Consider the following 55,424-nt stretch of genomic DNA (forward strand, 5'->3'; position numbering starts at 1 on the left):
CCGCGCCGGCCGCGAGGGCGTGGCGATCACGCTCGTGCCGCCGTCGAAGGTGCACGCGCTGCGCGCCGTCGAGCGGCTCACCGGCCAGCCGATCGAGTTCGCCCCGGTGCCGACGGCCGCCGACCTGCGCTCGGCCCGGCTGGAGCGCACCGCGTCCGCGCTGCGCGAGCGGCTCGTCGCCGACCTCCGCGACGAGGAGTCCGGCGACGGCGTCCGCGAGATGCTGGCCGGGCTCGCCGACGAGTTCGACCCGCTCGACGTGGCCGCGGCCGCCGTCCGGCTGCTGCAGGCGGCGACCGGCGCCCCCGACGACGCCGAGGACATCCCGGTCGTCACCCCGCGCAGCCTCGAGCGGCGCGAGCCCCGCGGCCGCGGTGGGGCGGGGACCCGCCCGCCGAAGGCCGGCACCACGCGCCTGTTCGTCAACGCGGGCCGCTCCAGCGGCGTGCGCCCGCAGGACATCGTGGGCGCGCTCGCCAACGAGTCCAGCCTGTCCGGCCGGGACATCGGCGCGATCCAGATCCACGAGCGGCACGCCCTCGTGGAGATCCCCGAGCACGCCGCGGACGACGTGCTGCGCAGCCTCCGCGGCGGCACCACGCTCAAGGGGCGGCGGACGAACATCCGCCGCGACCGCGGGTTCGCCACCGCGGGCCGCGGCCGGCGCGACTGACGGGGCCGCCACCGATTCGGTGTTGATCTCCTCCCGGGCGCGGCGTTAGGTGTAGCCCGAGTCGACGCGCTCGAGGAGGAGCCATGGCCGACGCGGGGATCGGACACGACCAGGTGGTCCAGGGCGCGGTGCGTCGCGCGATGTGGCGGCTGCTGCCGTTCCTGGGCCTGTGCTACCTGCTCAACTACCTGGACCGCGTCAACGTCGGGTTCGCCGCGCTGACGATGAACGCCGACCTCGGGCTGTCGGCGGCGGCGTACGGGCTGGGCGCGGGCCTGTTCTTCATCGGCTACTTCTTCTTCGAGGTGCCGAGCAACGTCATCCTGCACAAGGTCGGCGCCCGGCTCTGGATCGCCCGGATCATGGTGACCTGGGGCATCATCGCCTCGGCCACGGCGTTCGTGCAGGGTGAGATCAGCTTCTACGTCGTCCGGTTCCTGCTGGGCGTGGCCGAGGCCGGGTTCTTCCCCGGCATCATCCTGTACCTCACCTACTGGTTCCCGCGGGTCCAGCGGGCCAAGGTCGTCGCGTTGTTCTTCCTCGCGGTGCCGATCTCGTCGGTCGTCGGCTCGCCGATCTCCACCCTGCTGATCCAGCACGGCGACGGGGTGTGGGGCTTCGACGCCGGCTGGCGGTTCATGTTCTTCGTCGAGGGCCTGCCGTCGGTGATCGTCGGCTGCCTCGTGCTCGTGCTGCTGGCGGACCGGCCGGGCAAGGCGCGCTGGCTGTCGCCGGCCGAGCGCGACGCGCTGGAGAAGACGATCGCCGACGAGGACGCCGCCCAGGTCCCGCACACCACCGGGCTGCGGGAGGGTCTGCGCGACGTGCGGGTCGTCGGGCTGTCGCTCGTCTACTTCGGCATCGTGTTCGGCAACTACACGCTGGCGTTCTTCCTGCCGCAGGTGGTGTCGGACCTGCAGGAGACGTTCGCCATCGAGTTCTCGCTCGCCCAGATCGGCCTGATCACCGCCATCCCGTACGCGATCGCGAGCGTCGTGATGATCCTCAACGCCCGCCACTCCGACCGCACCGGCGAACGGCGCTGGCACGTGGCCGTCCCGGCGTTCGTCGGGGCGGCGGGCGTGGCGTCGGCGCTGTTCATGGACTCGCCCTACCTCGTGATCGCCGCGATGGCGCTCTGCGCGGCGGGGGTGAACGCGGCGGTCCCGGTGTTCTGGCAGCTGCCGAGCGCGTTCCTCACCGGCGTCGGCGCGGCGGCGGGCATCGCGGTGATCAACTCGTTCGGCAACCTCAGCGGCTTCGCCGGGCCGTACCTCACCGGGTGGCTGCGCGACCTCACCGGCAACAACGAGGCGGGCATGTTCGTCGTCGCGGCGTTCATGGTGATGGCGGGCGTCGTGGTCCTGCTGGTCGGGCGCGGGCGCGAGCGGGAGGATGTGCGGGCCGCACCCGCCACCCCCGAGGAGCACCCATGACACCGAACCTCCAGCCGCGCAGCGCGGAGGTCACGCGGGGGTTGGAGCGCGCGGCCGCCCGCGGGATGCTGCGTGCGGTCGGGATGCGCGACGAGGACTTCACGAAGCCCCAGATCGGCATCGCCTCCAGCTGGAACGAGATCACCCCGTGCAACCTGTCGCTGCAGCGGCTCGCCACCGCGGCCAAGGAGGGCGTGCACCGCGGCGGCGGGTTCCCGATGGAGTTCGGCACGATCTCGGTCTCCGACGGCATCTCGATGGGCCACATCGGGATGCACTGGTCGCTGGTCAGCCGCGAGATCATCGCGGACTCCGTGGAGACCGTGGTGCAGGCCGAGCGGCTGGACGGCACGGTGCTGCTCGCCGGCTGCGACAAGAGCCTGCCCGGGATGCTGATGGCCGCGGCCCGGCTCGACCTGGCCGCGGTGTTCGTCTACGCCGGGTCGATCCTCCCCGGCCACGTCGACGGCCGCGAGGTGAACATCGCCGACGCGTTCGAGGCGGTCGGGGCGTGTGCGCGCGGCCTGATCAGCCGCGAGGAGGTCGACGCGATCGAGCGGGCGATCTGCCCCGGCGAGGGTGCCTGCGGCGGCATGTACACCGCCAACACGATGGCGAGCGCCGCGGAGGCGCTCGGGATGGCGCTGCCCGGCTCGGCCGCGCCGCCCGCCGTCGACCGCCGCCGCGACGGCATCGCCCGCGCCTCCGGCGAGGCGGTCGTCGGCATGATCGAGAAGGGGATCACCGCCCGCCAGATCCTCACCCGGGAGGCGTTCGAGAACGGGATCGCCGTGGTGATGGCGTTCGGCGGCTCCACGAACGCGGTGCTGCACCTGCTCGCCATCGCCTGGGAGGCGGGCGTCCCGCTCGAGCTCGACGACTTCAACCGCATCGGCGACCGGGTGCCGCACCTGGCCGACGTGAAGCCGTTCGGCGCGCACGTCATGTCCACCGTGGACCAGGTCGGCGGCGTGCCGGTCGTGATGCGGGCGCTGCTCGACGCCGGCCTGCTGCACGGCGACGCGCTCACCGTCACCGGCAGGACGATGGCCGAGAACCTCGCCGAGATCGACCCGCCCGACCTCGACGGCACGATCATCCGGGCGCTCGACGACCCCATTCACCCGACCGGCGGGATCACCATCCTGCACGGCTCGCTCGCGCCCGAGGGCGCGGTCGTCAAGTCCGCGGGCTTCGACTCCGCCCGCTTCGAGGGCACCGCCCGCGTCTTCGACGGCGAGCAGGGCGCGATGGCCGCCGTCGAGGACGGCACGCTGCAGCCCGGCGACGTCGTCGTGATCCGCTACGAGGGCCCGCGCGGCGGGCCGGGCATGCGCGAGATGCTCGCGGTCACCGGCGCGATCAAGGGCGCGGGCCCCGGCAAGGACGTCCTGCTGCTCACCGACGGCCGCTTCTCCGGCGCCACCACCGGCCTGTGCGTGGGCCACGTCGCCCCCGAGGCGACCGACGGCGGCCCGATCGCGCTGGTCCGCGACGGCGACCGCATCGTGCTCGACATGCAGCGCCGCACCCTCGACCTCGAGGTGGACGAGGCCGAGCTCGCCCGGCGGCGGGCGGGGTGGGCGCCGCCGGAGCCGACCCTGCGCACCGGTGTGCTCGGCAAGTACGCCCGCCTGGTGCGCTCGGCGGCGCTGGGCGCCGTCTGCGGCTGACCCGGCGAGTCGCGCTCTGGGTGCGCGCGAGTCGCGGGCTGGGTGCACGCGAATTGGGGTGTGGGTGGGTTCCGCCGAACCTGCGGGCGGTGACGCGCCCGCGGGGTGCGCGGGGCGCCCGTGCCCCGGCCCGACTCGACGGCACTCAGGTCGCGACTCGACGGCACTCAGGTCGCGACTCGCCGGGACCCGGAGCGCGACTCGCCGGGCACTGTGGGCGTGATCCCGCAGCGGCTCCCTCAGACGCCGCAGGTCCCGTCGGCGCACCCGTCCACCCCACCCGCCGGCGTGACGACCTGCAGCGGGTGGGCCTCCGCCCACGCCTTCTCCAGCACCTGCAGCAGCGCGTCGGGCGGTTGGGCGCCCGCCACCCCGTACGTGCGGTCCACCACGAAGAACGGCACCGCCGTGATCCCGTAGGCGGCGGCCTGCCGCTCGTCGGCGCGCACGGCGTCGGCGTACCGGTCGGAGGCGAGGACGGCGCGGGCCTCGTCGGCGTCCAGCCCGGCCTCGGCCGCGAGCCGGACGAGGGTGTCGTGGTCGGCGATCGGCTCGCCCTCGGTGAAGTAGCCGCGGAAGAAGCGCTCCTTCACCGCCTCCTGCACGCCGCGTTCGGCGGCGAGGTGGAGCAGGCGGTGGGCGTCGAAGGTGTTGCCGCGGCGGGCGCGGTCGAAGTGGAACTCCCACCCGTCCTCGGCGGCCAGCTCGGTCATCTGGCGGTGCTTCGCCTCGGCCTCGGCGCGGGTCATGCCGTACTTGGCGGCGAGGTGGTCGTGCAGGTCGCCGCCCTCGAGCTCCCGCGGGGCGCCGGGGTCGAGCTCGAAGCTGTGGTAGCTCACCTCGACCTGGTCGCGGTGCTCGAACCTCGCGAGCGCCTTCTCGAAGCGGTGCTTGCCGACGGCGCACCACGGGCAGACCACGTCCGACCAGATCTCGACCTTCACGCGCAGATCAACCACGGCGGGCGCCCGGGTGTTCCCTAGCCTGGTGGCATGTCCGACCTCCCCGACGACTGGCGGGCCTGGCGTGCGCAGGAGGACCCCGCGCGCTACGACGAGCGGTTCCGGCGGCTCGCCGCGTCGGGCCAGAACCCGCACGGCGAGGCCGACCTCGTCGCCTCGTACGGCCCGGCTTCCGTGCTGGACGGCGGGTGCGGCACCGGGCGGGTCGCGATCGAGCTGGCCAGGAGGGGGATCGGCGTGGTCGGCGTGGACGCCGACCCGGAGATGATCGATGCCGCCCGGGCGAAGGCGCCCGACCTGGAGTGGGTCACGGCCGACCTCGCCGACCTCGACCGACCCGATCGGTTCGACGTGGTGGTGCTCGCCGGCAACGTCGTGCCCTACATCGCGGCCGACCGGCGGGAGCGGGCGGTGGCGGCGTGCGTCGCACACCTCGCGCCCGGCGGCAGGCTCGTGGCCGGTTTCCGGCTGCGCCCCGGCTGGCCGACCCCGGACGACTACGACCGGTGGTGCGCCGCCGCCGGCGCCGTCGCGGAGGGCCGGTTCGCCACCTGGGAGCGCGACCCGTACACCGGCGGCGACTACCTGGTGGCGGTCCACCGCGCGCCGGGTCAGGGCGCGGCCGCCACCTGATCGTCGCGCGGCCCGAGCAGCAGCGTGGACGGCCGGGTGGAGAACGAGTGCTCGAGCACGAGGCAGCCGGCGCCGATCGCGCCGACGTCCGGGCCGAGCGAGCTGCCCAGCGCCGTCACGGGGTGCACCTTCCTGGCCTCGGTGGTGGTGAGCAGCGTGTTGTTCAGGATCGGCAGGAACACGTCGCTGATGCGATCCCAGATCGGGCCGCCGAACACGACCGCGCGCACGTCGAGCAGGTTCGCGATCGTGGCGGCCCCGCGGGCCAGCCGGGTGGCGCTGCGCTCGAGGATCGGCCGGGCGGCGGGCAGCCGGCACATCGCCGTGAACAGCTCGTCGATCTCCCGGTCGCCCGCGTCGGACGACGGCCGGGGGAGCAGGCCCGCCGCGGCGGCCTCGGCCACGAGCGTGCGCGGCATGCAGGCGGGCCCGACGCACCCGCGCTGGCCGCAGCGGCACCGCGGCCCGTCGGCGTCGACCATCAGGTGCCCGATCTCGCCCGCGTTGTCCGTGCTGCCGCCGATCAGCTCGCCGCCGAGCACGAGCCCCGCGCCGAGGCCGGTGCCCAGGTAGAGGAACACGAAGTCGGCCAGCGACGCCGCCGACCCGCGCCACAGCTCCGCGAGCGCGGCCGAGGCCGCGTCCTTGTGCAGCACCACCGGGTAGCCGGTGGCCTCGTGCAGCAGCTCCCGCAGCCCGACGCGGCTCCACTCGGGCAGGAGCGGCGGGTCGAGCACGACGCCCGCGCCCGGGTCGAACGGCCCGGGCGCGGCGATGCCCATCCCCAGCACCCGGCCCGGGTCGACCCCGGTGGACGCGACGAGCCCGGACGCCGACTCGGTGATCGCGGTGACCAGCCGGTCCGGGGTGGTGGCCGACGCGGGCAGCGTGCGGACCGACTCGACGACGTCGCCGACGAGGTCGAGCAGCGCGACCGTGGTGACGGTCGGGTCGATGTGGACGCCGATCGCGAACCGGCCGGTGGGGCGCAGCCGCAGCAGCGTGCGCGGCTTGCCCCGGCCGACCGGCAGGATCGTGCCGGCCTCGGTGATGAGCTCGCGGTCGAGCAGCCGGCGGGTGATGTTGGAGACCGACTGCGCCGACAGGCCCGTGAGCTCGGCGAGCTCCACCCGGGAGAGCCCCTCGGGCGCGTGCCGGATTGCGTCGAGGATGACGGCCTGGTTGTAGTCGGCCACGCGCGGCAAGTTGGTGCCGCGCCTGCCTTCCATGCCGCGGATGGTAACCGTCAGGCGCGGGCGGCCACGGCGGCGTCGAGCGCGTCGCGCATGGCGTCGACCGGCGGGGTCAGCCCGGTCATCAGCTCGACCTGCGCCACCGCCTGGTGCAGCAGCATCTCCAGCCCGCTGACCACGTGGGCGCCCGCGGCCTGCGCGGCGGCGGCGAACGCGGTGGGCCACGGCGCGTAGACCACGTCGAGCACCACCGCGCCGCGCCGCACGCCGGTGAGCCCGTCGGCGGCCCCCGCGGGGAGGGTCGACACGACGACGTCGGCGCCCGCGAGCGCGGCGCCCGCCCGGGCGGGGTCGAGCAGCCCGTCGCCGACCTGCGGGGCGACGCCGAGGCGGTCGGCGGCGGCGCGCAGCTCCTGGGCCCTGGCCGTGGAGCGCACGAGCACGGTGATGTCGCCGATGCCCAGCTCGCGCAGCGCGGCGAGGGTGGCCTGGGCGGTGCCGCCCGCGCCGAGCACCACGGCCCGCCCGCCGCGCGGGGCGCCGCGCAGGGCGGCGACGACGCCGGCCACGTCGGTGTTGTCGGCGTAGCGCCTGCCGTCGGTGAGCACGAGGGTGTTGGCGGCGCCGACCGCCGCGGCCAGCGGGGAGACGTCGCGGGCGACCTCGAGCGCGACCCGCTTCAGCGGCATCGTCAGCGACAGGCCCGCCCACTCCGGGCCCAGCCGGTGGACGAAGGCCGCGAGGGCGGCCTCGTCGCACTCGTGCGCGTCGTAGTGCCACCCGTCCAGCCCGAGCGCCGCGTACGCCGCCGAGTGCAGCACCGGCGAGAGCGAGTGGGCGATCGGGCTCCCCAGCACTGCTGCGCGCATGGACGCCAGTATCGCGGCACGCCGGGCGCGTTCGCGCCGGGCCCGCCGCCCGTTGTGCCAGGCTCGCCCGGTGGCGCGAACGGTGCTGGTGCTCGGGGGACGCAGCGAGATCGGGTTGGCCGTGGCGAAGCGGCTCGCCGACGGGGCGACCGTGGTGCTCGCGGCGCGGCGCAACGGCGAGCTCGACGCCGAGGAGGAGCAGCTGCGCGCCGCGGGGGCGGGCGCGGTCGACCGCGTCGAGTTCGACGCCGACGACCTGGATTCCCACCGGGGTGTGCTGCTGGACGTGGTGCGCCGCCACGGCCGGCTCGACGTCGTCGTGGTGGCGTTCGGGATCCTCGGCGACCAGGCGCGGGCCGAGCGCGACCCCGCGCACGCGGTGGAGATCGTCCACACGGACTACGTGGCGCACGTCGCCGTGCTGCTCCACCTGGCGGCGATCCTGCGCGAGCAGGGGAGCGGGACGATCGTCGTGTTCTCCTCCGTGGCCGGGGCGCGGGTGCGCAAGGCCAACTTCGTGTACGGCTCGGCGAAGGCGGGCCTCGACGGGTTCGCGAGCGGGCTGGCCGACTCGCTGCACGGCAGCGGCGTGCGGTTGGTGCTGGTCAGGCCGGGTTTCGTGATCGGGCGGATGACCGCGGGGATGAAGCCGGCCCCGTTCTCCTCCACCCCCGACCAGGTCGCCGACGCCACGGTCGCGGCGCTGCGGTCCGGGCGCGACGAGGTCTGGGTGCCCGCGGTCCTGCGGCCGGTGTTCGCCGTGCTGCGACACGCGCCGCGGGCGCTGTGGAGGCGGATGCCGCGTTAGTCAACCCCGAAGGTCGGTGTCGCGTATCACATTGTCGGTTCTCGTCGGCGTTGTTAGCACTCATAAGCGGAGAGTGCTAACCGATCCGGTTCCGGAAGATTGGGGAGGAAGCCTTGAACCGGGTGCCGTCCGCTGGTGCCGCCTTCGATCGTTCTCTCTCATCAGCCCGTCCGCTCCGGGTCGCGCTGATCGCGCCGCCCTACTTCGACGTCCCGCCCGCCGCGTACGGCGGCGTCGAGGCCGTGGTCGCCGACCTGGCCGACGCGCTGGTCTCGCACGGGCACACCGTCACGGTCGTGGGCGCGGGCAAGCCCGGCACGGCCGCCCGCTTCGTCCCCCTGTGGGAGCGCACCGTCCCCGAGCGCCTCGGTGAGCCCTACCCCGAGGTCATGCACGCGGTCGCCACCCGGCGCGCCGTGGAGCGCCTCGCCCTCACCGGCTCGGTCGACGTGGTCCACGACCACACCCTCGCCGGCCCTCTCAACGCCCCTGCCTACGCGGCCCTCGGACTGCCCACCGTCGTCACCGTCCACGGCCCGGTGGACGACGACCTGCGTCGCTACTACCGCGAGCTCGGCGACGACGTGCACCTGGTGGCCATCAGCGACCGGCAGCGGGAGCTCGCCCCCGACCTGAACTGGACGGCCACCGTGCACAACGCGCTGCGCGTGGAGGACTGGCCGTTCCAGGAGCAGAAGGACGACTACGCGCTCTTCCTCGGCCGGTTCCACCCCGACAAGGCGCCGCACCTCGCGCTCGACGCCGCGCACGCCGCGGGACTGCGCCTGGTCCTCGCGGGCAAGTGCGCCGAGCCGATCGAGAAGGAGTACTTCGAGCGCGAGATCCGGCCCCGGCTGACCGACCGCGACCACGTCTTCGGCGTCGCCGACGCCGCGGCGAAGCGGGAGCTGCTCGCCAACGCCCGCTGCCTGCTCTTCCCGATCCAGTGGGAGGAGCCGTTCGGGATGGTCATGATCGAGGCGATGGCCTGCGGCACCCCCGTCGTGGCCCTGCGCGCGGGCGCGGTGTCCGAGGTCGTCGTCGACGGCGTCACCGGCATCGTCTGCGACGAGCCCGGCGAGCTGGTGCAGGCCCTCGACGACGTCCGCGGCATCTCGCCCGCGGCCTGCCGCGCCCACGTCGCCGAGCACTTCGACGTCGCCGGGCTCGCCGCCGGGTACGAGGCGGCCTACCGCGCCGCGCTCGGCGCCGACCACGCGGCGCCCGCCGGGGTGCGCAGCTCGCTCGACCTGCTGCGCCGCGACTACCCGTCGCTCGAGGCGGACCTCGACTCGCTCGGCTCGGTGCTCACCGACGGCGGTGACCACGACGGTCCCGCCGTGCCCGTCACGGGCGGCCGGCCGTGACCGAGGCGCCCGGCCCGTTCAACGCCGGTGAACCCGCGTTGATCACCGATGCCGGCGGGACCGTGTCCCTCGTGGAGGGCAGCACGTTCTGCCTGTCCGACGGCGCCGGTGACGTCCGCTCCGGCAGCATGCACGGGTTCTTCTTCCGCGACGCCCGGATGCTGTCGCGGTGGGAGCTGTCGCTGGACGGCCGGGCGCCGCACGCGCTGTCGGTGATGACCCCCGAGGCGTTCACGGCGCGGTTCGTGCTGCGCCGCCCACCGAAGGCGGGACAGGCCGACAGCACCCTCCTCGTGGTCCGCGAGCGCCTCGTCGGCGACGGGCTCCGCGAGACCATCACGCTGGAGAACCTGGGGCGGGAGGCCACCGCGGTCGGGCTGGAGCTGCGGGTCGAGGCCGACTTCGCCGACCTGTTCGCGGTCAAGGAGGGCCGCGGGTCGAGCAGCGGGGCCGACGCCACCGTCGCGGGCACCGAGCTGGTGCTGCGCGACCGCGCCGACGGGCTGCGGGGAGTGGCGATCAGCGCGTCGGGCAGCCCCGTGGTGGTGCCCGGCGCGCTGAGCTGGCGGGTGGTCGTGCCCGCGGGCGGGCGCTGGTCCACCGAGATCATGGTGCAGCCGACGCTCGCCGGGCGGATGGTCGAGCCGCAGTTCCGGCGCGGCGAGGTGGCCGCGAGCACGGGGCCCGCCCGCAAGATCGAGGCCTGGCGCAGCGCCAGCACGTCGGTCGAGGTCGACGACCCGGCGCTCACCGCCGTGCTCAAGCGCACCGAGAGCGACCTCGGCGCCCTGCAGATCCACGACCCCGCCCGCGGGGGCCGCCCGTTCGTCGCCGCCGGCGCCCCGTGGTTCATGACGCTGTTCGGGCGCGACAGCCTGCTGACGGCCTGGATGGCGCTGCCACTGGACGTCGGCCTCGCGCTCGGCACCCTGCAGACCCTCGCCGAGCTGCAGGGGCGCGAGGTGGACCCGTTCACCGAGGAGGAGCCCGGCCGGATCCTGCACGAGCTGCGCCTCGGCCCGGACAGCGCGCACGTGCTGGGCGGCAACCACTACTACGGCACGGTCGACGCCACGCCGCTGTTCGTGATGCTGCTGGCCGAGTGCAGGCGCTGGGGCGCCGAGGAGTCCACCGTGCGGGCGCTGCTGCCCGCCGCGGAGGCCGCCATGCGCTGGATCGACGAGTTCAGCGACCGCGACGGCGACGGGTTCGTCGAGTACCGGCGCGCGACCGACCGCGGCCTGATCAACCAGGGCTGGAAGGACAGCTTCGACGGGATCAACGACGCCCGCGGCCGGCTCGCCGAGGGCCCGATCGCGCTGTGCGAGGTGCAGGGCTACGCCTACGCGGCGCGGCTCGCGTTCGCCGAGCTCGCCGAGGCGTTCGGAGAGCCGGCCAAGGCGGCGGCCCACCGGGAGCGCGCCGAGGAGCTGCGCAAGCGGTTCGCCGAGACGTACTGGCTGGCCGACCGCGGCTGGTACGCGGTCGCGCTCGACGGGCAGAAGGACCCCGTCGACGCGCTGACCAGCAACGCGGCGCACTGCCTGTGGTCGGGCATCGCCACCGACGAGCACGCGGCCGTGCTGGTGGAGCGGTTGAGCGGCCCGGAGATGGACAGCGGGTTCGGCCTGCGCACGCTCGCCACGTCGATGGGCGCCTACAACCCGATGAGCTACCACAACGGCTCGGTCTGGCCGCACGACACCGCCATCGCGGTGGCCGGCCTGCTGCGCTACGCGCACGTGCCCGGCGCGGTGGAGCTCGCCCAGCGGCTCGCCGAGGGCCTGCTCGACGCCGCCACCGCGTTCGGCGGCCGGCTGCCGGAGCTGTTCTGCGGCTTCTCGCGCGCCGAGTTCAACCCGCCGGTGCCGTACCCGACGTCCTGCTCGCCGCAGGCGTGGGCGGCGGCGGCCCCGCTGCTGCTGGTGCGGGCGTTCCTCGGGCTGCAGCCGGACGTCCCGGAGCGCAGGCTGGCGGTCGCGCCGCACCTGCCGGGCCGCTGGGGGCAGCTGCGGCTGCGGCAGCTGCGCCTCGGCCCGGTCACCGCGGACATCACCGCCACCGGCGGGGACGCGACCGTCGAGGGCCTGCCGGAGGGGTGGACGCGCACCGGCACCACGGGCTGACGCGACAGCGAGTGCCCTATTGGGAACGCGCTCGTAACGCTACGGTCATTCCCTGCTCAGAGGATCACCCGGTCTGAGGGGAGCACGGGATGGTCGGTCGAGCGCGCGCGGTCGTCGCTGCGGTGGCGGCGTTCGTGCTGCTGGTGGTGCTGTGGGAGCTGGCGAAGCTCCTGCTGCCCCGCGACGGTGTGCTGATCGGCGAGACCCGCATCCTGCCCCGCACCGACGACTCGGCCATGCCGCACGTCTGGACGGTGCTCGGTCGCCTCCTCGAGCCCGAGGTGGCGGGCGCGGCCGACGCGCGCACGGTGGGCGCCGCCGTCGCGGCGGGGGCCCTGTTCACCCTCGGCCTGTCCCTGGGTGGCCTGGCGCTGGGCGGGGTGCTCGGGATGCTGCTGGCGCTGGCGATGCAGCGGTTCGGCCTGCTGGAGCGGGCTGCCCTGCCGTACGTCGTGGCGTCCCAGACCGTGCCGCTGATCGCGATCGCCCCGCTCGTCGTCGGGTGGGGCGGCAAGATCGCGATCGCGGGCTGGACGTGGCAGCCGTGGGCGAGCGTCATGGTGATCGCGTCCTACCTCGCGTTCTTCCCGATCGCGGTCGGGATGCTGCGCGGGCTCAACTCGCCCGCGAAGGCCGACGTCGAGCTGTTCCACACCCTCGCCGCGGGGTGGTGGACCACGCTGGTGCGGCTGCGGCTGCCCGCCTCGGTCCCGTTCCTGCTCCCCGCGGTGCGGCTCGCGGCGGCCGCGTCCGTGGTCGGCGCGATCGTCGCGGAGATCTCCACCGGCACCCGCGGCGGGATCGGCCGCCTGATCATCGAGTACGCGCAGTCGGCCACCGGCGACCCGTCGCGCCTCTACACCGCGATCCTCGGCGCCGCCGCGCTCGGGCTCGTCGCGGCGGGCGCGGTCGGGCTGCTCGACGTCGGCCTGCGCCGCTACCGGGGGAGCATCCGTTGACCACGGCATCGAGTGCGGTGCAGCTCGCGGGGGTGCACAAGCGGTTCGGCGAGGTCCACGCCCTCGACGGCATCGACCTGGAGATCGCGGCCGGGGAGTTCGTGTCGCTGATCGGGCCGTCCGGCTGCGGGAAGTCGACCCTGCTGCGGGTGGTGGCCGACCTGGAACAGCCCACCTCGGGCACCGTCCAGGTGGGCGGGAAGACCCCGCACCAGGCGCGCCTGGACCAGGACTACGGCATCGCGTTCCAGCAGGCGGGCCTGTTGGAGTGGCGCAGCGTCGTCGAGAACGTCGAGCTGCCCCTGCACGTCCACGGCGTCGACAAGGCGACCCGCCGCGCCCGGGCCACCGAGCTGCTGGAGCTGGTCGGGCTCGCCGAGTTCGCCGGGTCGCGGCCGAGCGAGCTGTCCGGCGGCATGCAGCAGCGCGTGGCGATCGCCCGCGCGCTCGCCCCCAGCCCGCGCCTGCTGCTCATGGACGAGCCGTTCGGGGCGCTCGACGAGATGACGCGCGAGCGGATGCAGGCCGAGCTGCTGCGCATCGCGCGGGAGACCGAGGCCGCGGTCCTGTTCGTCACGCACTCGATCCCCGAGGCCGTGGTGCTCTCCGACCGCGTGGTGGTGATGTCCCCGCGGCCCGGCCGGATCACCGAGGTCGTCACGGGCGAGCGGCCCGGACCGGACCAGGACGTCGACGACGTCCGCGAGTCGGGCGCCTTCTTCGCCGCGATCACCGCGGTGCGCGAGGCGCTGCGCAAGGGGCACGGATGACCAGGGCGGTACCGGGCGCCGCGGGCGTCGACGCGGGCCCCCGCCGGGGCGCGCGCGGGTTCGCCGCGGTGTGGCCGCCGGTGGCGTTCGGGGTCGGCGCGCTGGTGCTGTGGGAGCTGCTGGTCCGCCTGCTGGGCGTGCCCGCGTTCCTGCTGCCCGCGCCGAGCGCCATCGCCGAGCAGGTCGTCGCCCAGTTCTCGGTGATGCTCTCCACGGCGTCGGTGACCGGCGGCAACGCCCTCGTCGGCCTCGTCGCCGGGTTCCTGCTCGGGGTGGTGCTCGCGCTGCTGGCCGCCCGGTCGCGGGTCTTCGGCGAGCTGGTCACGCCGGTCGTGCTGGCCGCGAGCGCCGTGCCGATCGTCGCGCTGTCCCCGGTGTTCACCACGATGTACGGCTCGGCCACCGAGACCCCCCGCCGGCTCGTGGTCACGGTGGTGGTCACGGTTCCGGTGTTCGTCGCGACCGCCCGCGGGCTGCGCCAGGTGCGCCCCGTGCACGACGAGCTCATGACCGCGCTCGCCGCCACCCCGTGGCAGCACGCGCGGTTCGTCCGGCTGCCGGGCGCCGTGCCGCACATCATGACCGGGCTGCGCCTCGCCGCGCCCGCGTCGGTGATCGCCTCGATCGTCGCCGAGTACTTCGGCGGCCTGCAGAACGGGCTGGGCAGCCGCATCACCGCGGCCGCCGCCAACACCGCCTACGCCCGCGCGTGGGCCTTCGTCGCCGCCTCGATCGCACTGGGGCTGCTGTTCCACCTCGCCGGGCTGCTCCTGGAGCGCCTGGTGACCCGCCGTCGCACCGCCTGAACCGGGAGGTCCCCATGCCGCGCACCGCCATCCGCCGCCTCGCACTGGCGGCAGCGCTCGCCGTGGCGGCCACCGCCTGCAGCGTGACCCCGGAGGGCGGCGGCAGCAGCCCTCCGCCCTCGGACGGGGGACCGCAACCGGTCCGGCTGCAGCTGCAGTGGGCCACGCAGGGCCAGTTCGCCGGGTACATCGCCGCCGTCGAGCAGGGCTTCTACGCCGAGCGCGGGCTCGACGTGCAGATCCTCGAGGGCGGGGTCGACATCGTGCCCCAGACCGTCCTCGCGCAGGGCCAGGCCGACTTCGCGATCGCGTGGGTGCCGAAGGCGCTCGCCTCGCGCGAGCAGGGCGCGGGGATCACCGACGTCGCCCAGATCTTCCAGCGGTCGGGCACCTACCAGGTGTCCTTCGCCGACCGGGGGATCCGCACGCCCGCCGACCTGCGGGGCAAGAAGGTCGGCAACTGGGGCTTCGGCAACGAGTTCGAGCTGTTCGCCGGGATGACCCAGGCCGGGATCACGCCGGCCACGGACGTCACGCTCGTGCAGCAGCAGTTCGACATGCAGGCGCTGCTGAACGGCGAGATCGACGCCGCGCAGGCCATGTCCTACAACGAGTACGCGCAGGTGCTGGAGGCGACCAACCCCGCCACCGGCCAGCTCTACCAGCCGAGCGACTTCTCGATCATCGACTGGAACGAGACCGGCACCGCGATGCTGCAGGACGCGATCTGGGCCGGCACCGAGCGCCTGCAGGACCCGGCGTACCAAGATATCACCACCCGGTTCATCGCGGGCTCGATCGAGGGGTGGGCCTACTGCCGCGACAACCCCGAGTCGTGCCGGGACATGGTCGTCGCCGCGGGCTCCACGCTCGGCGCGAGCCACCAGCTGTGGCAGGTCAACGAGGTGAACAAGCTGATCTGGCCGTCGCCGAACGGCGCGGGCGTGATCGACGAGGCGGCGTGGGCGCAGACCGTCCAGGTGGCGCGCACCGCGGTCAACGCCGACGGCGAGACCGTGCTCACCCGCGACCCCGACCCGGAGGCCTACACCAACGAGTACGTGCAGGCGGCCCTCGAGCAGCTCCGGGCGGAGGGCGTCGACGTGACCGGCGAGGGCTTCCAGCCGATCGAGGTCACGCTCAGCCCCGGCGGCGCCTGAGCCGCCGGGCCGCGGGCGCCAGCAGCTCGTACCGGACGCCGTCGTCGGGCGTGCCGTCGCCGACGACGCCGTCCTGGTGCGGCTCCCCGACCAGGGTGAAGCCGGCGCGTTCGGCGACGTGCCGGCTCGCCGCGTTGTCGCGGGAGGCGCCGATCTCCAGCCGGTGCCGGCCGAGCCCGCCGTCCGCGCGCGGCGTGAACGCGTGCGCGACGACGAGCTCGACGGCCTCGCCGACGACGCCGCGGCCGCGCGCGTCCGGGTGGGCCCAGTAGCCGACCTCGCCGCCGGTGGGGCTCATCGGGTCGTTCAGCCGGAAGACGGTGACGTTCGCGAGCAGCCGGTCGTCGCCCGCGTCGGCGACCGCCCAGGTGACCTTCTGGCCGAGCGACTCGGCGAGTCGGCAGCCCAGCACGAACTCCCGCGCGGCGTCGAGCGGGTACGGGTCGGGCAGCGTCGGAAGCCAGTGCCGGGTGCGCGGGTCGGTGCACGCCTCGACGATCCGCGGCAGGTCGGCCTCCGTGTGCGGCCGCAGCCGCACCCGCTCGCCGACCAGTTCGGGCACCGGCCACCACGTGGTGCGCGGGACCATCGGCTCGCCCGGGGTGAGCGAGGCGAACCAGCCGTCGACGAGCCCGTCGCCGCGCGGCACGGCGCGCCGCCGGGTGCCCTCGAAGGTGAACCCGCAGGCGTGCGCCACCCGCCACGACGCGAGGTTGCCCACCTCGGCCCACCAGTGCAGCACCGGCAGCCGGGCGTCGGCGAACGCCCACCCGGCCGCGAGCCGCAGCGCCCGCGACGCGAGCCCGCGCCCGCGCGCCTGCGGCACGAGCCCGTATCCGACGAACGGCGGCGTGCCGCGGTGGACGTCGACGGCGCCCGCGAACCGCCCGTCGGCCTCCACCACCCAGCGCGCCACCGTGCCGTCGCGCCACCCGGCCGGGACCGTCCGCTCGATCCACCGCCGCGCCTCGGCCGGGCCGTAGGGCCGGGGGACGCGGGTCCAGCGCGCGGTCTCCGGGTCGCGGGCGTAGGCCACCAGCCCCGCCACGTCGTCGGCGGTGTGGGCCCGCAGGGTCACCACGCCATCGGTCAGGGTCGGCGCGCGCACCCGTGCATGATTGCGCCAGGCGGCGGGCGCCACCAGCGGAAATCCGATCTCGGATGACCGCGGGGCCGGGTGGCGGCAGGATGAAGGTCATGACCGACCCGGGCCTCGCCGCGTACCTCGACCGGATCGGCGTCGTCGACGTCACCGGGCCCGACCTGCCGACGCTGCGGCGCATCGTCGCCGGCCACACCCGCTCCATCGCGTTCGAGAACCTGGACGCCTTCACCGGCCGCGAGGTCGCCCTCGACCCGGACGCGCTCGCCGCCAAGCTCGTGCACGGCCGCCGCGGCGGGTGGTGCTTCGAGCAGAACCTCCTGCTGCGCGGCGCGCTCGACGCGCTCGGCTACACCACCACCTGCCTGGCGGCGCGGGTGCTGTGGGGCGGTCCGGACGACGCGCCGCCGCGGCCGCGCAGCCACATGCTCATGCGCGTCGACCTGCCGGAGGGGCCGCACCTCGTCGACGTCGGCTTCGGCGGGCTCACGCTCACCGGGGTGCTCGCGCTCGAACCCGACGTCGTGCAGGACACCCCGCACGAGCCGTTCCGGCTGGTGCCCGCCGAGCGCTCCGGGTACCGGATGCAGGCGCTCGTGGGCGGCGAGTGGCGGAGCCTGTACTGGTTCGACCTCACCGAGCAGCTGCTCGCCGACTACGAGGTGTCGAACTGGTACCTGTGCCACCACCCCCGCTCGCACTTCCGCAGCGGGCTCACGATCGCCCGCCCCGAGCCGGACCGCCGCTACGCGCTGGGCGGGCCGACCCTCGCCGTGCACCACCTCGGCGGTCCGACCGAGCGGCACGCGCTGTCCTCGCCCGCGGAGATCCGGAAGGTCCTCGAGGACACGTTCCTGATCGACACGTCCGGCCTGCCCGATCTGGAGGCGGCGCTCGCGCGCCTGTTCGAGGACCGGTAGCCGGGCTCGCTACGGTGTGCCGGTGTCCGAGCCGGTGTCCGAGCGCGTCGTGGAGATCTACACCGACGGCGCGTGCAGCGGGAACCCCGGGCCCGGCGGCTGGGGGGCCGTGCTGCGCTACGGCGCGGTCGAGAAGGAGCTCCACGGCGGCGACCCGGGCCCGACGACCAACAACCGGATGGAGCTGATGGCCCCGATCCGGGCGCTGGAGTCGCTGACCCGGCCCGTGGCCGTCCGCATCTACACCGACAGCACCTATGTCCGCAACGGCATCCAGAGCTGGCTGCCGCGGTGGAAGGCCAACGGCTGGACGACCGCGGCGAAGACGCCGGTGAAGAACGCCGACCTGTGGCGCAGGCTCGACGCGGCGGCCGCGCGGCACCGGGTGGAGTGGCACTGGGTGAAGGGCCACGCGGGCCACCCGGAGAACGAGCGCGCCGACCGGCTCGCCGTGCGCGGGGTGGCAGAGGCGTCAGCGGCCGCGCAGGCGGGGGCGTAGCTCGGCGTCGGTCAGGCCGTCGAGACCGTCGCGGCGGATCCGCGCGGCGAGCGCCTCCGCGTACGCCTGCAGCCCGCTGATGTCCAGGCCCGCGGGCGCGGGGGCGGCCCAGCAGCCGATGCGGTGCGCGGCGCGTTCGAGCAGCGCCACCGCGCCGCGGGCGTTGCCGCGCTGCGCGTGCGTCAGCCCGACCGCGAGCTGGGCGAGCCCGCGCCAGAGCTCGCGCTCGGCGTCGGGCGCCGACTTCCACACGGCCTCCAGCACGTCGTGGGCGGGGAACGGCAGCCCGGCGTCGAGCAGGCGCTGCGCCTCGGTGACGCCCTCGTCCGGGGCGAGCACGAGGTCGTCGGGCACCCGTTCGACGCCGGTGGCGCCGCGGGGGAGGGGGCGCCCCAGCGCGTCGCGCGGGCGGGCGTTGCGGGGGCGTCCGGCCGGGTCACGGTCGCGCGCGGTCTTCACGACGACCACCGTGCCACGGCGCTCAAGCGTCGGGCGGCAGGAGCGCCTCGGCCAGCGCCCTCGCCCGCCGCGCAGGCCCTTGCGCGCCGAGGGCCTGCGCGGAGGCGTAGACGCCCTCCATGAGGATCGCGAGCTGGTCGGCGAGCGCCTCGCCGTCGGGCATGCCGGCAGTGAGCTCGCCGAGCCGGGCCCTGACCCAGGCCTTGTTGGCGGCGGCGTTGCGGTGGGCCGCGGCCTGCGGGTCGGGGAACTCGGTCAGCGCCATCTGGAACGGGCAGCCCCGGCAGCGGTCCGGCTGCGTCTGCTCGGCGAGCGCGTCGAACAGCGACAGGATCCGCTCGCGCGGGCTCCCGTGGGCGGTGGCCGCCTCGAACCACTCGCGGTACTCGCGGTCGGCCCGCTCGACGTACGCCGCCACCAGGTCGTCCTTCGACGGCCACAGCCGGTAGAGCGTGGTGGGGGCGACCCCGGCCTCGGCGGCGATCCGGTCGACGCCGACGGCGCGGATGCCCTGCCAGTAGAACAGCTCGTGCGCCACCCGCAGGACGTGCTCGCGCGTCTCCGCCGAGCTGCGGCGGGGCGTCGCGGACCGGGACACCGCCGCATCGTACCGAGTCAGGGATCGTTCCCTAGCGTTTCGCGCCAACCCCTTGCCCCCGCGATCGGCGCCGCCTACGTTCATGTTAGGGAACGATCCCTAACATTCTCCGGGGGTGCTCATGACCACCCGCAGCGCGCCGACGCTCGCGGTGCTGTTCACCGCCGCGTTCGTGATGGGCAGCGCCGAGCTGCTGGTCGTGGGGGTGATCGACCTCATCGCGGCCGACCTCGCGGTTCCGGTGAGCACCGCGGGCGCCGCCGTCACCGCGTACGCGCTCGGGATCGCCGTCGGCGGACCCGCCCTCACCGCCGCGACCATCCGGGCCGATCGACGCCTGCTGCTCGCGCTGGCGCTCGCCGGCTACGTCGTGGCCACCGTCGTGCCGCTCCTGCAGGCCGGCGCCGCGGTCTTCCTGGCGGCCCGGTTCGTCGCGGGCTCGCTGCACGGCCTGTTCATCGGCGTCGCGTTCGCGGTGGCGGGCGCCGTCGTCCCGCCGGGGCGCACGGGGCGGGCGATCGGGATCGTGCTCGCCGGGATCGCGGTCTCCACCGCGCTCGGCGTGCCGCTGGGCACGCTGGCCGGGCAGGCGTGGGGCTGGCGGGCCGGGTTCGTCGGGGTGGGTGCGCTGGGGCTCGCCGCGCTGCTCGCGCTGCTGCGGGTGGTGCCCGCCGTCCCGGCGAGCGGTGGCGGGCGCGCGGCGGTGCAGGCGCGGTACGCCTTCGCCCCCCGGGTGCTGGCCGTGCTGGCGACCGGCCTGCTGATCCTCGGCGGCCAGTACGCGGCGCTCACCTACATCAGCCCGTTCCTGCAGGAGCGCACCGGAGTGGGGGGCGCGGCGGTGAGCGGGTTCCTGCTCGCCTTCGGCGCGGCGACCGCGGTCGGCGTCCTCGGCGGCGGGTGGGCGGCCGACCGCGGCGCGACCAGGGCGCTCGTGCTCGGCACCGCCGCGCTGGTGGGCGCGCTCGGCCTGCTCCACCTGGTGGCGGCGCACCCGGTGCCGGTCGCGGCCGGGCTGGTCGTCTGGGGCGTCGTCGGGATGGGGCTCGTTCCCTCGCTGCAGTACCGCGTGCTCGAGCTCGCGGGGCCCGGCCGCGACCTCGCGGCCACGCTCCCCGCGTCCGCGCTCAACGCGGGCATCGCGCTCGGCGCCCTCGCGGGCGGCTGGGCGCTCGACACCCGGGGCGCGGGCGGCCCCCTGCTCACCGGCCTCCTGCTCACCGCGCTCGCGGTGCCCGCCGCGTGGGCGACCTCCGCGCTGCGTCCCCCCACCCGAGAAGGAGCCGCACCATGACCGACCTGACCGGACGCACCGCGCTCGTCACCGGCGCCTCCCGCGGCATCGGCCGCGCGATCGCCGAGCGGCTGGCCTCCGACGGCGCGCTCGTCGCCGTGCACTACGGCCGGAACGAGACGGCCGCCAAGGAGACCGTCGCCGCGATCCAGCGCGCAGGCGGCCAGGCGTTCGCGGTCCGCGCGGACCTGGCCGAGATCGCCGAGCTCGACGACCTGTTCGCCGCGCTGCGCGACGGCCTCGCCGGCCGCCCGCTCGACGTCCTGGTCAACAACGCCGCGGTGATCGATTACTCGGCGACGATCGAGGGCGCCACCCCGGAGGCGTTCGACCGGCTGTTCGCGGTGAACGTCCGCGCCCCGCTGTTCGTCACCCAGCGGGCGCTGCCGCTGATGCCTGACGGCGGCCGGATCGTGAACGTCTCCTCCGGCGTCACGTGGTTCGCCACCCCCGAGGTCGTCTACAGCATGAGCAAGGGCGCGCTGAACGTGCTCACCCGCTCGCTCGCCCACACCCACGGCGGTCGCGGGATCACCGTCAACACCGTCTCCCCGGGCATCACCGAGACCGACATGAACGCCTGGCTGACCGACGACCCGGAGGCGGCGCGCGGGGTCGCGCGGATCGTGGCGCTCGGCAGGCACGGCCAACCCGCCGACATCGCCGACGCGGTGGCGTTCTTCGCCTCCGACGACGGCCGGTGGGTGACCGGGCAGACCCTGGAGGTCAACGGCGGCCTGCTGCTCGGCCCGCCGTCCGCCGCCTAGCGTTCAGCGGGCGTCGGCGACCATCGCCACGCCGAGCCCGGGCAGCACCCCGGCCGAGGCACGGTCGAGCGCGCGCCGCACCCGCTCGCGCGACAGCAGCCGCCGCGCCCGGCCGGCGAGCGCGACGAGCGCGCCGAACCAGGCCGGCCCATCGCGACGTGCATCGCGACGAGCAGCGCGCCCCACCCGACGTGCCCGCCCGCCGGCAGGAACTGCGGCAGCAGGCTCATGGAGAGCACGCCGACCTCGGGGTTGAGCAGGTTGGTGACGAGGCCGGCGCGGAAACCCCGCGCTGCGCCCGCCACCGGCACCTCCACCTGCGGCCCGTGCACCTCGGGCGCGGTACCGCGCCGGCGCACCGACCGCCACAGGCCGGACGCGCCGAGCCGGATCAGGTACGCGGCGCCGAGCGGCTGCACCACCCGGAACGCCGTCTCCGACGCGGCGAGCAGCGCGGTGGTGGACACCGGCCGTTCCCATCACGCGGCCACCCGGAACCACCGCGAACTCCTCGCGCCGTGCTCACCGGCCCCGCAGCAGCTGCTCGAACGGGACCGGCTCCGCGAAGGGATCCGGGCCCTTCCCGGCGGGCCGGGCGGCGACGAGGTCGGCGAGCTCGCCCGCGGCCCGGGCGATCCGCCGGTCCAGCGCGGGCGCGCCGCCCGTCCCGCCGGCCCAGTCCTCGGGGGCGGCGAACACCGCCGTGGGCACGACCACCGCCCGCAGGTAGGCCATCAGCGGGCGCACCGCGTGCTCGAGGGCGAGCGAGTGCCGCGCGGTGCCGCCGGTGGCGGCGATCAGCGTCGGCTTCCCGTCGAGCGCGCCGTCGTCGAGGGCGTCGAACAGCAGCTTGAACAGGCCGTTGTAGGACGCCGAGAACGTCGGCGTCACGGCGATCAGCCCGTCGGCGCCCACCACCGCGTCGAACGCGGGGCGCAGGCCCGGCGCGACGACGCCGGCGAGCACGGCGTCCACCAGCTCGTGGGCGTGCTCGCGCACCTCCACGACCCCCACCGCGGCGGTCACGCCGCGCTCGGCGAGCGCCGAGGTGGTGGCGGCGGCGAGCCGGTCGGCGAGCAGCCGCGTGGACGACGGGACGCCGACCCCGGCGCTGACGACCGCGATCCTCCGGGTGGTCACGCCGACACCTCCTCCGCGGCGCGCGCCGCCTTCAGGGTCGCGTGCGTCGGCGCGTCCGGGACGTGCGCCGGGGTGCGTGCGGCGAACTCCTTGCGCAGCACCGGGACGACCTCCTCACCCAGCACGTCCAGCTGCTCGAGCACGGTCTTCAGCGGCAGGCCCGCGTGGTCGACGAGGAACAGCTGGCGCTGGTAGTGGCCCGCGTACTCGGCGAACGTCAGCGTCTTGTCGATGACCTGCTGCGGGCTGCCCACGGTGAGGGCGGTCAGCTCGGCGTAGTCCTCCAGCGACGGGCCGTGGCCGTAGACGGGGGCGTTGTCGAAGTAGGGCCGGAACTCGCGCACGGCGTCCTGGGAGTTCTTCCGCATGAACACCTGCCCGCCGAGCCCGACGATCGCCCGGTCGGCCGGCCCGTGACCGTAGTGCTCGTACCGGCGCCGGTACAGCTCCACCATCCGCCGGACGTGCCCGGCGTCCCAGAAGATGTTGTTGTGGAAGAAGCCGTCCCCGTAGTAGGCGGCCTGCTCGGCGATCTCCGGGCTGCGGATCGAGGCGTGCCAGACGAACGGCGGCACGCCGTCGAGCGGGCGCGGCGTGGCGGTGAAGCCCCGCAGCGGCGTGCGGAACCGGCCCTCCCAGTCGACGACGTCCTCGCGCCAGAGCCGCCGCAGCAGCGCGTAGTTCTCGACGGCGAGCGGGATGCCGTCGCGGATGTCCTTGCCGAACCACGGGTAGACCGGCCCGGTGTTGCCGCGGCCGAGCATCAGGTCGACGCGGCCGTCGGCCAGGTGCTGCAGCATCGCGTAGTCCTCGGCGATCTTCACCGGGTCGTTCGTGGTGATGAGCGTCGTGGCCGTCGACAGCAGCAGCCGCGTCGTGCGCGCCGCCACGTAGCCGAGCATCGTCGTGGGGGAGGAGGGCACGAACGGCGGGTTGTGGTGCTCGCCGGTCGCGAACACGTCCAGCCCCACCTCCTCCGTCTTCAGCGCGATGGCGACCATCGCCTTGATCCGCTCGGCCTCGGTGGGCGTGCGGCCGGTCGTCGGGTCGGGCGTGACGTCGCCGACGGAGAAGACGCCGAACTGCATCTCCATCTCGATCCCCTGTCCAGGTGGTTGCGTGTGCAATCATCCGGCCCGAACGCGCGGACCGCCGGGTTCATGCCCGGACCGTGCTCGGCGCCACACCCCGCTCCCGCTTGAACGCCGCGCTGAACGTGAACGCGTCGGAGTAGCCGACCCGACGGGCCACCGCGGCGACCGTGACCCGCGGGTCCGCGAGGTACTCGGCGGCGAGGGGGTGTGGGCGGGCTGATCACCGTCGGTGCGGCCGGGCATGATGCGCACCGATCGAGTGAGGGGAGCGCACGGATGACGGACGCACCGGCAGCGCTGTCGGAGCAGGACCTGGCGGCGGCACGCGCCGAGCTGGCGGAGGGCAGGCTCGTCCCGGTGTGGTTCACCGCGGCGGCCGTCGGCGTGCCCGTGGGCGGCTCGGCGAAGATCGTCTCGATCGGCGAGCCCGCCGAGGGCGACTTCATCGAGGTCCGCCCCACCGGCAGCAAGGACACCGTGTTCTGCTCGCCGAACGAGCTGACGACCACCCGCCCGCCACGTCGCAGGGCGCGCAAGGCCGCCGAGGCCGCACCGGCCCCGGCCGTGTCCCCGGCGCCCGCGCGCCGGAAGGCCGTCGCGGCCCCGAAGGCGGAGCCGGCGCGGGGCCAGGCCGCGTCGGCCGCGGTGGAACCGGAGAAGCCGGCCCGGCCGGAGAAGCCCGAGAAGACGGAGAAGGCCGGGAAGACGGAGAAGGTGGAGCAGGCCGAGAAGCCTGCGGAGAAGAAGCCGGCCCGCGCCCGGGCCGCCCGTCAGGCGGCCGAGGTCACCGTCACGCTCACCAGCACCGCCGACGGCGAGTGGACCGTGGAGGTCACGAGCGGCCGCAAGCGCACCGTGCGCCCCACCCCGGTCCAGCCGGCCGACGTGGCCAAGGCCGCGCGCTCGCTCCCCGCCGCCGTCGCCGAGGCGATCGACGCCTCCCTCGAGGCGGCGCGGCAGCGCCAGCTCGAGCGGGTGGAGCGGCTGCGCGCCGAGCTCGACGCCGCCCAGCGGGCGCTGCAGGAGCTGTCCGGCTGAGCGGCGCCTGCGGCGTCAGGAGCGCGGCTGGGCGGGCTTGCGCAGCGCCCCCGCGTGGTCGCGGCCCTTGCGGGCGAGCTTGGCCGCGGTGCGCAGCGTGCGCTTCGGCAGCTCCAGCACGTCCACCACGGCCCGGTAGCGCCAGCCCGGCACCGAGAGCGTGCGGCCCTTCGCGAGGTCGGCGAGGCACTGGTCCACCACGGCCTCGGGGTCGAGGCCGTCGCGCGACGCGTCCGGGGGAGCGGGGTACATCGCGTTCTTCAGCTGCCCGGCCACGAGCGCGATCATGCGGACGCCGGTGCCCTCCAGCGACGCGCCCACCGTGTCGGTGAACGACAGCACCCACGCCTTGGTCGCCGCGTACGCGTCGCCCTTGCCGGCGAGGTACCCGGCGAAGCTCGCCACGTTGATCACCGCGCCCCGGTGGCGCCGCTTCATCCCGGGCAGCACGGCCCTGGTGAGGCGCATCAGGGCGGTGATGTTCACGTCGATCTCGGCCTGCAGCTTGTCGACGTCGGCCTCGGAGAACTCGGTCTCGTCGCTCACGCCCGCGTTGTTGACGAGCATGTCGACCGGCCGGTCGTCGTCCTCGAGCCGGGCCTGCACCGCCGCCAGCCCGCGCTCGTCGGTCAGGTCCGCCGCCAGCACCTCGACCGACCGCCCCGCGCCGCGGAGGAACGACGCCACCCGCTCCAGGCCGGTCTGGTCGCGGTCCACCAGCACGAGGTCGTACCCGTCGCGGGCGAGCCGGGTGGCGAACGTGGAGCCGAGGCCGCGGCTGGCACCGGTCACGAGGGCAGTAGGCATGCCCGGGAGATTAGTGACGCCCCGGCAGGGCCCGACCGAGCCCCCGCAGCTGGAGGACCCCCACGTGCGTGGCGAGCACGAGCTGCACCGCGGCGTAGCCGAGCGCCACCGGGAGCAGCGCCACCGCCGTGCCGCCCGCCGTGCCGCCCGCCGTGCCGACCGCCGTGCCGACCACCGTGTCGCCGGCGGGTACGAGCGCGACCGCCGCCAGCACCAGCACGGTGCCGGTCAGGTGCAGCCGCGCGAACGCCACGCCGCGCCCCGTGGCGGTCCGCACCGCGAGCTCGTGCACCACGATCAGCCGGAAGGCCTGCCCGAGCAGCAGCACGCGCAGCACGTCGGCCGCCGCCGCGTACTGCGGGCCGAAGATCGACAGCCCCGGCCCGGCGAGCAGCGCGCCCACCCCGAGCAACGGCAGGAAGACCACCAGGAGCCTGCGGCGGGAGGCGCAGACGAGCTCGGCCGCGCGCTCCGGCTCCCGGGCGCAGGCGGCCGACAGCGAGTGCGTGAAGTAGGTGGCCGCGGTCTCGACCACGACCGTGGCCTGCCACGCGATGAAGAACGCCGCCCCCGCCTCCGGCCCGAACCGCAGGATCACGACCAGCGGTACCTGGTTGAGCAGCAGCGTGTAGCCCATCTGCGCCACGGCCGTCGGCCCGAGGAACCCGACGACCTCCGACGGGCACGGCATGGTTCCCCCGCACGCGCCCCGGGCGAACCGGCGCACGGCCACCGCGAGCACGAGGGAGCCCGCGGCGATCCACACGACGATCGGCCCGACCCACGACAGGACCACGCCCTGCGCGCCGAGCGTCGTGCCGAGCACGACCAGCAGCGTGATCCGCACGGCTGCGAACAGGCCGTTGCGCCACACGCACCACCACGGCTTGCCGATCGCCACGAGCACGTAGTCGTGGATGACGAACGCACCCCACCCGGCGGCCGCGAGCACGAAGAGGCACGTGCCGAGGACGTGCGACCCGTCGGCGCCCGCGGCGGTGCGCGCGAGCTCGGGCACGGCCAGCACGTAGCCCAGGCCGACGAGCCCGGACAGCGGCATGATCGAAAGCAGGCTCCGCCACACCAGGGGCGGGGCGTAGCGGCCCGCGGTGGGCAGCCAGCGCATCAGTCCGAGGCCCAGGTTCAGCTGGGTCATCCCCGCGATCAGGATGAACGCGGACACGACCGCGGCCGCGAGCCCCACCTCGGCCTGCGGGAGGAGGCGGGCGGCCAGCAGCCAGCTCACGAGCCCCGCCAGCGCGCCGAGCGCGGAGCTGATCGACATCGCGGCGCCCCCGCCCGCGCCGGCGCCCGGCCTGCGGCCACCCGCCGCCCGGCCGAGCGCGATCGGCTGCGTCGGCGCGTCGGCGATCACGAACCCGCCGGGCCCGAGGACGGGGAGGGGAGTGGTGATCGGCTCGGCCGGGTGGGCGATCCGCGGCGCCCTGGCCGGGCCGCGGTGCGGCCACGCGGTCCGGTGCGCGCGCGCCGCGATCGGCGTCGTCCGGTCCGGGTCGGCCACCCTCAGCTGTCGTTCGCGCCCGGTCACGTCGCCGCTTCCGTGCGTGACGAAACGTTCCTCACCTCCAGGGTCCGCAACGGGAGTTGCGTCACCCTAATGGCTGGGAGCCCGATGTCGTCAGGTCACCCTAAAGGGGCGAATGTGCGATTGGTCACTCCTGTGAGTGGCTCTCAGGATCTCCGGCCGACCACCGCGTCGAGCGCCGCGACGGCCTCCCGCCGCGCGACGGAGATCGTGTCGGGGCGCGGGAAGCGGTGGGCGATGCCGAGCCGGTCGAGCGAGCCGCTGCAGAGCGCGAGGATGTCGGCGGACCTGTTGCTGAAGAACCAGCGCGGGTACTCGTAGCGCCGCTCGACCCCGGCCACCGTGCGGCGCGTCCAGTTGGTCATCCGGCACCCGTCGGAGTGGAACAGGCCGCGCAGGAACTCCGCCGTGTGTCGGCCCACGACCTCCTCCTGCCACGGCTCGAGCACGATCGCGCGGGTGTGCTTCATGCCGGGGCCGTGCTGGGGGAAGAGGCAGGGCCAGTGCTTCCAGCGGGCGGTCACGTAGGTGCACCCCTGCCGGTGCAGGCGGCTGATCGTGTTGTTCGGCCGGAGCGCGCGAACCGCTCCCGCGCATTCCGCCATGATCAATGGGTAGGAATCGGCGCAGGCGATTCGCAATGACCACACGTTGCCGCGGCCGCGGCTGAGCGTGCCGTCGCCGAGGTACTGGCCCAGCAGGTAGGCGTAGGCGGCTTGCGGCTCGGGTGGCCCGGGTACCGAGGCGCACCGGGGACAGCCGGACGTGCGCGCGCCTCGCGTGCCGTCGCGCCAGCTGCGCAACGCCGCCCTGCTGACCCCTGTTGCCCTGCTCACGGCCGAGATGCTTCGGCCCGAGCGGAGCGCCGCCAACGCGGCCCGGCGCACCTCGGCGTCGTACACGACGCGCAGTGTCGCGCCCGACACCGACGGTTTCGGTTCGGTGCCCCCGGTGGGATTCGAACCCACACTGAACGCTGTTTGAGAGCGCAACCTCTGCCAATTGGGTTACGGGGGCAGTCGCACGAACTCTATCGCGGGGACACCTCCGGCGGGTCGGCGGCCCGTGAGGATCAGCGGGATCACAGTTACGCGGCACGACCGGCCGGTATTCTGAATCCTTCCGGTACACCCTCCGGCGAAGGAGAACAGCCCTGTGAGCCAGCAGGTAACCGAGCAGAAGGCGGCGGACGAGGCCGGACCGGCCACCGGTCTGCGCGTGCTCGTGGTGGAGGACGAGGCCCTGATCCGGCTGGACCTCACCGAGATGCTGACCGAGGAAGGCTACGTCATCGCGGGTGAGGCCGGCGACGGTGAGCAGGCCGTCGAGCTCGCGCGCGAGCTGAAGCCGGACCTCGTGATCATGGACGTCAAGATGCCCAAGATGGACGGCATCGAGGCGGCGGGCATGATCGTCGAGGAGCGCATCGCCCCGGTGGTCATGCTCACCGCGTTCAGCCAGCGCGACCTCATCGAGCAGGCCCGCGACGCGGGGGCGATGGCCTACCTGGTCAAGCCGTTCGCCCGGCACGAGCTGGTGCCCGCCATCGAGCTGGCGGTGTCGCGGTTCGCCGAGAAGCGCGCGCTCGAGGACGAGGTGGCCACGCTCAACGACCGGCTCGAGACCCGCAAGCTCGTCGACCGGGCCAAGGGCCTGCTGATGACGAAGCAGAACATGACCGAGCCCGAGGCCTTCCGGTGGATCCAGCGCACGGCGATGGACCGCAGGACCACCATGAAGTCGATCGCCGAGGCGATCGTGGAGCAGCTGGCCTCGCCGAAGTCCTGACCCCGCGCGGGGTGTGCCCGCGGCGCCCTGCCCCGCACGGGGCGCCGAGCGGGGCCACCTGCCGCTCCCGGTGCCGGAGGAGCGCGGTGCGCGGCGGCGCCCCGCCCCCGTGGCGGCCGGGCCGGGCGCCGCGTCAGACGCGCGGTTCCGTGTCGCGGTGCAGACAGGTCAGCTTGGCCGTGCAGGTCCGCCGCCCCGCCTCGTCGACGATCACGATCTCGGTGGTGGACGTGCTGCGGCCCACGTGCAGCGGCCGCGCCACCCCGGTGACCACGCCCTCCGTCGCCGAGCGGTGGTGGGTGCAGGAGAGCTCGAGCCCCACCGGGAACCGCTCGGGGAGGGCGTGCAGGGCCGACAGCGTCGACCCGAGGGTCTCGGCGAGCACCGCGTTGGCGCCCCCGTGCAGCAGCCCGTAAGGCTGCCGGTTGCCGGTGACGGGCAGGGTGCCGACGACCTCGTCGAGCGACAGCTTCACGATCTCGATCCCCATCCGCTCGGGCAGCTGTTCCGGGTGGGTGACGGCGGGCAGGTCGGCGGGGTCGATGGGCACGCCCGGCACTGTAGACGGCGGTGCGGCGGCAGCGGCGCGGCGCGTCCCACCCCGTCCGACGGCGAACAGATCACGGCGCGCGCACGATTCGGTGGCGCCCCGCCGACCCGGCGGTGGCGGCGGGCTATCGTTGCGCGACTTCGCCACCGGGCGAAACAGGAGGTCGCGTGCGCAAACGGCTGGTGGCCGTGTTCGTTCTGGTCCTCGCCGCCATGGCGGCCGTCACCGGCTTCGCGTCCGCCCAGGACGGGGAAGCGATCGGCGGCACGCTGCGCGGTCCCGACCGCGAACCGGTGCCGGGTGTGACGATCACCGTCCGACAGGGCGGCCAGGACATCGGTTCGGCCGTCACGGCCGACGACGGGACGTGGCAGGTGCCGGTCCCCGGGCCGGGCGCCTACGACGTCGTCCTCGACGCGGGCACGCTGCCCGAGGGGGTGGTGCTGCGCGAGGCGGGCGCGGAGACGCTGTCCGAGGTCACGGTCCGCCCCGGCCAGCGGCGAACCGTGCTGTTCCCCCTGGTCGCACCGGGGGAGGCCGGGGCGCCGGGGGAGGGCCCCGCGCCGCCGCCGCCGTCCAGCGGGCCGGGGATGCTCTCCGTCGTCGCGCAGCTCACGGTCGTCGGGATCAAGTTCGGCGCGATCATCGCGATCACCGCGATCGGGCTGTCGTTGATCTTCGGTACGACCGGGCTGATCAACTTCGCGCACGGCGACCTGGTGACGATCGGCGCGGTCGCCGCGTTCGCCTTCAACGCCGGTGTGATCGGGCCGGGCATCGGGTTGATCCCGGCGGCGGTCCTCGCGATCGTGGTCGGGGCGCTGATCGGCGCCGCCCTGGAGCTGGGGCTGTGGCGGCCGTTGCGCGGCCGCGGCACCGGGCGCATCAACCTGTTCATCATCTCGATCGGGCTGTCGCTGGTGCTGCGGCACGTCGTGCTGGTGCTGTTCGACTCGCGACCCCAGCCGTACCCGGGCTACACGATCCAGGAGGCGCTGGTCCTCGGCCCGGTCTCGATCACCCCGCGGGACCTGTTGATCACCGTCCTCGCGCTGCTCGTGCTGGTCGGGGTCGGGCTGATGCTGGTGGGCACGAGGATCGGCAAGGCCATGCGGGCGGTGGCCGACGACCGCGAGCTCGCCGAGGCGTCCGGTGTGGACGTCGCCCGGATCACGATGTACGTCTGGATCCTCGGGGGAGCGCTCGCGGCGCTCGGCGGCGTGCTGTACGGGCTGTCGGAGATCGTGTCGTGGGACATGGGGTTCCGCTTGCTGTTGCTGATGTTCGCCGCGGTGATCCTCGGCGGCTTGGGCAGTGCGTTCGGCGCGATGGTCGGCGGGCTGATCGTCGGCCTGGTCGCCCAGGTCTCCACCGCGTGGTTCCCCGTCGAGCTGCAGAACGCCTGGGCGCTGCTGATCCTGATCCTCGTCCTGCTGGTGCGGCCGCAGGGCGTCTTCGGCCGGGCGCAGCGGATCGGATAGGGGGCCACCGGTGGAACTGCTCGTCATCCTCGCCGATGCGCTGCGGGGCGCGTTCGGGCCGGTGGCCGCGATCTACGCGCTCGCCGCGATCGGCCTCAACCTGCACTTCGGCTACACCGGGCTGCTCAACTTCGGGCACGTGGGCTTCCTGCTCGTCGGCGCGTACGGCGTGGCGATCACCGTCTCGGTGTTCGGCGGGCCGCTGTGGCTCGGCGTGCTCGTCGGGCTGGCGGCGTCGGTCCTGCTGGCGCTGCTGCTGGGCATCCCGACGCTGCGCCTGCGCGCGGACTACCTCGCGATCGCCACGATCGCCGCGGGCGAGGTGCTGCGGATCGTGTTCAACGCCGGGTTCGCCGCGCCGCTGACCGGCGGGGTGTACGGCCTGCAGCGGTTCGCGAACGCCTTCTACGCCGCCAACCCCATCCCGACCGGGAGCTACGGGTTCGGGCCGCTCGCGTTCACCCAGCGCGACCTGTGGGTGATGCTCGTCGGCTGGGGCGGGGCCGCGCTCGTGACGCTCGGGGTGTTCCTGCTGGTGCGCAGCCCGTGGGGGCGCGTGCTGCTGGCGGTGCGCGAGGACGAGGACGCCGCCAGGAGCCTCGGCAAGAACGTCTACGGCTACAAGATGCAGTCGCTGGTGCTCGGCGGCGTGATCGGTGCGCTCGCGGGCATGCTGCTGGCGATCGACGCCCAGGCGGTGGCCCCGAACACGTTCAACCCGGAGCTCACCTTCAACATGTACGCCCTGTTGATCCTGGGCGGCGCCGGCACCGTGCTCGGTCCGGTGCTCGGCTCGGTGATCTTCTGGTTCCTGCTGACGTTCGCCGACAGCGGGCTGCGGCGGCTCGTCGAGGGCGGCTACCTGCCCGACTTCGTCTCGCCCGCCGACGTCGGCGCGCTGCGGTTCGCGTTGGTCGGCGTGCTGCTGATGCTGCTGCTCGTGTACCGGCCGCAGGGCGTGCTCGGGGACGCCGAGCTGATGCGGCTCGAAGCGGGCGGCGGCGTGCCGACGCGGCGCAGGCGCCGTGCCCGGGTGAAGGAGGAGGTGGCGGGATGACGGCGAGCGCGTTGGCGGGCGTCGCCCCGGAGCCGGGGGTCGCGAAGCCGGACCCGCTGCTGGTCGTGGACGGGGTCCGCCGCGACTTCGGCGGCATGCGCGCGGTCGACGTCGAGCACCTCGAGGTGCAGCGCGGCGTGGTGACCGGGCTCATCGGCCCCAACGGCGCCGGCAAGACGACGCTGTTCAACCTGCTCTGCGGCTTCGACCGCCCGACCGCGGGGCGGTGGACCTTCGACGGCCAGGACGTGACGGGGCTGCCCGCCCACCGGCTGGCCCACCGCGGCATGGTCCGCACGTTCCAGCTCACCCGCGTGCTGGCCCGCCTCACCGTCATGGAGAACATGAAGCTCGCCGCCACCGGCCAGCGGGGGGAGCGGCTGCTGCCCGCGCTGCTGCGGCCGCTGTGGGCCGCGCAGGAGGCGGAGATCGAGAAGCGCGCCGACGAGCTCCTCACCCGGTTCCGGCTCGACAACCGGCGCGACGAGTACGCGGGTTACCTGTCCGGCGGGCAGCGCAAGCTGCTGGAGATGGCGCGGGCGCTGATGGTCGACCCCGCGCTGGTGCTGCTGGACGAGCCGATGGCGGGGGTGAACCCGGCGCTGCGCCAGGACCTCCTCGGGCACATCGACGGTCTGCGCAGCACGGGCCGCACCGTGCTGTTCGTCGAGCACGACATGGACGTCGTGATGGAGATCAGCGACTGGGTCGTGTGCATGGCCCAGGGGCGGATCATCGCCGAGGGTCGGCCGGCCGACATCGTCGGCAACCCCGACGTCATCGACGCCTACCTCGGCTCCACCCACGACGAGCCGGAGTTCCGGGAGGAAGCATGAGCGCGTCCGCCGACCAGGAGCCGCTGGTCGTCGCCGACACCGTGGTGGCGGGCTACCTGCCGGAGGTCAACATCCTCAACGGCTGCAGCCTGCACCTGTACCCGGGCGAGATCGTCGGCATCATCGGGCCGAACGGCGCCGGGAAGTCCACGCTGCTCAAGGCCGTGTTCGGGCTGATCCCGGTGCGCTCGGGCAGCATCCGGCTGCGGGGGACCGAGATCAGCGGGCTGCGCCCGCACGAGCTGGTGGCCCTCGGCGTCGGCTACGTGCCGCAGACCCGCAACGTGTTCCCCACCCTCACCGTGGAGGAGAACCTCCAGATGGGGATCTACCAGCGGCCGAAGCGCTTCGCGGCCCGCCTGCGCGCGATCACCGAGCTGTTCCCCCTGCTCGGCGAGCGGCGCAAGCAGCAGGCTGGATCGCTCTCGGGTGGGGAGCGCCAGGTGGTCGCGGTGGGGCGGGCGCTGATGATGGAGCCCGAGGTGCTCCTGCTCGACGAACCCTCGGCCGGGCTGTCCCCGATGGCGCAGGACGACGCCTTCGCGCGCATCCGCGCGATCAACGAGGCGGGCGTTTCGGTGATCATGGTCGAGCAGAACGCGCGGCGCTGCCTCGAGCTCGCGCACCGGGGGTACGTCCTCGACCAGGGCCGCAACGCCCACACGGGCCCGGGCCGCGAGCTGCTCCACGACGAGCGGGTGGTGGAGTCCTACCTCGGCACGCTGGCGAAGGTGCGCTGAGCGGGGCGCGGCGGGGCCGCGCGGGCCACGAACGCGGGAGGGGCCGGGTGCGGATCGCACCCGGCCCCTCTCACGTCGGTCGCTGCGCGCGGTTCAGTTGACCGGCTCCGACGCGACGATGTCCAGCGTGGTGAGCGTGCCCGACTCGTCGTAGCCGTAGACCTCGATCGAGGCGCTGCCCGGCTCACCGGCCGGGACGAAGTCGAGCGGACCGCTCGCACCCTGGTAGTCGATGTCCTGGCCGGAGTCGAGCAGCTGCTTGCACTCGGCGAACGACGAGCACTGGGTGCCGTCCCGGGTGACGTTCACGACCTCGGCGGCGATCGCCGGCCCCGCGTCGCTGCCCGCCGCCTCGGCGGCCAGCGCGACGATGTTCACGCAGTCGAACACCTGCGGCGCGTACTGGGTCTCGACGAGGTCGGGGGCGAAGGCGCGCAGCCCCTCGATGAACTGGGCGTTCTCCTCCGATGCCGGGGCGGTGCCCTTCATCCCCGCCAGCGCAGCGGGGTTGTTCGGGGAGACCAGCGAGGGCAGCTCCTCGCTGCGGATGCCGTCCGACCCGTACAGGCCGATCGCGTTCGGGCCGAGCCCGGCCTCGAGCAGGCCCTGGATGATCTGCGCCCCCTCCTCGAAGGAGATGACGACGACGGCGTCGGGGTTGGAGCCCTGGATCTGCTGCACGAGGGCGTCGAAGTTCTGCGCGTTCGGGTCGTAGGCCTCGTTCAGCGCGACCGTGGCGCCGGCCTCCTGCAGGGCGTTCGCCGTGGCCTCGGCCAGGCCGGCCCCGTAGTCGTCGGCCCGCGCGACGATGGCCACGTTGCTGTGGCCGTCGGCGACGATCGTCTCGGCCAGCACCGGGCCCTGCAGGGCGTCGCTGGGCGCGGTGCGGAAGTAGAAGCCGCCGTCCTCGTAGTCGGTGAAGGTGGGCGCGGTGTTCGACCCCGAGCACTGGACGACCTGGGAGCCGGTGACGCGGTCGATGATGTCCAGGGAGCGGCCGGAGGCGGCGGCGCCGATCAGGGCGTCGACCCCGGCGGCCAGCACCCGGTCCGCGGACTGCTGCGCGACCGCGGCCTGGTCGGACTCGTCGCCCGCGGCCGGCTCGGGGATCGGCTGGCCGAGCACGCCGCCTGCCGCGTTGATCTCGGAGATGGCGTAGCGCGCGGCCTCGATCTGGGGTGGGCCCAGGAAGGCCAGCTGCCCGGTCTGCGGCAGCACGTAGCCGATCTGGAGCGTGCCGTCACCGCCCGACGCGGCGGTGGGCTCGGCCCCGTCCGACGGGGGCTGCTCCTCGCCGCCCCCACCGCCGCAGCCGGCGAGGAGGAGGGCGGCGGCCGAGAAGGCGACGGCCGTTCGCCTGCGGATGCTCGTCATTCGACGCGGACCTCCGGTTCCGTGCATGCTGAGACAGGGCAGCGTAGTGCGGAGTCAGGGCGCCGGACGCCATCTGCAGCCCATTCGTGATGTTGCCGAACGGGTGGTCGTCGGCGCGGGGCGGCCGGCGGCTAGGGCTTGTGGCAGACGAAGATCGCCGTGCCCGGGAACAAGCGGCCCCGCAGCGGGGACCACTGGCCCCACACGGTCTCCCGGCCCTCGGGCCACTCCGGCTCGACCAGGTCGTCGAGCACCAGCCCGGCGGCGACGATGTCGCGCACCCGGTCGCCCAGCGTGCGGTGGTGCTCGACGTAGGTGGCGCGGCCCTCGGCGTCGACCTCGACGTAGGGGGTGCGGTCGAAGTACGACTGCTGCACGGTGAGGCCGTCCGGGCCCGGGTCGTCGGAGAACACCCAGCGCATCGGGTGGTTGACCGCGAACACCCAGCGCCCGCCCGGCCGCAGCACCCGGCAGACCTCGCGCATCACGCGCTCGGGCTCGGCCACGAACGGCACGGCCCCGAACGCCGAGCAGGCGACGTCGAAGGACGCGTCGGTGAACGGCAGGCGCTCGGCGCCCGCCTGCACGAGCGGGACCCGCAGGCCGGTGGCGGCGCCCAGCGCCGCGGCGTGGCGCAGCATCCCGCGGGACAGGTCGAGCGCCACCGGGTGGGCGCCCTGCGCCGCGAGCCACCGCGCGCACGGCGCCGAGCCGCAGCCGACCTCGAGCACCCGCCGCCCGGCGACGTCGCCGAGCAGCCGCGCGTCGGCCTCGCGCAGGCCCTCGGGGCACCAGACGAAGTCGGCGTCCCCGATGTCGCGGCCGTGTTCTGCCAGGTAGTCGTCGGCATCGGCGTCCCACCACAGCCGGCTGGCGCGCTCGGACTCCGCGCTCCCGACGCGTCGGCGGGCCACTCCGACCGTGCCCAGGACCTCTTCAGCGCTCACCGCGGGAATCATCCGGGAAGGTTCACGGTTCAACAGGGGGTACCCTGCATTGCCCTGCTGATCGGGCGGCGCGTAGCATCCTACTCGCGGTGTGGTCAACGTCGCGGGTAGATCGCGCGCTTCGGCTCGACCACGCATCGCGACGCAATCCACGATCCACAAGTAAGGGTGACAGCGCCACGCCACGAGACGAACGCCACCAAGAACGCACCACCAGTCCATCCACCACCGGAGCACCTCACTACATGTCCATCGACACCACCGCCGCCCCGACCACGCCGCAGGTCGCCGTCAACGACATCGGGTCGGAGGAGGACTTCCTCGCCGCCATCGACCAGACGATCAAGTACTTCAACGATGGCGACATCGTCGAGGGCACCATCGTGAAGGTCGACCGGGACGAGGTCCTGCTCGACATCGGCTACAAGACCGAGGGCGTCATCCCCTCGCGGGAGCTCTCGATCAAGCACGACGTCGACCCCGCCGAGGTGGTGTCGGTCGGTGAGCGCGTCGAGGCCCTCGTCCTCCAGAAGGAGGACAAGGAAGGTCGGCTGATCCTCTCGAAGAAGCGCGCCCAGTACGAGCGCGCCTGGGGCACCATCGAGGCCCTCAAGGAGGCCGACGAGCCGGTCGAGGGCACCGTGATCGAGGTCGTCAAGGGCGGCCTGATCCTGGACATCGGCCTGCGCGGCTTCCTGCCCGCCTCCCTGGTCGAGATGCGCCGGGTCCGCGACCTGCAGCCGTACGTCGGCCGCAAGCTCGAGGCCAAGATCATCGAGCTGGACAAGAACCGCAACAACGTGGTCCTGTCGCGGCGCGCCTGGCTGGAGCAGACCCAGTCCGAGGTCCGCAGCGAGTTCCTCAACCAGCTCAAGCCCGGCCAGGTCCGCAAGGGCGTGGTCTCCTCGGTGGTCAACTTCGGTGCGTTCGTCGACCTCGGCGGCGTGGACGGCCTCGTCCACGTGTCCGAGCTGTCCTGGAAGCACATCGACCACCCGAGCGAGGTCGTCGAGGTCGGCCAGGAGGTCACCGTCGAGGTCCTCTCGGTGGAGATGGACCGCGAGCGCGTCTCGCTGTCGCTCAAGGCCACCCAGGAGGACCCGTGGCGGGCCTACGCCCGCACCCACGCGATCGGGCAGATCGTGCCGGGCAAGGTCACCAAGCTCGTCCCGTTCGGCGCGTTCGTCCGCGTCGAGGAGGGCATCGAGGGCCTGATGCACATCTCGGAGCTGGCCGAGCGCCACGTCGAGATCCCGGAGCAGGTCGTCCAGGTCGGCGACGACTGCATGGTCAAGGTCATCGACATCGACCTCGACCGGCGCCGGATCTCGCTGTCGCTCAAGCAGGCCAACGAGGGCATGACGCCCGACACCGAGTTCGACCCCACCCGCTACGGCATGGCGGCGGAGTACGACGAGCAGGGGAACTACATCTACCCCGAGGGCTTCGACGTCGAGACCGGCGAGTGGAAGGAGGGCTACGAGGCCCAGCGCGAGGCGTGGGAGCGGGCCTACGCCGAGGCGCACGCTCGCTACGAGCAGCACATGGCGCAGATCCGCAAGATGGCGGAGCTGGAGGCCTCGGCGGCCGCCGACAGCGGCGCCGCCAACTACTCCTCGCAGGGCGGGGGCGCCCCGGCCGAGTCCGGCGGGTCGCTCGCCAGCGACGAGCAGCTGGCCGCGCTGCGGGAGAAGCTCTCCGGCGGCGCCTGACAACAGGACCCCGCGCGGCGGCCCCGGTGACCACTGGTCACCGGGGCCGTCCCGTGTCCGGGCCGACCATGTCACGGTTCGGTGAGCAGGAGGGCGCGTCGGGTGATTACCGGCGAGATCCGAACTAACGTGGAATGCATGCGGGGGACGGGAGGAGGGCGGACCGCGCGGGCGCTGCTGCTCGCCGCCGCGCTCGCGATGACCGCCGGAGCGTGCGGCACCTCGTACGAGGCCGAGCCCACCGCCCTCCCGACCTTCCCCCCGGCGGCGTCGTCCGCGGAGGCCACCGCGGCGGTCGACGACGGCCGGGTGATCCCGGCCGACTGCGGCCGCATCCTGCCCACCGGTGACCTCGAGGCCGTGATGGGGCTTCCGCTCGGCTCGGTGGCCGTGCGCACCACGATCGGCGTCCCCCAGCCCAAGGTCGGCCGCACCGAGCGGGTCTCGTGCCGCTACACGCGCTCCGGCGACCGCGGCGGCAGGCCGCTGCTGGACATCAACGCCACGGCGTACCGCGACGCCGCGGCGGCTTCCGCCCAGTGGGAGGTCAACGTGCGGGCGGAGTCGGGGGAACGGCGGGACATGCCGCTCGGCAGCGCACCCGGCGTGTTCTTCGACAAGCCCAACCAGGGCGTGCTGATGGTCGCCCACTCCACGAGCAACCTCACGCTCGTGCTGCCGGACCAGCCGCTGCCCGGCGACAAGAGCCGCGCCGACGCGCTGGTGGACCTCGCGCTGCGGGTGCTGCCGCACGTCTCGGTGGATCCCACGCAGAAGCGCACGCCGCCGCCCGCCCAGGACCGGCCGGTGTCGAAGGCGGGCGCCACCGGCTGATCGGCGCCGGATAGCCTCCGGTCGTGCTGCGCGTGGGACTCACCGGCGGGATCGGGGCGGGCAAGTCGACGGTCGCGCGGCGGCTGGTGGAGCGCGGCGCGGTGCTCGTCGACTCCGACGTCCTCGCCCGCGAGGTCGTCGCCCCCGGCTCCCCGGGGCTCGCCGAGGTGGTCGCCGCGTTCGGCGAGGGGGTGCTCGACGCCTCCGGGGCGCTCGACCGGCCCGCCCTCGCGGCCGTCGTGTTCGGCGACCCGGCCGCCCGGGAGCGGCTCAACGCGATCGTCCACCCGCGGGTCCGCGAGCGGTCCGACGCGCTCATCGCGGCGGCGCCCGAGGACGCGGTGGTCGTGCAGGACATCCCGCTGCTCGTCGAGAACGGGATGGCGCCCCGCTTCCCGCTGGTGGTCGTCGTGCACGCCGACGCGGAGGAGCGGGTGCGGCGGCTGGTGCGGCGCGGCCTGCGCGAGGAGGACGCCCGCGCCCGCATCGCCGCCCAGGCCACCGACGAGGAGCGCCGCGCCGCGGCCGACGTCTGGCTGGACAACTCCGGCGACGAACGCGACCTCCACGCCGCGGTGGACGAGCTGTGGGAGCGGCGGCTCGTCCCGTTCGAGGCGAACCTGCGGCAGCGGCGGATCGCCCCCGCGGGCCCACCGCGGCTCGTCGACCCCGACCCCACCTGGCCCGAGACGGCCGCGCGGCTGCGGGCGCGCGTGGCCGCGGCGGCGGGGGAGCGCGGCCGCGGGGTGGCCCACATCGGCTCCACCTCCGTGCCGGGCCTCCCGGCGAAGGACGTCATCGACCTGCAGCTGGGCGTGGATTCGCTGGCCGACGCCGACGCGGTGGAGGACGCGCTGGCCGAGGCCGGGTTCCCGCGGCACCCGCGCATCGACCACGACAACCCGAAGCCGGCGGGCGCGGCGCCGTGGCCGAAGCGGTTCCACGGCAGCGCCGACCCCTTGCGACCGGTGAACCTGCACGTCCGCGAGGTCGGCTCGCCGGGCTGGCGCTACGCGCTGCTGTTCCGCGACTGGCTGCGCGCCGACCCGGCGGCCCGGGCGGAGTACCTCGAGGTGAAGCGGGCGGCGGCGGCGCGCTACGCGGGCGACCCCGACGCGGACCGGTACGTCGAGGTGAAGGAACCCTGGTTCGACGCCGCTCACGAACGAGCTGAAGGTTGGGCCGCAACTTCCACATGGGTCCCGTCGTTGGACTGAACGGAGGACACTGCCGGTAACAGACCGGAGTATCCGGCGATGGAGGAGGCAGAACGATCTCCGTTCGGGTGAGCGACGAGCTGTCGGGGAGGGCCGCGTGACCGCTTCGGTATCCGAGCGTGCCGACCCCGACGTGGCGGACGGCACGGAGCTGGTGCAGCGGCCCGCGATGAACACCCCGGCCGAGTTGCGCGCGGACTTCGGCGCCCACCTCGAGGCGAACTACCAGCGGCTGGTCGCGCAGCTGTACGCCATCACCCTCAACCCGGGTGAGGCCCACGACGTCGTGCAGGACGCCTACTCGCGGGCCTGGCGCAGCTGGGCGGCGATCGGCCGCACGCCGGACCCGAGCGCGTGGATCCGCCGGGTGGCGGTCCGGTCCACCATCCGCAGCTGGCGGGCGGTGCTCGCCAAGTTCGGGATCGGCAAGCCGCGGCAGATCGGGGCCGGCGTCGACGAGCGCACCCGGGCCATCCTCAACTCGCTGGCCCGGCTGTCGCCCGCCGAGCGGCGGGCGGTGGTCCTGTTCCACATGGCCGGGTCGTCGGTCGAGGAGATCGCGGCGATCGAGCAGGCGTCCGAGGCGCTGATCCACGCCCGGCTCACCCGAGCCCGCCACGTCGTCACCGAGGGCATGGCCGACGTCCTCGGCGACGTGCTGGGCGACGCGGCGGCCACCGGCTACGCGCCCGGGTACGGGATCGACGGCGGCTCCGACGACTACGCGCTCGACGACCCGGACGCCCAGAACCCCGCCGCGCACGACTACGAGGGAGGTCCGCGGTGACCGACGGCTACGAGCGCATCACCGATGAGCTGCGCCGGCTGGACGACGAGCTGGCCGCCGCGGTCACCCTTCCGTCGGTGGACGCCGTCATCCGCCGGGCGAGCACGCTGAACCGGGCGAGCACCGCCGCGGCGGCCGCGGTGCTGACGGTCGGTGCGCTCGGTGCCACCACCGCCGTCGCGCAGGTCAACGCGCCGAGCCCGGTCGTCGACCCGGCCGCGGCGATCTCCACGTCGGAGCCGGAGACGACCACCGAGGTCGGCGCGGGCGCGTCGCTGCCCGTCGTGGACGAGGTCCCCTCCGCCACCGACGACGAGCTCCCGTCGGACGACCCGGTCGTCGACGCGCCGGAGCGGCCGGACCCGGGCCCGGCGGTCCCGCCGGCGCTGCCGCCGCTGCCGCCCGAGCAGCCGCCCCCGCCGCCGGTCGTGGTCCCCACCACCGAGCAGCCGCCCCCGCCGCGGACCACCACCTCGCGGCGGCCGCCGAACGACGAGGGCGACGAGGACAAGCCGAAGCCGCCCACCCGCACCACGACGAAGACGACGAAGCCGACCACGAGGCCGACGACGAAGCCGACCGAGCCCACGAAGCCGACCGAGCCCACGAAGCCGACCGAGCCGACGGAGCCGACCGAGCCGTCCGACCCGGAGCCGACGGAACCGGGCGGCGGCGACGAGGACGACCCGCCGTCGTCGGGCTGAGCCGCGGCGCCGCGGTCAGGCCGCGGGCCGGGGCTTCCAGGTCAGCGTGATCCCGTAGGTCGCGAGCCAGGCGTCGAGGTCGTGCCCGTGGCTCGCGAGGCCGTCGACGGCGCGGTAGGCGGTGTGCATCGCCGACTCGGCCGCGGCGGGCGCGAGCAGGCCGGCGGCGACGGCCGCGACGAACTCGTCGACGTCGACCACCTCGGCCTCGCGCCCGGTGCGCACCACGATGTCGAGGTAGTGGTCGGTGAGCAGCCAGCGGCCGCCGTCCTCCCGGCGGATCTCGCAGACGTCGAGGTAGTAGTCCTGCTCCCGCTCGTGGCCCGGGTTCCACCACCAGTCGGTGACGCACAGCCCGAGGTCGGGCAGCAGCCACGACTGCACCCAGTGCGTCGAGGGCCGGTTGACCATGGGGCGGCTCATGTAGAGGCCGAACGGGGTCTCGCGGTACTCGTCCACCGGCCGCGGGAAGCCCTTGGTGTCGGTGTTGATGCGGGCCGGAACGTCGAAGGTCGATGTCTTCGGCGGGTGCACGGCAGCTGATGCTGCCAGTTCCTGTCGGGGCGGGCTCGTACCCTGGACCCGTGGCTTTCGCGACAGAAGTTCCCGGTAGCGCGGCGCTGCCGGACGTGCCGGTGGCGCACTCGGAGTTCCGCCCGGTCGGGGAGATCCCCCGCAAGGACGGCCGCTTCGAGGTCGTCAGCCCCTACAAGCCGGCAGGCGACCAGCCCGCGGCCATCGACGAGCTGGAGCGCCGCCTCAAGGCGGGGGAGCAGGACGTGGTGCTGCTCGGCGCCACGGGTACCGGGAAGTCGGCGACCACGGCCTGGCTGATCGAGCGGATGCAGCGGCCCACGCTCGTGATCGAGCCGAACAAGACGCTCGCCGCGCAGATGGCCAACGAGCTGCGGGAGATGTTCCCGAACAACGCGGTCGAGTACTTCGTCTCGTACTACGACTACTACCAGCCCGAGGCCTACATCGCGCAGACCGACACCTACATCGAGAAGGACTCCTCGATCAACGAGGACGTCGAGCGGCTGCGGCACTCGGCCACGATGAGCCTGCTGTCGCGGCGCGACGTCATCGTGGTCGCGTCGGTGTCGTGCATCTACGGCCTGGGCACGCCGCAGTCCTACCTCGACCGGTCCATCAAGCTCGACGTCGGTGCCACCGTCGACCGCGACGAGCTGCTGCGGGCGCTCGTCGACGTCCAGTACACGCGCAACGACCTCGCGTTCAGCCGGGGCACGTTCCGGGTGCGCGGCGACACGGTGGAGGTCATCCCCGCCTACGAGGAGCTCGCGGTCCGCATCGAGTTCTTCGGCGACGAGATCGAGGCGCTGTACTACCTGCACCCGCTCACCGGCGACGTCATCCGGCAGGTCGACGAGGTGCGCATCTTCCCGGCCACCCACTACGTCGCCGGGCCCGATCGCATGGAGCGGGCGGTGCGCGACATCGAGGCCGAGCTCGAGGAGCGGGTCGCGGAGTTCGAGCGCCAGGGCAAGATGCTCGAGGCGCAGCGGCTGCGGATGCGCACCCAGTACGACATCGAGATGATCCGGCAGGTCGGGTTCTGCTCGGGCATCGAGAACTACTCGCGCCACATCGACGGCCGCCCGGCCGGGTCGGCGCCCGCCACCCTGCTCGACTACTTCCCCGACGACTTCCTGCTGGTCATCGACGAGTCCCACCAGACCGTCCCCCAGATCGGCGGCATGTACGAGGGCGACATGTCGCGCAAGCGCAACCTCGTCGAATACGGGTTCCGGCTGCCGTCGGCGGTGGACAACCGGCCGCTCACCTGGGAGGAGTTCGCCGACCGCATCGGCCAGACCGTCTACCTGTCGGCCACCCCCGGGCCCTACGAGCTGTCGCGCACCGGCGGGGAGTTCGTCGAGCAGGTCATCCGGCCCACCGGGCTCGTCGACCCGAAGGTGGTCGTCAAGCCCACCAAGGGCCAGATCGACGACCTGGTGCACGAGATCAGGGAGCGCGCCGAGCGCGACGAGCGGGTGCTCGTCACCACGCTCACCAAGAAGATGGCCGAGGACCTCACCGACTACCTGCTGGAGCTCGGCATCCGGGTGCGCTACCTGCACTCGGAGGTCGACACGCTGCGGCGGGTGGAGCTGCTGCGGCAGCTGCGGCTCGGCGAGTTCGACGTGCTCGTCGGCATCAACCTGCTGCGCGAGGGCCTCGACCTGCCGGAGGTGTCGCTGGTCGCCATCCTCGACGCCGACAAGGAGGGCTTCCTGCGCTCCGGCACCTCGCTGATCCAGACGATCGGCCGCGCGGCCCGCAACGTGTCGGGCGAGGTGCACATGTACGCCGACACGGTCACCGAGTCGATGCAGTACGCCATCGACGAGACCAACCGCCGCCGCGCGAAGCAGATCGCCTACAACGAGGCCAACGGCATCGACCCGCAGCCGCTGCGCAAGAAGATCGCCGACATCCTCGACCAGGTCTACCGCGAGGCCGAGGAGGGCGAGCAGGTCCCGATCGGCGGTTCCGGGCGCGCCCAGTCCCGCGGCAAGCGCGCCACGGGCGAGCCCGGTCGGGCCCCGGCCGCGGTCAGCTCCGGCATCGTCGCCCGCCGCGACACCAAGGGCATGCCGCGCGCCGAACTGGCCGACCTCATCCAGCAGCTGTCCGACCAGATGCTCGCCGCGGCCCGCGACCTGCAGTTCGAGCTCGCCGCCCGGCTCCGCGACGAGATCGCCGACCTGAAGAAGGAGCTGCGCGGCATGGACGCCGCCGGCATCAGCTGAGGCCGGGGGCCCGGGCGGGCGGCGGTCACGGTCGGGTTACCGTGGCGGGAGCTCGCGATGGGGGAGGAGATGAGGTGACGGTGGCCGGCGCAACGACCGGGCGCGCGCCGGTCGCGGCGCGGCTGCTCGACCTGCTCCGCACGCCGTCGCGCGTCCTGCCGGTCACCCTGCCGCTGCTGGCGCTCGCGCTGGCGTCGCTCGTGGTGCACACCGGCGGCAGGCACATCGACCTCGAGGTCTACCGGTTCGGGGTGCAGGCGTGGCTCTCCGGCGGCGACCTCTACGGCGACCTCCCGGAGACCTCGGGCCACATCGCGCTGCCGTTCATCTACCCCCCGTTCGCGGCGCTCGTGATGGTGCCGCTCGCGGTCGTGCCGTGGACGGTCGCGTGGGTGGGGCTGCTCGCGCTCTCCGCGCTGGCGCTCGGCGTCACCTTCTACGTCGTCGCGCGGCGGCTGTGGCCGTCCGGCGGGCGGGGCGGGGCGCTGTCGGTGGCGTCGATCGCGCTGCCGCTCGCGCTCGCGGTGGAGCCGGGCCGGGCCATCGACTTCGACCACCCCGTCGAGGGGCGCCCCGCGTTCGGTCTCGAACCAGTGCTGCAGACCATCGAGTTCGGGCAGATCAACCTCGTGCTGATGGCGCTGGTCGCCGTCGACTGCCTCGTCGCCCGGCCGCGGTGGCCGCGCGGCTCGCTCATCGGCATCGCCGCGGCGATCAAGCTGACGCCCGCGGTGTTCGTGCTGTTCTTCCTCCTGCGCCGCGACTACCGTTCCGCGGTCACCGCCGCCGTGGCCGGGGTCGCCGCCACGCTGGTCGGGTTCGTGGTGGCGCCCGCGCAGTCCTGGGCGTTCTGGTCCGACCCGGCGGGCGGGGTGAGCGGGTCGCCGTTCTTCACGAACCAGACGTTCGAGGCGGTCCTGGTGCGGGCCGGGGTCGACGGCGCGCCGCGCACGCTCGCCTGGCTCTTGCTGTCGGCCGGGCTGTTCGCGCTCGCCGTCCCGGCGATCCGGCGGGCGCCCGCGCCGCTCGCGCTCGTCACGCTCGCGGCCGTCGGACTGCTGGTGTCACCGACGTCCTGGTCGCACCACTGGGTGTGGGTGGCGCCCGCCCTCCTCGTCGTGGCCGCCACCGCGGTGGCGAAGCGCTCCGTGGTGTGGGCGGCGGTCACGGTGGCGATGGCGGCGGTGTTCGTCGTCGCGCCGCACCAGTACGTCCACCCCCGCGGCGGGGAGCAGGAGCTCAGGTGGACCCCGCTGCAGCAGGCCGTGGACGCCACCTACGTCTGGTTCACGGTGCTGCTCATCGCCCTGCTGTGGGCCGCCCGCAGGTCGTGGCCGGTGGCGCGGCCGTGACCCACGACGAGCTCGTCGCCTACTGCCTCGGGAAGCCCGGTGCGGTCGAGGACGAGCCGTGGGACGGCGACGTCGTGGCGAAGGTCGGCGGGAAGATCTTCGCCTTCCTCGGTGGAGGCGGGCTCGGCGTGAAGTGCGGCGCCACCGCCGAGGAGGCCGCGGAGTTGCGCCACCGCTACCCGGAGCACGTCACGGTGATGCCCTACATCGGCCGGCACGGCTGGAACAGCGTGCGGGTCGACGGCACGATCCCCGACGAGGAGCTGCGCGAGCTGGTCGACGAGTCCTACGACGCGGTCGTCGCGAAGCTGCCCAAGCGGCTGCGTCCCTGAATGAACTCCGGGTCCCTGACGCCGGGTCGGCGAGCGCCGCTCAGGCGGCCAGGTGTGCGCGGGCCCACGCCTCGAAGCTCGTGAGCGGGATGCCGAGGGCCCGCGCGTACTCCGGGCGGGCCGGCTGGGGTGCCACGTTGAGCCACTCGTGGGTGGCGCCCATCGCGGGCATGCCTGCGGCGAGGGCCTCCTGCTCCGTCATGTCGGGCGCGGCGATCTTGCGGTCCAGCACGCGGGAGAGGACCTCGGCGATCTCGGTCATCGACAGCCGGTCGCTGGCGAACTCGAGCTCGACCCGGTCGAACCGCTTCGGGTCGAGCACGGCCGCGGCGGCCGCCCGGCCGACGTCCTCGACCGCGACCAGCGCGAGCCGGGTCCGCGGCCACAGCACGCTCACCAGGCCGCCCTCGACGCCGCGCGGGAACAGGAACGCGGCGGCCGGGCGGAAGTTGTCCATGAAGAACCCCGGCTTGATGATCGTCCACCGCGGGAAGCCGGCCGAGCGGACCGCGTCCTGGATCGCGCTCTTGGCGGTCAAGGCGGGTTCCACCGCCCACCGGCCCGGGGCCCACGCCGCGTGGTCGGTGTGCCGGCCCGCGCCGGTCACGGAGGTGTGCACGAACTGCGCCACCCCGGCCGCCCGCGCGGCCTCGACGAGGTTGACGCCCTGGACCACCTCGCCGTCGAAGTCGAACCCGGCGCCGGTGTGTTCCGCCATCTGCACGGAGAAGACGGCGCGGGCACCCTCGGCGGACCGGACCAGGCTCTCGCGGTCGCGGAGGTCACCGGTGACCAGCTCGGCGCCGAGGGCGGCGAGCGCCGCGGCCCGGTCGGTGCTCGGGTCGCGCACCAGGGCGCGGACGTCGACGCCCGCCGCCAGCAGGGCGCGGGCGGTGGCGCCGCCCTGCTTGCCGGTGGCGCCGGTGACCAGGACGGGGGCGGATCTCGTGGGCACGTGGTTCCCCTTCGGTCCGGAAACGGCGGGGCCCGCCGTTTCGGTCCCGCTACGATATGGCGGGGCCCGCCGTTTTGGCAAAGGTGGAGGTGACGGCCGTGGTCGAGCACCGGCGCGCGGACGCGCGGCGCAACTACGCCCGGATCCTCGCCGTCGCCGAGGCCGAGGTCGCCGCCCACGGGGCGGCCGCGTCCCTGGAGCAGATCGCGCGCACGGCGGGCGTCGGCTCGGCGACCGTGCGCCGGCACTTCCCCACGCGGTACGCGCTGCTCGAGGCCGTGTCCCGGGAACGGATCGAGGCGCTGCGCTCCCGCGCCCGCGAGCTCGCCGGCCGCGCGGACAGCCGGGCGGCGCTCCTGGAGTGGCTGGGCGAGGTCCTCGCCTACTCCGTCACCGCGCGCGGGCTGGCGGCGGCGCTCGCCTACGACACCGCGGGGGCCGACCCCGTCGAGGGCAACGGCTGCGCGGAGGCGCTGGAGGAGGCCGCGGGACCGCTGCTGGAGCGCGCCGTGCGCGACGGCGCCGTCGCCGACGACGTGACGGTCACCGACCTGATCACCCTGATCGTCGGCATCGTGCTCGCCACCGAGCGGCGCGCCGACCCCGCCGCGGAGGCGCGGCGGCTGTTCCACATCACGGTGGAGGGGATCAGCTCCGCCTGCCGGGTCGGCGATCGGGAGGCAGGATGCAGCCATGGCGATCCCCCTCCAGATCACCGTCGACGCGCGTGACCCCCACCGCCTCGCCGCGTTCTGGGCGGTGGCCCTCGGGTACGTGTTGCAGCCGCCCCTGCCCGGTTACCTCGTGAACGGCGAGGACGGGTCGGGGGAGGAGCAGTACACCGCGATCGTCGACCCGGCGGGTGTCGGGCCGCGGCTGCTGTTCCAGCGGGTGGTCGAGCCGAAGACGGGCAAGAACCGCGTCCACCTCGACGTCAACGCCGGGCACGGCGCGATCGACCGGCGGGCGGCCGTGCGGGCGCACGTGGCCCGGCTGGTCGCCGCCGGGGCCACCGTGGTCCGGGAGAACCAGGAGGAGAGCGGCTGGTGGGTCGTGCTCACCGACCCCGAGGGGAACGAGTTCTGCCTGCAGTGAGCGCGTCCGCCTCCGCCCGCAGGGCGTCGAGCACGGCGCCGACGGCGGGCCGCTGCGCGGTGCTCGTGCGCAGCACCGCCTCGACCAGCCGCCCGGCGCGCACCCCGGCGAGCGGGCGGCAGACGAGCCTGCGGCCCCCGCGGTCGTCGGTGGAGTAGCGGGGCAGCAGCGCGATCCCGTGCCCCGCCGCCACGAGCTCCTCGGTGACGGCGAAGTCGTTGATCCGCTGCACGACCCGCGGCGTGGCGCCGGTGGCCACGGCGAGCGAACGCAGGACGTCGTCGACGGGCCAGCCGACGCCCACGCTGATCCAGTCCTCGTCGGCGAGCTCCTCGAGCCGCAGCCGCCTGCGCCGGGCCAGCCGGTGCCCGGGTGGGAGCGCGACGTCGAGCGGTTCGCGCAGCAGCGGGACGACCTGCCAGCGGGTGGTGGGCGGGGCGGGCGCGGTCTCGTCGCGGTGGCTCACGACGATGTCGAAGTCCGCGGCGAGCGCGGGCACCTCGGCCGGGGTCATGTCGACGTCGCGGCACTGCAGCTCGATGCCGGGCTCGGCGTCCAGCCGACGCAGCAGCCCCGGCAGGAGCATCCGTGCGCCGGACGGGAACAGCGCGACCCGCACCACGCCGCGGGGCTGCGTGCGCAGCCGCTCCACGGCCGCCTCGGCACGGGCGAGCGCCGCCAGCACCCGCTCCGCCTCGACGACGAGGGCGTGCCCGGCGTCGGTGAGCCGCAGGCCGCGGCCCGCGGGCTCGGTGAGCGGCAGGCCGACCTCGTCGGCGAGCGTCTTGAGCTGCTGGGAGATCGCCGACGGGGTGAAGGAGAGCGCCGCGGCCACCGCCGTGACCGAGCCCCGGTCGGCGAGCTCCCGCAGCACGCGCAACCGCTGGACGTCCATGTAGCGAGCCTAAACAGTCGTTTCAGAAGTTTTCGCTGGTCTTCGCGGTCGGCGCCGGTCATCGTGTGAGGACGTGACCTTCCGCCACCGCGTGCTCGCCTGCGTCGTCGCCGTGCTCTGGGGTGGCAACTTCATCGCGATCCACGTCGGGCTGGAGCACTTCCCGCCGCTGTTCCTGGCCGGGATCCGCTTCCTCGTGCTCGCGGTGCCGACGGTGCTGCTCGTGCCGTGGCCCGAGGTGCCGGTGCGCTGGTTGCTGGCCTTCGGCCTCGGGTTCGGCACCGTGCAGTTCATCTTCCTGTTCATCGCGATGGACATCGGGATGCCGACCGGGCTGGCGTCGCTCGTGCTGCAGTCGTCCGCCCCGTTCACGGTGCTGCTCGGCGCGCTCCTGCTGCGCGAGCGCATCACGCCGCGCCAGGGCGTCGGCATCGCGATCGCGATGGTCGGGCTCGCGGCGATCGCGGTGTCGCGGGCCCAGGTCGCGGCCGTGCTCCCGGTGCTGCTCACCGTGCTCGGGGCGCTGGGCTGGGCGTTCGGCAACCTGGCCAGCCGGCTCGCCGCCGCGCAGAACCCGATGCACCTGACGCTGTGGATGACCGTGGTGCCGCCGCTCCCGCTGCTGGCGATGTCGCTGATCTGGGAGGGGCCGTCGGCCGGGTGGGCGGCGCTGCGCAGCGCCGCCACGCCCGCGGGGCTCGCCGGCGTCGCCGCGCTCGGCTACATCGTCGTGTGCGGCACGCTGGTCGGTTCGGCCATCTGGGTCGGGCTGATGCGCCGCTACCCGGCGGGCGTGGTGGCGCCGTACTCGCTGCTCGTCCCCGTGGTGGGCATCGCGCTCGCCGCCGCGCTCCTGGGCGAGCGCCCGACCGCCGTCGAGCTGGTGGCGGCGGCCGTCATCGTCGGGGGCGTGCTGCTGGGCACGCCCCGGCCCACCCCCGTGGGGGAGCCGGCGGACGGCGGCGTATCGACGAAGGGCGCCGCGCCTGCCTAGGGTGGGCCGCGGGTGATGCGGATGACGGTGGACGAAGGGGTCTGCGCGGTCCGGCCGGGGATGGACATCGGCCGGCACGCCCGCATGTTGGCGCGGGTCCACGACGCGCTGCTGTCCGGTGACCGGCCGCCCGCGCCGCCGCGGCGCCTCGTCGCGCGGTCCTGGGAGCGGGTCCGGGCGCAGGGGGTCGACCCCGACCGCGGCCAACCGAGAAGCCCCTTGCCCGTCGACGAGGTGGAGCGGCGCCGCGCCGTGAGCCCGCTGCAGCGGGTGCTCCCGGAGTTGCGGGCCGCGCTCACCTCGATCGCCGACGACGCCGCCCACATCATGGTGATCACCGACGCCGAGGGTCGGCTGCTCTGGCGCGAGGGGTCGGTGCAGGTGCGCTGCCGCGCCGACCGGCTCGGTTTCATCGAGGGCGCCGACTGGTCCGAGGGCAGCGTCGGCACCAACGCGATCGGCACGGCGCTCGCGGAGACCTCGCCCGTGCAGATGTTCGCCGCGGAGCACTTCGTGCGGTCGCACCACGTGTGGACCTGCACCGCCTGCCCCGTGCACGACCCGCGCTCGGGCGAGCTGATCGGCGTCGTCGACGTCAGCGGGCCTGCGCACACGGTGCACCCGGCGACCGTGGCGCTCGTCGGCACCGCGGTGAGGCTCGCGGAGGCGAGCCTGTGGCGCCAGCACGAGGGCCGTCTCGACGCGCTGCGCGGGATCGCCGCCCCGATCCTGTCCCGGGTCAACGGGGCCGGGCTCGTCGTCGACGAGCACGGCTGGGTCGCCGCCGTCACCGGCATGCCGAGCCTCGACCGGGTCGCTGCACCGCGCCCGGACCGGCCGATCTCCGTGCACGGCGTCGGCGTCTTCCTGCCCGAGCCCGTACCGGGTGGCTACCTGCTGCGCATGGAGGACAAGGCGCGCCTGCGCCTCACCCTCGAGCTCGACGCGCGCCCGCCCCGCGCCGTGCTCGACGGTTCGGCGCGCTGGGTGCACCCGCTGTCCACCCGGCACGCCGAGGTTCTCGTGCTGCTCGCCGCAGCCGGGGAGAAGGGCATGGACGCGGGCGCGCTGTCGGCGGCCCTCTACGGGGATCGGGACCACCTCGTGACCGTGCGGGCGGAGATGTCGCGGTTGCGCCGGTCGCTCGGCGGGCTGCTGCTCGCGCGGCCGTACCGGATCGCGCCGGAGGTCGAGGTGGTCGCGCCGGACCCGCAGGAGTCCGAGCTGCTGCGCCGGTCGACGGCCCCGGGCGTGCGCCGCCTCGCCGCGGCCCGTCGCTGACGGCCGGGCGCGACTCACCCGCACCCAGAGCGCGACTCGCGCGCCCCCACACCGCGACTCGCCCGTGCCCGGAGCGCGACTCGCGGACACCCGGAGCGCGACTCGCCCGAACGCAGATCGCGACCCGCGTGGGGGACGGGGGCTGCAACCGCCGTGCAACCGTTGCCCCCGCGAGGTACAAGTAGTGAAGTGGGTCACGCGGGGCGCCGAGGCCTCGCGGGATGTCCGGAGGCGCTGGTGCAACAGGGCGGGTCGAACGGGCAGGTGGTCCACCCACCGGCGGGCGAGCTGCCGATCGTGCCGGGGTCGGTGATCGGGGTCGTCGCCAACCCGATGTCCGGGCGGGACATCCGGCGGCTGGTCGCCCAGGCGTCGGTGTTCCCCAACGCCGAGAAGACCAACATGGTGCTGCGGCTGGTCTCCGCGGCCGGCGCCACCGGCGTGGCGCGCGTGCTGATGTCCACCGACGGGATGGGCGTCGCCGCGGGCGTCGTGCGGGCCCGCGACAAGCGCCGGCCCGGCGCGGCCCGGTGGCCCGAGCTGGAGTTCGTCGAGCTCGACGCGATCAGCGGCACCGCGGAGGACACCCGCGCGCTGGTGCGCCGCATGGTGGCCGAAGGGGCGTCGGTGATCGTCCTGCTCGGCGGGGACGGCACCGTGCGCGCGGCCGCGGCCACGAGCGGCGACGCCGCGCTGCTGCCGCTGTCCACCGGCACGAACAACGCGTTCCCCGAGATGTGGGAGGCGACGGTCGCCGGCACGGCGGCCGGGCTCGTCGCCACCGGCCGCGTGCCCGTCGAGGAGGCGAGCTACCGCGCCAAGGCCCTCCACGTCACCTCCGGCTCGGCCCACGAGATCGCCCTCGTCGACGTCTGCGTCTCCACCGTCGAGCACGTCGGCTCGAAGGCGCTGTGGCAGCCGTCCACCCTGCACGAGCTGTACTGCGCGTTCGCCGAGCCGCACGCGATCGGCCTGTCCAGCATCGCGGGCCTGCTGCACCCCACGCCGCGCACCGCCCCGGACGGCGTCGTCGTCCGGCTCGCGGGCAACGGCGAGTCGCGGCAGACCGTGCTCGCCCCGATCGCGCCCGGCGTCGTCGCCCCCATCGGGGTGCGCGACGCGGGCCCGCTCGCCGCGGGCCGGCCGCACGCCGTGGACCTCGCCCGCGGCACGGTCGCCGTCGACGGCGAGCGCGAGATCGAGTTCGGCCCCTCCAGCCCCGTCACCGTCACGCTCGCGCCGGACGGGCCGCGCGTGCTCGACGTGCGCACCGTGCTCGCCGCCGCGGCGCGGCGGCGGCTGCTCGAACCGGAGGCTCTGGAGGTCCGATGAAGGCAGCGCGGTTCCACGGCAGGGGTGACATCCGCATCGACGACGTCCCCGACCCGCAGGTCGGGCCCGGCCAGGTCGAGGTGAGCGTCGACTGGTGCGGCATCTGCGGCACCGACCTGCACGAGTTCCTCGAGGGACCGATCTTCATCCCGGCCGAGGGCTCGCCGCACCCGCTCACCGGGTCGGAGCCGCCGGTCGTGATGGGCCACGAGTTCGCGGGTGTCGTGTCCCGCGTCGGCAGCGGGGTGACGGGCGTGCGGGAGGGCGATCGCGTCGCCGTGGAGCCGTACTACGTGTGCGGCGAGTGCGTCGCCTGCACCTCCGGCCGTTACAACGTCTGCCGCAAGCTCGGCTTCGTCGGGCTCGCCGGTCAGCAGGGCGGGTTCGCCGAGCGGTGCGTCGTGGACGCGCGCTGGGTACACCCGTTGGGCGACCTTCCCACGGACATCGGGGCCCTCGTCGAGCCCCTCGCCGTCGCCTACCACGCGGTGCGGCTGTCCGGCCTGCAGCCGGGCGGGACGGCGGCGGTGTTCGGGGCCGGGCCGATCGGCCTGGTGACGACCGCGGCGCTGAAGGCAGCAGGCGCGGGCCGCGTGATCGTCGTCGAGCCGGCGGCCGCCCGCAAGGCGAAGGCGGCCGGCGCGGGCGCGGACGAGGTCCTCGACCCGGCCGGCACGGACGTGCCGGAGGCGATCCGCGACCTCACCGCGGGCGCCGGGACCGACGTCGCGTTCGAGTGCGCGGGCGTCGACGCCGTGCTGGCCGCGGCGATCGGCTCCGTGCGTCCCGGTGGCACCGTCGTCAACGTCGCGATCTGGGGCCACGTGCCGAAGGTGGCGATGAACGACCTCGTGCTGTCGGAGGTCACCGTCATCGGCTCGCTCGCCTACTGCGGCGACCATGCGGACACGATCGCCCTCCTCCGCGACGGGAAGGTCGACGCGCAGCAGTTCATCACCGGCCGGATCGGGCTCGCCGACCTGGTCGACCGGGGCTTCCGGGAGCTGATCGACAACAAGGAGGAGAACGTGAAGATCCTCGTTTCGCCGAAGGAGCTCTCGTGACGGTTGCAGTGGTCACCGGCGCCGGGCGCGGGATCGGGCGTGGCATCGCGCTGCGGCTCGCCCGCGACGGGCACGCGGTCGCGGTCAACGACGTCGACAAGGCCTCCGCGGAGGCGGTCGCGCACGAGATCGCGGAGGCGGGTGGCCGTTCCCTCGCGGTGCCCGCGGACGTCACCGACCGGGACGCGGTGTTCGCGATGGTCGACCGGGTGGCGGCTGAGCTGGGCAGCGTCGACATCATGGTCGCCAACGCGGGGATCGCGCAGGTCAAGACGTTGCTCGAGCTGACGCCCGCGGATCTGCAGCGGATGTTCGAGGTGAACGTCTTCGGCGTCGTCTACTGCATGCAGGCCGCGGCCGAGCGCATGATCGCGCAGGGAACCGGCGGGAAGCTCATCAACGCGGCGTCGATCGCCGCGCACAGCGGGTTCGACTACCTCGGGCACTACAGCGCCACCAAGTTCGCCGTCCGGGCGTTGACGCAGGCCGCGGCGAAGGAGCTCGCGCAGCACCGCATCACCGTCAACGCGTACTGCCCCGGGATCGTCGGCACGGAGATGTGGAACCAGATCGACGAGGGCCTCGGTGGCTACCTCGGCACCGGGAAGGGGGAGGCCCTCGCCAAGTACTCCCAGCTGATCGCGCTGGGTCGGGTGCAGACGCCGGAGGACGTCGCCGGATTTGTCTCGTACCTCGCCGGACCGGATTCGGATTACATGACCGGACAGTCGGTCATGATCGACGGAGGGATCGTGATGTCATGACTGGCACACTCGCAAGCCCTGCCTCCCAGGACCTGACCGCCGACCAGCTCCTCGACGCCTACCGCGTCATGCGGACGATCCGGGCGTTCGAGGACCGGGTGCACGAGGAGTTCGCCACCGGGGAGATCCCCGGGTTCGTCCACCTGTACGCGGGCGAGGAGGCGTCCGCCGCCGGGGTGTGCGCGCACCTCGACGAGCGCGACGCCATCGCCTCCACCCACCGCGGCCACGGCCACTGCATCGCCAAGGGCGTGGACGTGACCACGATGATGGCCGAGATCTACGGCAAGGCCACCGGTACGTGTCGCGGCAAGGGCGGCTCGATGCACATCGCCGACCTGTCGAAGGGCATGCTCGGCGCGAACGGCATCGTCGGCGGCGGACCACCGCTGATCTGCGGCCGCGCGCTCGCCTCCAAGCACAAGGGCGACGGCGGCGTGGCCGTCGCGTTCTTCGGCGACGGCGCCTCCAACCAGGGCACCACGCTCGAGTCGCTGAACCTCGCGACCGTGTGGAACCTGCCCGCGATCTTCGTCGCGGAGAACAACGGATACGCCGAGTCGACGTCCTCGACGTGGTCGGTGGCGAGCGACGACATCGCCGACCGGGCCGCCGCGTTCGGCATGCCCGGCGTGATCGTCGACGGGTTCGACTTCTTCGCCGTGTACGAGGCCGCGGGCGAGGCGATCGCGCGGGCCCGCGAGGGCGGCGGCCCGACGCTGATCGAGGTGAAGTTCACCCGCTACTACGGCCACTTCGAGGGCGACCAGCAGCTCTACCGCGGCTCCGAGGTCGCCGAGGCCCAGGAGAAGCTCGACTGCCTCAAGCGGTTCCGCGCCCGGGTCACCGAGGGTGGGCAGCTGACCGCCGAACAGCTGGACCGGATCGACGCCGAGGTCGCCAAGGCGATCGACGACGCGGTCGCGGCCGCGAAGGCCGCGCCGAAGCCCGGTCCGGACGACCTGCTCACCGACGTCTACGTCTCGTACTGAGGAGCGGACATGGCACGCAGCATCACCTACCGCGAGGCGATCAACGAGGCGCTGGCCCAGGAGATGGAGCGCGACGAGCGCGTCATCGTCATGGGCGAGGACAACGCCGGCGGCGAGGGCGCTCCCGGTGAGCAGGACGCGTGGGGTGGCGTCCTCGGCGTCACGAAGGGCCTGTACGGGCGCTTCCCGGGCCGGGTGCTCGACACGCCGATCTCGGAGTCGGCGTTCATCGGCGCCGCCATCGGGGCCGCGACCGGCGGGCTGCGCCCGGTGGCCGAGCTGATGTTCATCGACTTCATGGGCGTCTGCTTCGACCAGATCTTCAACCAGGCCGCGAAGTTCCGGTACATGTTCGGCGGCAAGGCGGTCACGCCGGTCGTCGTGCGCACCATGTGGGGGGCGGGCCTGCGGGCCGCCGCGCAGCACTCGCAGTCGCTGCTGTCGGTGTTCACCCACGTACCGGGCCTGAAGGTCGTGGCGCCGTCGAACGCCTACGACGCCAAAGGCCTCATGATCCAGGCGATCCGCGACGACGACCCGGTGATCTTCGCCGAGCACAAGATGCTCTACGACACCTCCGCGGACGTGCCGGAGGAGAGCTACACGATCCCGTTCGGCGAGGCGAACGTCGTGCGGGAGGGCGGCGACGTCACGATCGTCGCGATCGGGCGCATGGTGCACACGGCGATGGAGGCGGCCGACGAGCTCGCCGGCTCCGGGGTGCAGGCCGAGGTGATCGACCCGCGCACCACGAGCCCGCTCGACACCGACACGATCCTCGAGTCGGTGGAGAACACCGGGCGGCTGGTCATCGTGGACGAGTCGAACCCGCGCTGCTCGCTGGCCACCGACATCGCCGCGACCG

At 74.2% G+C, this 55,424-nt stretch carries 56 protein-coding genes, 1 tRNA gene and 1 pseudogene (2 of these 58 cut by a window edge); 38 read left to right on the forward strand and 20 right to left on the reverse strand.

Annotation, left to right across the window (positions count from 1 at the left end; translation table 11 throughout):
- From VKZ81_RS05790 to ilvD, 3 genes are all read left to right on the forward strand, one after another.
- Positions 1–673: the end of a DEAD/DEAH box helicase gene (locus VKZ81_RS05790; RefSeq protein ID WP_324240372.1), read on the forward strand. Its footprint begins 1,049 nt before the window's first position; only the last 673 of its 1,722 coding nucleotides appear in the window; its start codon lies beyond the left edge, outside the window; the stop codon is at positions 671–673.
- 83 nt (positions 674–756) lie between these two features.
- The gene (locus tag VKZ81_RS05795; RefSeq protein WP_324240373.1) at positions 757–2,109 is read left to right on the forward strand and encodes an MFS transporter; all 1,353 of its coding nucleotides are present in this window, start codon (positions 757–759) and stop codon (positions 2,107–2,109) included.
- A complete protein-coding gene (ilvD, locus tag VKZ81_RS05800; protein WP_324240374.1) occupies positions 2,106–3,782 on the forward strand; it encodes a dihydroxy-acid dehydratase in 1,677 nt (558 codons plus the stop codon). The genes VKZ81_RS05795 and ilvD overlap by 4 nt, the downstream gene beginning before the upstream one ends.
- 239 nt (positions 3,783–4,021) lie before the next feature.
- Here the strand turns inward: ilvD and VKZ81_RS05805 are convergent, their stop codons facing one another.
- Entirely contained in the window at positions 4,022–4,726 is a 705-nt protein-coding gene (locus VKZ81_RS05805) for a DsbA family oxidoreductase (RefSeq protein WP_414709330.1), read from the reverse strand.
- A gap of 48 nt (positions 4,727–4,774) precedes the next feature.
- Between VKZ81_RS05805 and VKZ81_RS05810 the strand changes: the two genes are divergently transcribed.
- Complete coding sequence (locus VKZ81_RS05810; protein ID WP_324240376.1) at positions 4,775–5,377, forward strand: class I SAM-dependent methyltransferase; 603 nt, start codon at positions 4,775–4,777, stop codon at positions 5,375–5,377.
- On the opposite strand, the gene VKZ81_RS05815 is transcribed toward VKZ81_RS05810, so the two are convergent.
- Both VKZ81_RS05815 and VKZ81_RS05820 read right to left on the reverse strand, forming a co-directional pair.
- Positions 5,356–6,606, reverse strand: coding sequence for an ROK family transcriptional regulator (locus VKZ81_RS05815; protein WP_324240377.1), 1,251 nt, complete (start codon positions 6,604–6,606; stop codon positions 5,356–5,358). The two genes, VKZ81_RS05810 and VKZ81_RS05815, sit on opposite strands and share 22 nt — an antisense overlap.
- A gap of 17 nt (positions 6,607–6,623) precedes the next feature.
- On the reverse strand, positions 6,624–7,439 hold the full coding sequence (locus tag VKZ81_RS05820; RefSeq protein WP_324240378.1) for a shikimate dehydrogenase: 816 nt from the start codon (positions 7,437–7,439) through the stop codon (positions 6,624–6,626).
- Positions 7,440–7,509: 70 nt separating this feature from the next.
- On the opposite strand from VKZ81_RS05820, the gene dprE2 reads away from it, so the two are divergent.
- From dprE2 to VKZ81_RS05855, 7 genes are all read left to right on the forward strand, one after another.
- Positions 7,510–8,247, forward strand: coding sequence for a decaprenylphospho-beta-D-erythro-pentofuranosid-2-ulose 2-reductase (dprE2, locus tag VKZ81_RS05825; protein WP_324240379.1), 738 nt, complete (start codon positions 7,510–7,512; stop codon positions 8,245–8,247).
- Between the two features lie 122 nt (positions 8,248–8,369).
- The gene (locus VKZ81_RS05830; RefSeq protein ID WP_324240380.1) at positions 8,370–9,614 is read left to right on the forward strand and encodes a glycosyltransferase family 4 protein; all 1,245 of its coding nucleotides are present in this window, start codon (positions 8,370–8,372) and stop codon (positions 9,612–9,614) included.
- On the forward strand, positions 9,611–11,740 hold the full coding sequence (locus tag VKZ81_RS05835) for an amylo-alpha-1,6-glucosidase (RefSeq protein ID WP_324240381.1): 2,130 nt from the start codon (positions 9,611–9,613) through the stop codon (positions 11,738–11,740). Before VKZ81_RS05830 ends, VKZ81_RS05835 begins: the two co-directional genes overlap by 4 nt.
- An 89-nt stretch (positions 11,741–11,829) precedes the next feature.
- Positions 11,830–12,699, forward strand: a complete 870-nt coding sequence (locus tag VKZ81_RS05840; RefSeq protein WP_324240382.1) for an ABC transporter permease — start codon at positions 11,830–11,832, stop codon at positions 12,697–12,699.
- Complete coding sequence (locus tag VKZ81_RS05845; protein ID WP_324240383.1) at positions 12,696–13,469, forward strand: ABC transporter ATP-binding protein; 774 nt, start codon at positions 12,696–12,698, stop codon at positions 13,467–13,469. Before VKZ81_RS05840 ends, VKZ81_RS05845 begins: the two co-directional genes overlap by 4 nt.
- On the forward strand, positions 13,466–14,275 hold the full coding sequence (locus VKZ81_RS05850; protein WP_324240384.1) for an ABC transporter permease: 810 nt from the start codon (positions 13,466–13,468) through the stop codon (positions 14,273–14,275). The genes VKZ81_RS05845 and VKZ81_RS05850 overlap by 4 nt, the downstream gene beginning before the upstream one ends.
- Positions 14,276–14,289: 14 nt before the next feature.
- Positions 14,290–15,435, forward strand: coding sequence for an ABC transporter substrate-binding protein (locus VKZ81_RS05855; RefSeq protein WP_324240385.1), 1,146 nt, complete (start codon positions 14,290–14,292; stop codon positions 15,433–15,435).
- Here VKZ81_RS05855 and VKZ81_RS05860 read toward each other — a convergent pair.
- Positions 15,416–16,543 (reverse strand): GNAT family N-acetyltransferase, encoded by a 1,128-nt coding sequence (locus VKZ81_RS05860; RefSeq protein WP_324240386.1) that lies wholly within the window; start codon positions 16,541–16,543, stop codon positions 15,416–15,418. The two genes, VKZ81_RS05855 and VKZ81_RS05860, sit on opposite strands and share 20 nt — an antisense overlap.
- Before the next feature lie 89 nt (positions 16,544–16,632).
- On the opposite strand from VKZ81_RS05860, the gene VKZ81_RS05865 reads away from it, so the two are divergent.
- Complete coding sequence (locus VKZ81_RS05865; protein ID WP_324240387.1) at positions 16,633–17,457, forward strand: arylamine N-acetyltransferase family protein; 825 nt, start codon at positions 16,633–16,635, stop codon at positions 17,455–17,457.
- A gap of 22 nt (positions 17,458–17,479) precedes the next feature.
- Positions 17,480–17,956 carry a ribonuclease HI gene (gene rnhA, locus VKZ81_RS05870; RefSeq protein WP_324240388.1) on the forward strand — a complete coding sequence of 159 codons (477 nt, stop codon included), beginning with the start codon at positions 17,480–17,482 and terminating at the stop codon, positions 17,954–17,956.
- Here rnhA and VKZ81_RS05875 read toward each other — a convergent pair.
- Both VKZ81_RS05875 and VKZ81_RS05880 read right to left on the reverse strand, forming a co-directional pair.
- Positions 17,930–18,415 carry a DUF309 domain-containing protein gene (locus tag VKZ81_RS05875; RefSeq protein WP_324240389.1) on the reverse strand — a complete coding sequence of 162 codons (486 nt, stop codon included), beginning with the start codon at positions 18,413–18,415 and terminating at the stop codon, positions 17,930–17,932. The genes rnhA and VKZ81_RS05875 overlap by 27 nt on opposite strands.
- A 22-nt stretch (positions 18,416–18,437) precedes the next feature.
- Complete coding sequence (locus tag VKZ81_RS05880; RefSeq protein WP_324240390.1) at positions 18,438–19,013, reverse strand: TetR/AcrR family transcriptional regulator; 576 nt, start codon at positions 19,011–19,013, stop codon at positions 18,438–18,440.
- A 121-nt stretch (positions 19,014–19,134) separates the two neighbouring features.
- On the opposite strand from VKZ81_RS05880, the gene VKZ81_RS05885 reads away from it, so the two are divergent.
- Both VKZ81_RS05885 and VKZ81_RS05890 read left to right on the forward strand, forming a co-directional pair.
- A complete protein-coding gene (locus VKZ81_RS05885; RefSeq protein WP_324240391.1) occupies positions 19,135–20,307 on the forward strand; it encodes an MFS transporter in 1,173 nt (390 codons plus the stop codon).
- Positions 20,304–21,074: an SDR family NAD(P)-dependent oxidoreductase gene (locus VKZ81_RS05890; protein WP_324240392.1), complete on the forward strand. Its 771-nt coding sequence runs from the start codon at positions 20,304–20,306 to the stop codon at positions 21,072–21,074. Before VKZ81_RS05885 ends, VKZ81_RS05890 begins: the two co-directional genes overlap by 4 nt.
- On the opposite strand, the gene VKZ81_RS05895 is transcribed toward VKZ81_RS05890, so the two are convergent.
- From VKZ81_RS05895 to VKZ81_RS05910, 4 genes and pseudogenes are all read right to left on the reverse strand, one after another.
- Positions 21,071–21,541 (reverse strand): LysE family translocator, encoded by a 471-nt coding sequence (locus VKZ81_RS05895; protein ID WP_324240393.1) that lies wholly within the window; start codon positions 21,539–21,541, stop codon positions 21,071–21,073. The genes VKZ81_RS05890 and VKZ81_RS05895 overlap by 4 nt on opposite strands.
- Positions 21,542–21,596: 55 nt before the next feature.
- Positions 21,597–22,214, reverse strand: coding sequence for an FMN reductase (locus VKZ81_RS05900; protein WP_324240394.1), 618 nt, complete (start codon positions 22,212–22,214; stop codon positions 21,597–21,599).
- The gene (locus VKZ81_RS05905) at positions 22,211–23,302 is read right to left on the reverse strand and encodes an LLM class flavin-dependent oxidoreductase (protein WP_324240430.1); all 1,092 of its coding nucleotides are present in this window, start codon (positions 23,300–23,302) and stop codon (positions 22,211–22,213) included. The genes VKZ81_RS05900 and VKZ81_RS05905 overlap by 4 nt, the downstream gene beginning before the upstream one ends.
- 70 nt (positions 23,303–23,372) lie before the next feature.
- Positions 23,373–23,510, reverse strand: a pseudogene (locus VKZ81_RS05910) (helix-turn-helix domain-containing protein); the annotation flags it as partial.
- A gap of 74 nt (positions 23,511–23,584) precedes the next feature.
- Here VKZ81_RS05910 and VKZ81_RS05915 point away from each other — a divergent pair.
- Entirely contained in the window at positions 23,585–24,346 is a 762-nt protein-coding gene (locus VKZ81_RS05915; protein ID WP_324240395.1) for a DUF6319 family protein, read from the forward strand.
- A 15-nt stretch (positions 24,347–24,361) separates the two neighbouring features.
- Here the strand turns inward: VKZ81_RS05915 and VKZ81_RS05920 are convergent, their stop codons facing one another.
- From VKZ81_RS05920 to VKZ81_RS05935, 4 genes are all read right to left on the reverse strand, one after another.
- Positions 24,362–25,153, reverse strand: a complete 792-nt coding sequence (locus VKZ81_RS05920; RefSeq protein ID WP_324240396.1) for an SDR family NAD(P)-dependent oxidoreductase — start codon at positions 25,151–25,153, stop codon at positions 24,362–24,364.
- 10 nt (positions 25,154–25,163) lie between these two features.
- Positions 25,164–26,675, reverse strand: a complete 1,512-nt coding sequence (locus VKZ81_RS05925) for a lipopolysaccharide biosynthesis protein (protein ID WP_324240397.1) — start codon at positions 26,673–26,675, stop codon at positions 25,164–25,166.
- Between the two features lie 170 nt (positions 26,676–26,845).
- A complete protein-coding gene (locus VKZ81_RS05930) occupies positions 26,846–27,535 on the reverse strand; it encodes a hypothetical protein (protein ID WP_324240398.1) in 690 nt (229 codons plus the stop codon).
- 107 nt (positions 27,536–27,642) lie between these two features.
- Positions 27,643–27,716, reverse strand: a tRNA-Leu gene (locus VKZ81_RS05935).
- A gap of 138 nt (positions 27,717–27,854) precedes the next feature.
- Between VKZ81_RS05935 and VKZ81_RS05940 the strand changes: the two genes are divergently transcribed.
- Positions 27,855–28,487, forward strand: a complete 633-nt coding sequence (locus VKZ81_RS05940) for an ANTAR domain-containing response regulator (protein WP_324240399.1) — start codon at positions 27,855–27,857, stop codon at positions 28,485–28,487.
- A gap of 133 nt (positions 28,488–28,620) precedes the next feature.
- Here VKZ81_RS05940 and VKZ81_RS05945 read toward each other — a convergent pair whose 3' ends face one another.
- The gene (locus VKZ81_RS05945; RefSeq protein WP_324240400.1) at positions 28,621–29,037 is read right to left on the reverse strand and encodes a hotdog fold thioesterase; all 417 of its coding nucleotides are present in this window, start codon (positions 29,035–29,037) and stop codon (positions 28,621–28,623) included.
- 167 nt (positions 29,038–29,204) lie between these two features.
- Here VKZ81_RS05945 and VKZ81_RS05950 point away from each other — a divergent pair, with 167 nt between their 5' ends.
- The 4 genes from VKZ81_RS05950 to VKZ81_RS05965 are packed head-to-tail and all read left to right on the forward strand — an operon-like array spanning position 29,205 to position 33,151.
- On the forward strand, positions 29,205–30,518 hold the full coding sequence (locus VKZ81_RS05950; RefSeq protein WP_324240401.1) for a branched-chain amino acid ABC transporter permease: 1,314 nt from the start codon (positions 29,205–29,207) through the stop codon (positions 30,516–30,518).
- 10 nt (positions 30,519–30,528) lie between these two features.
- Positions 30,529–31,575, forward strand: coding sequence for a branched-chain amino acid ABC transporter permease (locus VKZ81_RS05955; RefSeq protein ID WP_324240402.1), 1,047 nt, complete (start codon positions 30,529–30,531; stop codon positions 31,573–31,575).
- The gene (locus VKZ81_RS05960; protein ID WP_324240403.1) at positions 31,572–32,411 is read left to right on the forward strand and encodes an ABC transporter ATP-binding protein; all 840 of its coding nucleotides are present in this window, start codon (positions 31,572–31,574) and stop codon (positions 32,409–32,411) included. The genes VKZ81_RS05955 and VKZ81_RS05960 overlap by 4 nt, the downstream gene beginning before the upstream one ends.
- Positions 32,408–33,151 (forward strand): ABC transporter ATP-binding protein, encoded by a 744-nt coding sequence (locus VKZ81_RS05965; RefSeq protein ID WP_324240404.1) that lies wholly within the window; start codon positions 32,408–32,410, stop codon positions 33,149–33,151. The genes VKZ81_RS05960 and VKZ81_RS05965 overlap by 4 nt, the downstream gene beginning before the upstream one ends.
- A gap of 93 nt (positions 33,152–33,244) precedes the next feature.
- Here the strand turns inward: VKZ81_RS05965 and VKZ81_RS05970 are convergent, their stop codons facing one another.
- Entirely contained in the window at positions 33,245–34,525 is a 1,281-nt protein-coding gene (locus VKZ81_RS05970) for an ABC transporter substrate-binding protein (RefSeq protein WP_324240405.1), read from the reverse strand.
- A gap of 131 nt (positions 34,526–34,656) precedes the next feature.
- Positions 34,657–35,484, reverse strand: coding sequence for a class I SAM-dependent methyltransferase (locus tag VKZ81_RS05975; protein WP_414709331.1), 828 nt, complete (start codon positions 35,482–35,484; stop codon positions 34,657–34,659).
- A gap of 233 nt (positions 35,485–35,717) precedes the next feature.
- Here VKZ81_RS05975 and rpsA point away from each other — a divergent pair, with 233 nt between their 5' ends.
- From rpsA to VKZ81_RS06000, 5 genes are all read left to right on the forward strand, one after another.
- Positions 35,718–37,184: a 30S ribosomal protein S1 gene (gene rpsA / locus VKZ81_RS05980; protein WP_324240407.1), complete on the forward strand. Its 1,467-nt coding sequence runs from the start codon at positions 35,718–35,720 to the stop codon at positions 37,182–37,184.
- 138 nt (positions 37,185–37,322) lie between these two features.
- Entirely contained in the window at positions 37,323–38,018 is a 696-nt protein-coding gene (locus VKZ81_RS05985) for a hypothetical protein (protein WP_324240408.1), read from the forward strand.
- Between the two features lie 23 nt (positions 38,019–38,041).
- Entirely contained in the window at positions 38,042–39,235 is a 1,194-nt protein-coding gene (gene coaE, locus VKZ81_RS05990; protein ID WP_324240409.1) for a dephospho-CoA kinase, read from the forward strand.
- A 97-nt stretch (positions 39,236–39,332) separates the two neighbouring features.
- Positions 39,333–40,022, forward strand: a complete 690-nt coding sequence (locus tag VKZ81_RS05995; protein WP_324240410.1) for an RNA polymerase sigma factor — start codon at positions 39,333–39,335, stop codon at positions 40,020–40,022.
- Complete coding sequence (locus VKZ81_RS06000) at positions 40,019–40,726, forward strand: hypothetical protein (RefSeq protein WP_324240411.1); 708 nt, start codon at positions 40,019–40,021, stop codon at positions 40,724–40,726. Before VKZ81_RS05995 ends, VKZ81_RS06000 begins: the two co-directional genes overlap by 4 nt.
- Before the next feature lie 15 nt (positions 40,727–40,741).
- Here VKZ81_RS06000 and VKZ81_RS06005 read toward each other — a convergent pair whose 3' ends face one another.
- Complete coding sequence (locus VKZ81_RS06005) at positions 40,742–41,260, reverse strand: ribonuclease FAU-1 family protein (RefSeq protein ID WP_324240412.1); 519 nt, start codon at positions 41,258–41,260, stop codon at positions 40,742–40,744.
- Between the two features lie 50 nt (positions 41,261–41,310).
- Between VKZ81_RS06005 and uvrB the strand changes: the two genes are divergently transcribed.
- The 3 genes from uvrB to VKZ81_RS06020 all read left to right on the forward strand — a co-directional run bounded on the left by uvrB (position 41,311) and on the right by VKZ81_RS06020 (position 45,187).
- Positions 41,311–43,503, forward strand: a complete 2,193-nt coding sequence (gene uvrB, locus VKZ81_RS06010; protein WP_324240413.1) for an excinuclease ABC subunit UvrB — start codon at positions 41,311–41,313, stop codon at positions 43,501–43,503.
- Positions 43,504–43,583: 80 nt separating this feature from the next.
- A complete protein-coding gene (locus tag VKZ81_RS06015; RefSeq protein ID WP_324240414.1) occupies positions 43,584–44,855 on the forward strand; it encodes a glycosyltransferase 87 family protein in 1,272 nt (423 codons plus the stop codon).
- A complete protein-coding gene (locus tag VKZ81_RS06020) occupies positions 44,852–45,187 on the forward strand; it encodes an MmcQ/YjbR family DNA-binding protein (protein WP_324240415.1) in 336 nt (111 codons plus the stop codon). Before VKZ81_RS06015 ends, VKZ81_RS06020 begins: the two co-directional genes overlap by 4 nt.
- Positions 45,188–45,227: 40 nt before the next feature.
- Here the strand turns inward: VKZ81_RS06020 and VKZ81_RS06025 are convergent, their stop codons facing one another.
- The gene (locus tag VKZ81_RS06025; RefSeq protein ID WP_324240416.1) at positions 45,228–46,142 is read right to left on the reverse strand and encodes an NmrA family NAD(P)-binding protein; all 915 of its coding nucleotides are present in this window, start codon (positions 46,140–46,142) and stop codon (positions 45,228–45,230) included.
- A 98-nt stretch (positions 46,143–46,240) separates the two neighbouring features.
- Here VKZ81_RS06025 and VKZ81_RS06030 point away from each other — a divergent pair, with 98 nt between their 5' ends.
- Positions 46,241–46,873, forward strand: a complete 633-nt coding sequence (locus VKZ81_RS06030; RefSeq protein WP_324240417.1) for a TetR/AcrR family transcriptional regulator — start codon at positions 46,241–46,243, stop codon at positions 46,871–46,873.
- Complete coding sequence (locus VKZ81_RS06035; RefSeq protein WP_324240418.1) at positions 46,836–47,237, forward strand: VOC family protein; 402 nt, start codon at positions 46,836–46,838, stop codon at positions 47,235–47,237. The genes VKZ81_RS06030 and VKZ81_RS06035 overlap by 38 nt, the downstream gene beginning before the upstream one ends.
- Here VKZ81_RS06035 and VKZ81_RS06040 read toward each other — a convergent pair.
- On the reverse strand, positions 47,200–48,132 hold the full coding sequence (locus tag VKZ81_RS06040) for a LysR family transcriptional regulator (RefSeq protein ID WP_324240419.1): 933 nt from the start codon (positions 48,130–48,132) through the stop codon (positions 47,200–47,202). The genes VKZ81_RS06035 and VKZ81_RS06040 overlap by 38 nt on opposite strands.
- Before the next feature lie 73 nt (positions 48,133–48,205).
- On the opposite strand from VKZ81_RS06040, the gene VKZ81_RS06045 reads away from it, so the two are divergent.
- From VKZ81_RS06045 to VKZ81_RS06075, 7 genes are all read left to right on the forward strand, one after another.
- The gene (locus VKZ81_RS06045) at positions 48,206–49,126 is read left to right on the forward strand and encodes an EamA family transporter (protein ID WP_324240420.1); all 921 of its coding nucleotides are present in this window, start codon (positions 48,206–48,208) and stop codon (positions 49,124–49,126) included.
- A gap of 21 nt (positions 49,127–49,147) precedes the next feature.
- Entirely contained in the window at positions 49,148–50,407 is a 1,260-nt protein-coding gene (locus VKZ81_RS06050) for a GAF domain-containing protein (RefSeq protein ID WP_324240421.1), read from the forward strand.
- A 237-nt stretch (positions 50,408–50,644) separates the two neighbouring features.
- Positions 50,645–51,739: an ATP-NAD kinase family protein gene (locus VKZ81_RS06055; RefSeq protein ID WP_324240422.1), complete on the forward strand. Its 1,095-nt coding sequence runs from the start codon at positions 50,645–50,647 to the stop codon at positions 51,737–51,739.
- The gene (locus VKZ81_RS06060; RefSeq protein WP_324240423.1) at positions 51,736–52,803 is read left to right on the forward strand and encodes a 2,3-butanediol dehydrogenase; all 1,068 of its coding nucleotides are present in this window, start codon (positions 51,736–51,738) and stop codon (positions 52,801–52,803) included. The genes VKZ81_RS06055 and VKZ81_RS06060 overlap by 4 nt, the downstream gene beginning before the upstream one ends.
- Positions 52,800–53,567 (forward strand): acetoin reductase, encoded by a 768-nt coding sequence (locus tag VKZ81_RS06065; protein WP_324240424.1) that lies wholly within the window; start codon positions 52,800–52,802, stop codon positions 53,565–53,567. Before VKZ81_RS06060 ends, VKZ81_RS06065 begins: the two co-directional genes overlap by 4 nt.
- Positions 53,564–54,559, forward strand: a complete 996-nt coding sequence (locus VKZ81_RS06070; RefSeq protein WP_324240425.1) for a thiamine pyrophosphate-dependent dehydrogenase E1 component subunit alpha — start codon at positions 53,564–53,566, stop codon at positions 54,557–54,559. The genes VKZ81_RS06065 and VKZ81_RS06070 overlap by 4 nt, the downstream gene beginning before the upstream one ends.
- 9 nt (positions 54,560–54,568) lie before the next feature.
- On the forward strand, positions 54,569–55,424 hold the 5' portion of the coding sequence (locus tag VKZ81_RS06075) for an alpha-ketoacid dehydrogenase subunit beta (RefSeq protein WP_324240426.1). The gene runs 158 nt beyond the window's last position; 856 of the gene's 1,014 nt are visible here — the first part of the coding sequence; the start codon lies at positions 54,569–54,571; its stop codon lies off the right edge, out of view.

The sequence above is a fragment of the Pseudonocardia sp. genome (assembly GCF_035305885.1).
In the GTDB taxonomy this organism is placed as follows: Bacteria; Actinomycetota; Actinomycetes; order Mycobacteriales; family Pseudonocardiaceae; genus Pseudonocardia.

Coding starts and splice junctions, on each gene's coding strand:
- VKZ81_RS06060 (WP_324240423.1), top strand. CDS start 51,736: ATGAAGGCAGCGCGGTTCCACGGCAGGGGTGACATCCGCATCGACGAC.
- VKZ81_RS05855 (WP_324240385.1), top strand. CDS start 14,290: ATGCCGCGCACCGCCATCCGCCGCCTCGCACTGGCGGCAGCGCTCGCC.
- VKZ81_RS05960 (WP_324240403.1), top strand. CDS start 31,572: ATGACGGCGAGCGCGTTGGCGGGCGTCGCCCCGGAGCCGGGGGTCGCG.
- VKZ81_RS05810 (WP_324240376.1), top strand. CDS start 4,775: ATGTCCGACCTCCCCGACGACTGGCGGGCCTGGCGTGCGCAGGAGGAC.
- VKZ81_RS05820 (WP_324240378.1), bottom strand. CDS start 7,439: ATGCGCGCAGCAGTGCTGGGGAGCCCGATCGCCCACTCGCTCTCGCCG.
- VKZ81_RS05865 (WP_324240387.1), top strand. CDS start 16,633: ATGACCGACCCGGGCCTCGCCGCGTACCTCGACCGGATCGGCGTCGTC.
- VKZ81_RS05890 (WP_324240392.1), top strand. CDS start 20,304: ATGACCGACCTGACCGGACGCACCGCGCTCGTCACCGGCGCCTCCCGC.
- VKZ81_RS06050 (WP_324240421.1), top strand. CDS start 49,148: ATGACGGTGGACGAAGGGGTCTGCGCGGTCCGGCCGGGGATGGACATC.
- VKZ81_RS05920 (WP_324240396.1), bottom strand. CDS start 25,153: ATGCCTACTGCCCTCGTGACCGGTGCCAGCCGCGGCCTCGGCTCCACG.
- VKZ81_RS05850 (WP_324240384.1), top strand. CDS start 13,466: ATGACCAGGGCGGTACCGGGCGCCGCGGGCGTCGACGCGGGCCCCCGC.
- VKZ81_RS05885 (WP_324240391.1), top strand. CDS start 19,135: ATGACCACCCGCAGCGCGCCGACGCTCGCGGTGCTGTTCACCGCCGCG.
- VKZ81_RS06040 (WP_324240419.1), bottom strand. CDS start 48,132: ATGGACGTCCAGCGGTTGCGCGTGCTGCGGGAGCTCGCCGACCGGGGC.
- VKZ81_RS05795 (WP_324240373.1), top strand. CDS start 757: ATGGCCGACGCGGGGATCGGACACGACCAGGTGGTCCAGGGCGCGGTG.
- ilvD (WP_324240374.1), top strand. CDS start 2,106: ATGACACCGAACCTCCAGCCGCGCAGCGCGGAGGTCACGCGGGGGTTG.
- VKZ81_RS06070 (WP_324240425.1), top strand. CDS start 53,564: ATGACTGGCACACTCGCAAGCCCTGCCTCCCAGGACCTGACCGCCGAC.
- VKZ81_RS06035 (WP_324240418.1), top strand. CDS start 46,836: ATGGCGATCCCCCTCCAGATCACCGTCGACGCGCGTGACCCCCACCGC.
- VKZ81_RS05840 (WP_324240382.1), top strand. CDS start 11,830: ATGGTCGGTCGAGCGCGCGCGGTCGTCGCTGCGGTGGCGGCGTTCGTG.
- VKZ81_RS05905 (WP_324240430.1), bottom strand. CDS start 23,302: ATGCAGTTCGGCGTCTTCTCCGTCGGCGACGTCACGCCCGACCCGACG.
- VKZ81_RS05985 (WP_324240408.1), top strand. CDS start 37,323: ATGCGGGGGACGGGAGGAGGGCGGACCGCGCGGGCGCTGCTGCTCGCC.
- VKZ81_RS05815 (WP_324240377.1), bottom strand. CDS start 6,606: ATGGAAGGCAGGCGCGGCACCAACTTGCCGCGCGTGGCCGACTACAAC.
- VKZ81_RS05975 (WP_414709331.1), bottom strand. CDS start 35,484: ATGATTCCCGCGGTGAGCGCTGAAGAGGTCCTGGGCACGGTCGGAGTG.
- rpsA (WP_324240407.1), top strand. CDS start 35,718: ATGTCCATCGACACCACCGCCGCCCCGACCACGCCGCAGGTCGCCGTC.
- VKZ81_RS05915 (WP_324240395.1), top strand. CDS start 23,585: ATGACGGACGCACCGGCAGCGCTGTCGGAGCAGGACCTGGCGGCGGCA.
- VKZ81_RS05970 (WP_324240405.1), bottom strand. CDS start 34,525: ATGACGAGCATCCGCAGGCGAACGGCCGTCGCCTTCTCGGCCGCCGCC.
- VKZ81_RS05965 (WP_324240404.1), top strand. CDS start 32,408: ATGAGCGCGTCCGCCGACCAGGAGCCGCTGGTCGTCGCCGACACCGTG.